Raw genomic sequence first — 53,316 nt, forward strand, 5'->3', positions numbered from 1 at the left:
CCCCCGAACCCACCCCCGCCCCCTCCCCCGAAGGGGGAGAGGGGGGAGGGGGCGGGGGAGAAATCCGGAGGGGGTCCCGGCCGCGCCGGTTCAGCTCCGGCGCCCCGCCCTGGCCGTTCGCCCGGCGCCTCAGCCCCATCCGCCCGCCCAATCCCTCAGCTCCGGCGGGAACTCAGGGCGCAGGCGGCGGCGGTGGCGGCGGCCGCGATCAGGGCAGTGACGGCGAGCGGCAGCCAGGGGGTGCTGACCGTCCCGTGGATGGAGCCGGTGACCAGTCCCGATACGGCGGCGTTGGCGGGCGAGGCGCCCAGCACCGACAGCAGCAGGGCGGCGATCAGGCCCGTCGGAATGCTCCAGCCGGTGCTGCGCAGCACCGGCCAGTTGCTCAGCGCGCCGATGGCGGTGCCCATCAGCAGACACACCAGCGCGGCGAGCAGCCCGGAGAAGGCCGCGGGCAGGACCGGAACGGCCACGTAGTGGTTGTTGGAGTGCGGGTCCGACAGCGACAGGACCACTGCGGTACCGATGAGTGCGAGCAACAGCCCGGTGCCGGCCGCGGTCAGCACACAGGCGAGGTGCACCCGGCTGGGCCCGGCGGCGGCCGCGGTGCAATTGCGGGCGGCCGGCGGCTCGTTGGTGACACAGACCCGGGTCAGCCATACGGCGGTTGGCAGCAGGCCGCCGGCGGCGTAGCCGAACGTGCCGAGGATCGGGTCGCCGTTCCGGATGCCGATGGTCAGCCAGACGGCGTAGAGGATGACCGGCGGCAGCCAGCGGTAGGAGCCGAGGAGCAGTGCCGTCTGATAGCGGAGGAGAGCGATCACGGGAGCGGGGCCTCGTCGGGTGCGGGGGCATCGTCGGTGACAGGGGCGGTGCCGGGGGCGTCGTGCGGCCGTGGGGCGGCGGTGACCGCGCGGATGTGCCAGGGCGGACGGGCGGTGAGCAGGGCGCGCAGCAGGGCGTCGGAGTGCGCGGCCGGAACCGTCAGCCGGGTCGTCCCGTCCGGTCCGGGCGCGATCTCCGGTCCGCCGGGCAACTGCGGCGCTCCGGCGGCCGGCAGGCTGCGCGGTGCGCCCTCGGCCTCGATGACCACGCAGGGACCGGCCACGGCCGTCGCATCCGCTGCCGTCCCGCTCTCCTCGTGGGCCACCACCCGCCCGTCCGTGACCCGGTAGCGGGCGTCGGCCGCGCCCGCCAGCCGCTGCGGGTCGTGGTCGACGAACACGACGGTGCCGCCGTCCGCGACCCGTTCGGCGACCACGCGGTCGAGCACGTCACGCGCGCCGCGGTCCAGGCCGGTCCAGGCCTCGTCCAGGACCAGGAGTTCGGGATCGGCGAGCAACGCCTGGGCGACCGCGACCTTCTGGCTCGTCCCCTTGGACAGCTCGGCCATCCGGGTGGGCGCATGGCCGGCCGCCCCGAAACGTTCGAGCCACTCGGTGGCGCGACGGACCGCTTCGGGTCCGCGCAGGCCGTGGATGCGGCCGAGGTGGGTGAGGTAGCCGACGGCGGTGAAGGGCAGCGCGGCCGGGAAACGTTCGGGCACATAGGCGCTGCGCGGGCGGCCGGTGATACGTCCGGTGCTGGGCCGGTCGATCCCTGCCAGCAGCCGCAGCAAGGTGGACTTCCCGCTGCCGTTGGTCCCTTCGACCCGCAGCAGCGCACCTTCGGGCACGTCGAGCTGCACCTCCCGCAGCACCCAGGGGCCACGCACTCCGTAGCGGCGCCCCACCCCGTCCAGCCTCATGCGTTCCGGCACCTCCGCTGCCTCCGGGCGGCCCCGTCCGCTCCGCCGTCCCCGACGGTAGCCGGACCGGCGGCCCGGCGCCCGCCGGGGGGCGCGATCCGCCCCGTCTTACATGGGGCAACCCCGGGACGGGCAACCGGAGTTGGCCATTCCGCTCACCGGGAGGCCGCCGGGAGCCGGGTCGGCGGGGCGGGAAGGCAGGAGCCGTGCCGGGGCCGCTGTCGGTGGCGGCTGGCAAACTGAACGGGTGACCAGCACCGAGACCGCCGGACAGCCCGGCAACGACTCCGACAGCCCTTTGCGCCACGAAGAAACCGACCGGGACGCGGCGCCGCAGTTCGTGCTGCCGCTCGTCGCGCGGATCGAGCGGGCCGAGCCCCCGGCGCGTACGGACGCGCTGGAGACGGCGGCGCGGGCGGTGCTGGTGCTGCTGTCGGACGAGCGGTCGGCCGGGGACGGCGAGTGGGCCGCGGCGGTGCGGGACTGGCAGGACGCCCGGATCCGGAAGGTGGTGCGGCGGGCGCGCGGCGCGGAGTGGCGGCGGGCCGAGGCGCTGCCGGGGATCACCGTCACCGGCCACCGCGCCGAGGTGCGGGTCTTCCCGCCGGTGCCGCTGGACGGCTGGCCGAAGGACCTGGCGCGTCTACAGGTCTCCGGCACGGAGCTGGACGATCCCGAGCCGCCCGGTGCGCCCGCCGCGGGCGCACCGGTGCTGTGGCTCAATCCCGGGCTGGAGATGTCGGCGGGCAAGGAGATGGCGCAGGTCGGGCACGGTGCGCAGCTGGCCTGGTGGGAGCTGTCCGAGGAGGAGCGGGCGACCTGGCGCGCGGCCGGCTTCCCGCTGTCCGTACGAGCCGCCGGGCGCGCGCAGTGGAAGGAGCTGACCCTCAGCGGTCTGCCCGTGGTGCGCGATGCCGGGTTCACGGAGATCGCGCCCGGGATGACGGTGGTGGCCGAAGGGGCGGACCGCGTCAGGTCCCTCCCGCGCTGACGCCGGCCAGAGGCGGGCCGCTCCTGCGTCGAGCACGCCCTGCGCCGTTGCCCTCCGGCCCCTTGGCGTCGGCGGACCACGGCAGCGCGAGTCGGGCGGTGTATCAGGTGGTGAGGGTGGCTACGGGGTCGAGGCCGTAGGTGCGGGCGTAGCCGTTCTCGGCGCCGACGAGGAGGTCGACGACCTCGAAGTAGCGGTCCCAGAACGGGGTTTCGCGCAGCGCGTCGATGAGGAGCTGGTAGGCGTCGTGGTCGTCGGCTTCCCAGACCCAGACGTCGGTGACGCGGGTGGAGTAGAACTCCGTGTCGTAGAAGCGTGACCGGACGCCGGTGGTCTTGGCCTTGACGGCGGGGATCACCTGGGTGGTGAAAGCGTTCACCCGTTCCTGGGGGGTCATGGCCAGCCACTCGGGCTTGGTCTTGATGAGCATGAACGCGGTGACCGGCGGGGCGGCTGCCTCAGCGGGCATGACGGGTGCCTCCGAAGTGGTGGATCGTTCTGGTGCGGCGGGCATCGTGTGTTCCGGTGACGGGGTGGCGCGGCTTCAGGAGAGGACGACGGGCTTGAGGGTCTCGGCGCACCACCGTTCGAAGGTGGTGCGGGAGGCGGTGTCCGGGGTGCGGGCGACGCCCGCGTCGAGACCCTCGTCCTTGGCCCGCTTCATGTCGGCGATGCCCTGGACGAACGCCTCGTTGAGGCCGTAGCCGACGAGGGTGGTGTACAGCTCGTCGAGCGGCCGGCGTTCGTAGCGGACGGGGCGGCCGAGCTGCTCGGTCATGATGCGGGCCAGGTCGTCGGGGGACAGGTCCTGCGGCCCGAGGACCGGGACGCTGTCGCTGCCGGTCCACGAGCGCTCCAGCAGCAGGCCGGCGGCGACGGCCGCGATGTCGGCGACGGCAACAAGGGGAGCCTTGCGGTCCGCGTCGACGGCGTCGGTGAAGACGCCCTTCTCACGGATCGAGTCGGCCTCCTCCAGGAGGTTCTCGAAGAAGGACGGGTTGGCCAGGGCCCGGTAGGCGACGCCGGTGTCGGCGAGGAGGCCGTCCATGGCGAGGGAAGCGGTGACGAGTCCCGCGCGGTCGGCGAGCGGGGTGCCGCGGCCGAGCGCGGAGACGCCGACGACGTGGCCGACGCCGTGAGCGGCGAGGGCCTTCGCGGCGGGGCGGGTGAAGCCGCAGTAGGCGTCCTGCGGGGCCAGGGAGGCGTCCGGGGGAACGAGCCAGAACACGGCGTCCGCACCCTCGAAAGCCCGGTCGACGACCCCGGCGTCGCCGTGCGAGCCGGTGATCACCTCGACGCGTTCACGCACCGCATCGGGAAGCCGGGCGGGGTCGCGCACGACCACGCGCAATTCCTCGTCGTGGGCGGGGGCGGACTCCAGGAGCAGGGGCAGCAGGTGGCGGCCGATGTTCCCGGTGGGAGCAGTGATGACGATCATGAAAACCTCGGGGGTCGCGTGCCGGATCGGTACGTCCCTCATCCTGCGGAGGACCACAGTGTTGCCACAATGGGAACTTCAGCACGGGATACTTGCCTGAAATGGAATAACGCACTTGAGCAGCAGTCCGGACCCTGTCATCGACGCCCAACTCGCCGTCGCGTTGGACGCCCTGCTGGCCGAGCAGAGCGTCACCCGCGCCGCCGCCCGCCTGCACACGTCCCCCGCCGCCATGAGCCGCACGCTCGCCCGCCTCCGGCGCATCCTCCAAGACCCCCTCCTGGTCCGGGCCGGCCAGACCATGGTCCCCACGCCCCGCGCCCAGGCCCTGCGCGAGGAGGCCGCCGCGGTGGTGCGCCGTCTCGGAGCGCTGCTCGCTCCCGGCACCGGCGTCGACCCCGCCGCCCTGCACAGCACCTTCACCCTCCAAACCGCCGACCTGATCGGCGCGGCACTCGCCCCCGGGCTGCTGCGGCTGGCGCGGCAGGAGGCGCCAGGGGTGTCGTTGCGGTTCCGGGCCGAGGAGCTGGAAGCCGGACCGGCCCTGCGCGAGGGCCGGATCGACCTGGAGATCGGGTCCATCGACCACGTCGATCCCGAGACCCAGGTCGAAGAGCTGGTCACCCTCCGGATGGCGGCGGCCGTCCGGCCCGGCAACCCCCTCGCCGAAGGGCCCCTGACCCCGGACCGGCTCGCTGCCGCCGAACACGTCGTGGTGAGCCGCCGCGGCCGCTTCACCGGCCCCCTGGACACCGCCCTGGCCGAGCGGAACCTCCAGCGGCGGGTCGCTGTCGTCCTCCCGAGCCACCTGGCCGCGATGACCCTCGCCGCCCGCAGCGATGTCGTCTGCCTCATCCCCACCGCGCTCCCCGGCGCCGCCCCCTCCCCCCTCACCGACCCCGCCACCACCCTCGGCCTGCGCCTCCTCGACATCCCGCTGCCCCTGCCGCCGCTGACGGTCGGCATGGCATGGCACCCCCGCCACGCAGCCGACGGAGGCCACTACTGGCTCCGCGACGCCGTGCGCCGGACTCTTCACGCACCAGCGGGCTCGGCCGTGGAGGGCCGCTGAGGTGCCCGCCGGGCGCCGGGCCCCGGCCGGATCGGGCCACCGCGGCGAGGGCCTTCCCGAGCGGGCTCCGCGCGCCCGCGCCCCCGCCGCACCGAGCCGCCGAGCGCCCCCGCGACGTCGCGCAGGAAGCTCAAATCAACCTCTGAACTCGTCCGCTCCAGGGTTCGGTGAGCCGTGCCGGGGCCATGAGTACCCACACCACGGAGCGAGAGGGGGAGCCATGGAGCGCCTTGGTACGGGGATCGGCTGGCGGCCGGAAATCGCCGCGGAAATTGCGGAGCTGCCCGGGGTGGACTGGGTCGAGGTGGTGGCGGAGAACCTCTGCGCCGACCATCTGCCGCACGCCCTGGAGGAACTGCGCGAGCGCGGCACGACCGTCATCCCGCACGGAGTCTCGCTCGGCCTCGGCGGCGCCGAACGCCCGGACTCCGGCCGGCTGGCCGCCCTCGCCGAGCGCGCCGAGCTGCTGGGCGCCCCACTGGTCACCGAGCACATCGCCTTCGTCCGGGCCGGCGGTCGGCTCACCGCCTCCCCGCGCATGGAGGCCGGGCATCTGCTGCCCGTACCGCGCACTCGTGACGCGCTGGACGTGCTGTGCGCGAACGTACGCATCGCCCAGGACGCGCTGCCGGTGCCGCTGGCGCTGGAGAACATCGCCGCCCTCATCAACTGGCCGGGCGAGGAACTGACCGAGGGCCAGTTCCTGACCGAACTCGTCGAGCGGACCGGGGTGCGGCTGCTCATCGATGTCGCCAACCTCCACACGAACCACATCAACCGGGGCGAGGACCCGGCGGTCGCCCTGGACGAGCTGCCGATCGAGGCCCTGGCGTACGTCCATGTCGCGGGCGGTGTGGAGCGGGACGGGGTGTGGCACGACAGTCATGCCCACCCGGTGACCCGTCCTGTGCTGGACGTCCTCGCGGAGCTGTGTGCCCGGACCACCCCGCCCGGTGTGCTGCTGGAGCGGGACGAGGACTTCCCCGAGGGCGGGGAGCTGGCCGGTGAACTCGATGCGATACGCACCGTGCTGAAGGAGGCCCGCCATGTCCGAGCGGTCTGAAGCGGCGCCGGAGACCGCGCCGGACGCCCGCAGCCGGCGGGACACGGCCCCCGTCCCCGACCCGGCGTCCGACACGGTGACGGGCAGCGGCGCAGGCGGCGAGACGGCCGAGGGCACCGAGGCCGCCCGGCAGCGGCTGGCGCTGGCGCAGACCGCGCTGCTGTCCGCGCTGGTCGCCGGGACACCGGCCCCCGAGGGCTTCGACCGCACGCGGCTGCGGGTGCAGAGCCGGGCGCTGACCGCCAAGCGGGCCGCCGTCGTCGCCAAGGTCGCGCCCGAGCTGCCCGAGATCCTCGGCGCCGGCTACCGGGCCGCGTTCCTCGGCTATGCGCGGCACCGGCCCATGAGTGGCGGCTACCGCCAGGACGCCCTGGACTTCGCGGCGCATCTGCTGGCCCAGGGGCGCCCCGAAGACCCGGCCGCCCACCAGCAGTTGACGCGCTGGTGGCGTGATCGCACGGGCCCCAAGCCGCCGTCCGCACGGCCCGTGGCCCGTATGGCCCGTGCCGTCCGGCTCGCCCTGCACCGGAGGTGAGCGCGATGTCCTTCGTCCCATGGGTGTATCTGGGGGTCGGTGCCTCCTCGCTGGTGCTGCTCTTCGGCGCGGCCCGGGTGCGTCTGCGGACGCCGTCCGTCCGCCGGAAGGACGCCCTGGCACACGAGGTGTGGGAGACGGCGTTCCTCGCCGGCGGGCCCGGTCGGGTGGTGGACGCCGCGATCGCCGGAATGCACGAGGACGGTCGGCTGGCGGTGGGCGGCCCGGGAGTGGTGACCGTACGGCAGGCCGTTGGCCACGACGCGGTCGAGGCAGCCGTACTGGACGCCATCGCCCGGACGCCGGGCGGCGGTCTGGCCGTGCTGCGCGCCACGGCGATGCGCAGCACGGCGGTCCAGGGAGTCGGTGACCGGCTGGCGGCCCGCGGTCTGCTGCGGCGTCCGGAGCTCGGCCGTGGCTGGCGCCGGCTGGCGAGCGCCCACCGGACGGCCTGTGTGGTGCTCTTCTTCGTCACGCTGCTGCTGTCCTTCGTCGGTGACGCCCCGTCCGGGCCGCCGCCGGTCCTCCGGACGATCCCCGCGGTGATCGGTGGTCTCTTCGTGGGGGCACTGTGCGGGAAGGTGTTCACCCGCCGGATCACCAAGGCGGGATCGTCCGCCCTGCGCTCCGCGAAGGCGGCCCGCTCCGCCGGCGGCGGCGTGGGCGGGGCCTGGCAGCCGGCCGCGCTGGTGGTGGCGCTCGGCGGTACGGCGCTGATCGCGGACGAGCTGCTGCGGCAGCAGTTCGACGAGGCACAGCGGGCCACGGCCGCCGCATCGGGCGGCGGTTCCTCGTCCGGTGACGGCGGGGGCGGCTCGGGGGGCGAGGGCGGCTCCTGGTGCGGCTCCTCCGACGGCGGTTCCGGGTCCGGCTGCGGCAGCAGCGGTGCCTCCTGCGGCAGCGGCTCGTCGTGCGGGGGTGGTTCGAGCTGCGGCGGCGGTTCAGGCTGTGGGGGCGGGGGCTGCGGCGGCGGCTGAGGGCCGGCATCCGTGGCGCCCGTATGATGAGAAATTTTGTGGCGGTTTTTGTACTGATCCCGTAGAACCACGGTCATGTGGCTCCTTTTCTTTCTCATCGCCTCGGCTGCGGCGGTGCTGTCCTGTGCGCTCCTCTGCCGTGCCGCGGTCGCCGCCGCGCGCACCACCCGCCCGGCCCCGGAGGCGGCAGCCGGGGCCGTCCCGGATCCGGCCGACGGGGGCCACCGCCCCGGACTGACCCTCTACGAGATGGCCTACCTCTCCGGTGGCCCGCACCGGCTCGCCGATCTGGTCCTGGTGCTGATGGCCCAGCAACGGCGGCTGCTGCTCGCCGACACCGGCTGGGCGACCGTCGTCGACCCGGTCGGCAAGGACGCCGTCGAGCGCGCCACGCTGAGCGCCATCGGGCCCGAAGGGCAGCGCCGCATACCGGCGATACGGGACGCCCTGGCCGGCGACGACGCGGTGCGGGAGGTGGCCGACCGGCTGGTGACCGACGGGCTCGCGCTGCCCGTCGCGGCCCGCCCGGGCATCGCCACCGCCGTCCGCCTGGTACAGGGCGCCGCTCTCCTGGTGCCGCTGTCCGCCGCCGCCTCCTACGGGACGGCGCCGTCCGGTGCGGACCACGGGCCGCTGCTGGCCTGGTTCGCGCTCCCGCTGATCGTCACCCTCGGCACCTGGGCCGTGGCCCGCTTCGAGCTCCACCCGTACAGCGAGTGGGCCACCCACGCGGGCGAACGGCAACTGCCCAGCACTTCCGACTCCCCCGCCGCTCCTGCCTCACTCACCTCTTTCGCCCTCCGAGGCCCTGTAGCCCTCACCGACCCCACGTTGCGCGCCGCGCTCCACTCTTCCGGGGCATAGCCTCCGACACCGGTGCCAGGTGCTTTACATCGACAATCGCCGCCCCAACTATCCCTTTTGTATGCACACACGAAGGGACGGCCAGTGAGAGCACTTGCGTTGTACGGCACCATCGGGTCGCTGTTGGTGACAGCCCTCGCCACTGCCCCGGCAGGCGGCGCCACGGGGGCCACCGCAGCGCCACCCGCACCCGTGGCGCACCGCATCGGCTTCGGCCGCTGTGCACCGGTGGAGCATCTGCCGTCGACCGTCGAGTGCGGCAGACTCACCGTTCCCCTCGACTATGCGCGCCCCGACGGCAAGAAGATCCACCTGACCGTCAGCCGGGTCCGGGCCACCGCGCGCGGCGAACGGCAGGGTTCCCTGGTCTTCAACCCCGGCGGCCCCGGCGCCTCCAGCATGGAGTTCCCGCTCTACGGCGGGCTCCCCAAGTGGAGCAAGCTGGCCCGCGCCTACGACTTCGTGGGCTATGCGCCACGCGGTGTGGGCCGCTCGGCGCCGCTGTCGTGCCAGGACCCCAAGGAGTTCGCCAAGGCGCCCACCGACAGCCGGACCCACCCCGATGCGGCCTTCAAGCGCCGGAAGGTGGCCGAGGCCAGGGAGTACGCCCGCGGCTGCGTCCGCCGGGCCGGTGCGGACCTGCCCTACTACAACTCCGTGAACAATGCCCGCGATCTGGACATGCTGCGGGCCGCGCTCGGCGAGAAGAAGCTGAATTTCATGGGCGCCTCGTACGGGACGTACTTCGCCGCGGTCTATGCGACGCTCTTCCCCGGCCACGTCCGGCGGATGCTCTTCGACAGTGTCGTCAACCCCGCGCCCCGGCAGATCTGGTACCGCAACAACCTCGACCAGGACGTCTCCTTCCAGCGCCGCTGGAGCGACTTCCTGCGCTGGACCGCCCGGCACAACAGCCACTACCGCCTCGGCACGACCGTGCGGGCCGTGCAGCACGCCTACGACTCGGCCGCGAACAAGCTGCGCCACCATCCGCTCAACGGGAAGATCGGCGCCGGCCAGCTCCAGTCGGCGTTCCTCAAGACCGGTTACAACGACGCCTTCTGGCCGATGCGCGCCGAGGCGCTCTCGGGGTATCTGCACGGCGACCCCAAGCCGCTGATCGCCCAGGCCATGCCGCGCTCCGGCGGTGCCCAGGCCGAGGAGAACGGCAACGCCGTCTACACCGCCGTGGAGTGCAATGACGCGCGCTGGCCGCACGACTGGCGGACCTGGGAACGGGACAACACGGAGATCGCCCGGACCGCGCCGTTCGAGACCTGGGACAACGCGTGGATGAACCTGCCGTGCGCCTTCTGGCCCGACCGGACGCAGACGGCCTCGGCCGAGCTCGCCGCCGCGGTGCACCGGGCGGACGGCCACGCCGGCGGAGCGGACCTGGCCGAGGTCGCCGGCCGTGCGGCCTCGACCGAATTCGACGAGGCGCTCCACGGTCCGCGCAGTCCGCTCGACATCCACACGGAGCCCGGCGCGCTGCCGCCGGTGCTGCTGCTGGCGGCCGAGCGGGACGCGGCAACGCCGTACCGAGGGGCACTGGAGTTGCAGCGGCGGCTGCCCGGCTCCTCGCTGGTGACCGAGAACAGGTCGGGCACCCACGGCATCGCGTTCGGTGACAACGCCTGCGTGAACAAGCACGCCGAGGCGTATCTGCTGCGCGGGAAGATCCCGGCGCACCGGGTGTACTGCGGGCCGCGGGCGGAGCCGGTGCCGGGCCAGCAGGCGACCCGGGCGCAGCACGCGCTGCCGGGGAAGTAACCGGGACCGCATACGCCACGGGCCGCCCTCTCGGGGGCGGCCCGTGGCGCTGTGTGCGGTGTGTGCGCCCGGCCGGGCGCACCGCCCGTCCGGTTACGCCAGACCCGCGACCAGCTCGGAGAGCGGCTTGCGGCGCCCGGTGTAGAACGGGATCTCCTCGCGGACGTGCATCCGCGCCTCGGAGCCGCGCAGATGACGCATCAGGTCGACGATGCGGTAGAGCTCATCGGCCTCGAAGGCCAGCACCCACTCGTAGTCGCCGAGCGAGAACGACGGCACGGTGTTGGCGCGCACGTCCGGGAAGCCGCGGGCCATCTTGCCGTGGTCGGCCAGCATGCGGCGGCGGTCCTCGTCGGGGAGGAGGTACCACTCGTAGGAGCGCACGAAGGGGTAGACGCTCACATAGGCGCGCGGCTGCTCGTCGGCCAGGAAGGCCGGGATGTGCGACTTGTTGAACTCGGCGGGGCGGTGCAGCGCCATGTTCGACCACACCGGCTCCAGCGCACGGCCCAGACGGGTACGGCGGAAGAGGTTGTACGCCTCCTGGAGAGCGTCCGAGCTCTCCGAGTGCCACCAGATCATCACGTCGGCGTCGGCGCGCAGGCCGGACACGTCATAGGTGCCGCGGACCACCACGTCCTTGGCCGCGAGCTGCGCGAACAGCTCCTCGACCTCCTCGGCATAGCCGCCGCGGTCGTCCGGGAGGACGTCGCGCAGCTTGAACACCGACCAGAGGGTGTAGCGGATGATCTCGTTGAGGTCCTTGGCCTTCTTGCCGGCGTGCGGAACCTTCTCGGGCGCCGCGGGTGCCTGCGGTGCGGAAGCGGGAGTGGAAGCGTCTGTCATGTCGTCCATTCTCACTCGGCGGGGACGGAGTCCGGGCGCAGGGTGGCGAGGATGTCGTCGGCGGCCGTGCGGGCCGAGGCGATACAGGCCGGGATGCCGACGCCCGTATAGAGCGCACCGCACACCCGCAGGCCCGGAAGCTGCGCCACGGCGTCCTGGATCCGGCCCACCCGCTCCAGGTGGCCGACCGGGTACTGGGGCAGCCCGCCGTCCCAGCGGGTGACCCGGGAGGCGACCGGCGCGGCGGTCAGCCCGACCGCCTCCCGCAGGTCCGCCCGCGAGAAACCGGCCAGTTCGGAGTCCTCGCGCGCCAGGTCCGCCTCGTCGCCGTGGCGGCCGATGGAGGTACGCAGCACGAAGAGGTCCGGGTCGAAGCCGCCGGCCCAGCCCCACTTGTTGCTCGAGAAGGTGGACGCCTTGATCTTGCGGCCGTCCACGGGCGGTACGAGGAAGCCGCTGCCGGTCAGCCGCTCCTCGACGTCCGCCCGGCGGAAGGCCATGGTCACCAGCGCCATGGAGGCGTACTCGACGGAGTTCAGCTCGGCCGCGGCCGGCCCGCAGACGGGGGCGAGGAGGCGGGCCGTGGCGTGCGCGGGGGTGGCGAGGACGACGGCGTCCGCGGTGAGCGCGGCACCGTCGAGGTCGAGCTGCCAGCCCTGGGAGGACCGCCGCACCGCGGTGACTGCGGTGCCCGTACGGATCTCGCCGCCCTTGGCCCGTACGGCATCGGCCACCGCGCCCGGCAGCGTCCCGATGCCGCCCTCGATGCCCATGAAGACGGGGCCGGTCGCGGCGGCCCCGGCCTGGTGGACGGCAGCGGCGGACCGCGCCTGAATGCCCCGGACGCCGTCGAGCAGCGAACGGTTCGTCCGCGCGGCCTCGAACAGCGGGGGAACGGCGGCACGCATCGAGATCTGGTAGGCGTCGCCCGCGTACACCCCGCCGAGGAGGGGCTCCACGAGCCGGTCGACGACCTCGCGGCCCAGACGTTCGGCGACGTAGGCGCCGACGGCAACGTCCTCGCCGACCTCCGTGCGCGGCAGCCGGGTGTCCTCGTCGATACGGGCGAGGCCCTCCGGGGAGATGACACCGGAGGCGGCGAGCGGACCGAGGTCGCCGGGGACGCCCATGACATGGCCCTTGGGCATCGGGCGCAGCGCGCCGCGCGTCCACAAGGACGCCGTCGCCGTGGTGGGCGGCTGGAGCCGGTCGCCGATCCCGACGGCGCGCGCGAGTTCCACCGCCTCCGGCCGCCGGGCCAGCATCGATTCGGCACCCAGATCGACCGGTACGCCCTCGATCTCGCCCGCGTACAGCTTGCCGCCCAGCCGGTCCGCCGCCTCCAGGACGGTCACCCGGGCGCCGCCTTCGAGCAGCCGGTGCGCCGCCGCCAGCCCGGAGATGCCTCCACCGATGACGACCACGTGACCGGTGCTGCCGGGCCCGTGGCCCGTACGGGTGTGCGCTGCGCTCATGCCCCCACTCTCTCAGAGCACGCCGACCGGACCGGGGCCGGATCACGCTCCGCGCCACGTCCGCGGCGGCCGGGCAAGGTGACCGGGAGCCCCGTTGACAGCGGGCAGCGGCGGGCAAAGACTCTTGGTCGGCGGGTGGCGATCTTCGTACCGCCCGCCGACCGTCGAACCGGGACAGCGAGGCAGGGCCTGATGACCGACCCACGCGTACGGGATGTGTACATCGTCGACGCCGTACGGACCCCCGTCGGCAAGTACGGCGGCGCGCTGGCCGCGATCCGGCCGGACGATCTCGCGGCCCATGTGGTCAAGGCCCTGGTGGACCGCACCCCGGACCTCGATCCGGCGCGGATCGACGACGTCTGTTTCGGGGACGCGAACGGCGCGGGCGAGGACAACCGCAATGTGGCGCGGATGGCGGTACTCCTCGCCGGGCTGCCGGTGACCGTCCCCGGCGTGACCGTGAACCGGCTGTGCGGGTCCGGTCTGGAGGCGGTCATCCAGGCGGCCCGCGCCATTGCGCACGGCGATGCGCATATCGCGGTGGCGGGCGGTGTGGAGTCGATGAGCCGTGCGCCCTATGTGCTGCGCAAGCCCGAACGCGCCTTCCCCGCGGGCCATCAGGAGATGTTCTCCTCGACGCTGGGCTGGCGCATGGTCAATCCACGGATGGCCCCGGAGTGGACCGTCGCGCTGGGCGAGGGCGCCGAGCTGATCGCCGACCAGCACGGCATCACCCGCGAGCAGCAGGACGTCTTCGCGCTGGCCAGCCACCAGAAGGCGGTCCGCTCCTGGCGGGAGGGCGCCTACGACGCGGAGGTCGTGCCGCTGCCGGAGGTCGAGCTCGTGCGGGACGAGACGATCCGTGAGGCGTCCTCCCTGGAATCGCTGTCCAAGCTGAAGCCGGTGTTCCGTACGGCGGGAGGCACGGTCACCGCCGGGAACTCCTCACCGCTCAACGACGGTGCGGCCGCGCTGCTGCTGGTCGACGAGGAGGGGCTGCGGGCCACGGGGCGCGAACCGCTGGCCCGTATCCGCGCGAGTGCGGTGACCGGCGTCGAGCCGCAGCTGTTCGGTCTGGGGCCGGTGGAGGCGGTGCGGCGTGCGCTGGAGCGGTCCGGGCGGGACTTCGACGAGGTGGCGACGTTCGAGCTCAACGAGGCGTTCGCGGCCCAGGCGTTGGGCTGCATCGGGCAGTGGCCCGAGCTGGACCCGGCCGTGGTGAATCCGCGCGGCGGCGCCATCGCCATCGGCCACCCGCTGGGGGCCTCCGGAGCCCGACTCGCGGGGTCGGTGGCCCACCAGCTCGCCGCCCTCGGCTCGGGTACGGGGCTCGCCGCGCTGTGCATCGGCGTGGGGCAGGGGCTGGCGCTGGTCCTGGAGCGCTGAGGCCCCTGGGCAATACCGTGCGAAGCGGCACGGCGGAGCATGCATACGACGAAGGAGCCACGGCATGACGGCGGAGCAGTTGGTGATCGTCGGGGGCGATGCGACGGGGATGGCGGCCGCCTCGCAGGCACGCCGCCTGAGGAGGCCCGTCGAGCTGGCGGTCACCGCGTTCGAGCGCAGCCACTTCGCCTCGTACTCCGCCTGCGGCATCCCCTACTGGGTGGGCGGCGAGGCCGACGGCCCGGACGCGCTGATCGCCCGGACGCCGGAGGAGCACCGCGCCCGGGACATCGATCTGCGGATGCGCCACGAGGTCACCGAACTCGACCTGGAACGCGGCCGGGTACGCACCCGGGAGCTGGACAACGGCGGCCGGGAGTCATGGACCGGCTTCGACAAGCTGGTGCTGGCGACCGGCGCCCGCCCCCGCCGCCCCGACCTGCCGGGGATCGACGCACCCGGTGTGCACGGCGTGCAGACCCTCGACGACGGCCGGGCGCTGCTGGACTCCCTGGACGCCGCACCGGGCAGGCGGGCGGTCGTCGTGGGTGCCGGCTACATCGGTGTGGAGATGGCCGAGGCGCTGATCCGCCGCGACTACGAGGTCACCGTCCTGGAGCAGAGCGCCCAGCCCATGTCCACCCTCGACCCGGACATGGGCGCGCTCGTCCATCAGGCGATGTGCGCGATGGGCATCGAGACGGTGCGCGGGGCGACCGTCACCGGCGTGCTGACCGACGGGGACGGCAGGGCCCGCGCGGTCACCGCCGAGGATGCCGAGTACCCGGCGGATGTGGTCGTGCTGGGCCTGGGCGTACGCCCCGAGACCACGCTCGCCGCCGCGGCCGGGCTGCCGCTGGGCGAGTCCGGCGGGCTGCTCACCGACCTCGGGATGCGGGTCCGCGGCCAGGAGCACATCTGGGCGGGCGGCGACTGTGTCGAGGTCCTCGACCTGGTCTCCGGACAGCTGCGCCATATCGCGCTGGGCACCCATGCCAACAAGCACGGACAGGTCATCGGCGCCAATGTGGGCGGCGGTTATGCGACCTTCCCCGGTGTGGTCGGCACGGCCGTCAGCAAGGTCTGTGATCTGGAGATCGCCCGGACGGGGCTGCTGGAACGGCAGGCGCACGCCGTCGGTCTGCGCTTCGTGACGGTGACCGTCGAGGCCACCAACCGCGCCGGCTACTACCCCGGCGCCCGCCCGATGCACGTCAAGATGCTCGCCGAACGCCGTACGGGCCGGCTGCTGGGTGTGCAGATCGTCGGCCGTGAGGGTGCGGGCAAGCGGGTGGACGTCGCGGCCGTCGCGCTGACGGCCGGAATGACCGTGGAGCAGATGACCGCCCTCGACCTCGGCTATGCCCCGCCGTTCTCGCCGGTCTGGGACCCCGTCCTGGTAGCGGCCCGCAAGGCCACGGCCGCCGTACGGGACGCCGGGGCCTGACGGTCCGGCACCGCAGGCCCTTTCTCGTCTTCCCGTCCCGGTTCGGCCGTGGCCCTCCGGTTCCGCTCAGCGGGCCGTCTGCGTGTGGACGTATTCGACGAGGCGGGTCAGCGCGTCCGGGTCGGTGGAGGGCAGTACACCGTGGCCGAGGTTGAAGATGTGGCCTTCCAGGCCGGCGGCCGCGTCGAGGACCTCACGGGCCTTGGTCTCGACGGCCTCGCGGGGCGCGAAGAGCACGGCCGGGTCGATGTTGCCCTGCAACGCCTTGCCGGCACCGACGCGGCGGGCCGCCTCGTCCAGCGGCACCCGCCAGTCGACGCCCACGACATCCGCGCCCGCCTCGCCCAGCAGGCCGAGGAGTTCTCCGGTGCCGACGCCGAAGTGGATCCGCGGGACGCCATGGCCCTCGACCGCCTGCAAGACCTTGGTGGAGGCGGGCATCACGGAGCGGCGGTAGTCGGCCGGCGAGAGCGCGCCGACCCAGGAGTCGAAGAGCTGGACGGCGCTCGCCCCGGCCTCGATCTGGACCTTGAGGAAGGCGGAGGTGATGTCGGCGAGGCGGTCCAGCAGGTCGGCCCACAGCTGCGGGTCGCCGTACATGAGGGCCTTGGTGCGCTCGTGGTTGCGCGACGGGCCCCCCTCGACGAGGTAGCTGGCAAGCGTGAAGGGCGCGCCGGCGAAGCCGATCAGCGGCGTGCTGCCCAGCTCGCGGACCAGCATCCCGATGGCCTCGGTGACGTACGAGACGTCACCGGGCTCGAGGGTGCGCAGCTGCTCCAGGTCGGCGCGGGTGCGGATCGGGTTCTCGACGACCGGGCCGACACCGGGCTTGATGTCGAGGTCGATACCGATGGCCTTGAGGGGGACGACGATGTCGCTGAAGTAGATGGCGGCGTCGACGTTGTGGCGGCGCACGGGCTGGAGCGTGATCTCGGTGACCAGTTCGGGCCGCATGCAGGAGTCGAGCATCGCGATGCCCTCGCGGACCTTGCGGTACTCGGGGAGTGAGCGCCCGGCCTGACGCATGAACCACACCGGCGTGTGCGGCACCGGCTCACGCCGGCATGCCTTGAGGAAAGCCGAGTCGTGCGTACCGGTCTGCTGCTGGCCCGTGGGGCATTCGTTGGCGCTCACGCCCCAAATCTTCGCACGACGGCACCCCCGCCGAATTGGCCAGGTGGCCGATATCTCCGCATGCGCCCGGGGGCGCCTCCGAATGGGCGACGCGCGCACCGGGTGTCCTCCCCGTATGCGGGCCCGGTTCCGCCTAATCTTCCGGGCATGGCTGCGGCTCACGAACACCTCGCGGACAGCGCGGACGAGGCCCCGATCCCCTTCCGTAACGCGGTCGAGGCGCTCCGCGCGGCACGACTGCGGCCGGAGATCGAGATCGACCCTACGCCCGCCCCGAAACGGCTCGCCCCGTATGCGTATGCGCTGGAGGCGGCGGTCGTCGAGCGCGGATCCGGTCCGGACGGCGAGGACAAGGATCTGGCGGACGGCCGGCTGGTGGTGCTGCACAACCCGGCCGGCGACGACACCTGGCAGGGCACCTTCCGGGTGGTGACGCTGGCGCGGGCGGAGCTGGAGCCGGAGATGGGCGCCGATCCGCTGTTGCCGGAGGTGTCGTGGTCCTGGCTCACGGGTGCGCTGGATGCGCGCGGGGTGCGCTACGGCGCACCGAGCGGGACGGTCACCCGAGCCGGCTCGCACTACTTCGGCGGGCTGGCGGCGCGTGAGCCCGCGACCCAGATCGAGATCCGGGCGTCATGGACACCGGCCGAAGGGCCCGACGGAGTGCCGGAGCTGGCGGTGCATCTGTCGGCGTGGTGCGATCTGCTGTGCCAGGTCGCGGGCCTACCGCCGGCCACGCTCGACATGACGCCGCGCGGCGGAATCGTCCCGCTGCCGCAGCGTCGTGGCGCACAGCCCCGCTGAGCTGCGCTTTTCCTTGCGGTCCGAGCCGCGGTGATCATGTTTGTACAGAGCCGGTCCCAGTGATCGTTCCTGCCCGGCCGACGCCATGATCACCGCGCCGCCGCCTGCCGCAAGCAGTCCGGGCGGCAGCGCGTACGGCTTTGATCATCTCGATGCACACCGAATGCTCACCTCTGATCGATCACGCATCCGATTTGCCCGAATTGCCCCTAACTAAATCGTGATCAAAGTCTAAAGTCCCGCCGGATTACTGCCGAAGAGGTCAGTGACCCTTCAAACACGGATCATTCCGGCTCCCCCCAGCCGGATTCCGTCCCCCGCCACTCCCCCCAGGAGGCCCGGTGTCTGTTCTCCTCGAGCAACCTTCGAGCCTGGTCGCCTACCGCCCGAACAAGCCGACGGCCATGGTCGTCGTGGCCGACCCTCGCGTCCGCTCCACCGTCACCCGCCACCTGTGGGCTCTCGGAGTGCGTGACGTGATCGAGGCGTCGTCCATCGCGGAGGCCCGTCCCCGCGTCGGCAACCCACGCGACATCTGCGTTGCCGACGTCCACCTTCCCGACGGCTCCGGCCTCACGCTCCTGTCCGAGACCCGGGCGGCGGGATGGCCCAACGGCCTCGCGCTGTCCGCGGCCGACGACATCGGCGCCGTACGCAACGCCCTGGCCGGCGGCGTCAAGGGCTATGTCGTCACCGGTACCCGCACCAACCTGGGCCTTCCCGGCCGCCCCGGCACCTCGCCGATCGGCGCCAACGCGGCCCGTATGCAGCGTCGTCCTCCGGGCGCCCCCGGCCACCCCGGCGGCTACCGGGAGCTGTCGGGCCGCGAGGTCGAGGTGTTGCGGCTGGTGGCGGAGGGCCAGTCCAACAAGGCCATCGGCGTCTCGATGGGGCTGTCGGCACTGACCGTGAAGAGCCACTTGGCCCGCATCGCACGCAAGCTCGGCACCGGTGACCGGGCCGGAATGGTGGCGGTGGCACTGCGCACCGGCATCATTCACTGACCGTTCATCCGACCGGCTCGCCCGTCGAGGGAACGTTCCCTCGACGGGCGACGTGCATACACAGATACCCTTGACTGGTGACCGACGCCCAAAAGACCGCAGCAGACACGACACTGCGAGCGACCGGAGACTCGCCTCCGGATTCCCGACCGGCGCCGGTCCCTCTCCTGGAGCCCCGCGAGGGCATCCCCCCGGTGACCGCCACGGACGAGGCACTCGCCGAGATCGTGGCCGCTTTCGCGGCCGGTAGGGGCCCGGTGGCCGTCGACGCCGAGCGGGCCTCGGGCTACCGCTACGGCCAGCGCGCCTACCTCGTACAGCTGCGCCGCGAAGGTGCCGGCAGCGTGCTGATCGACCCGGTCGGCTGCCCCGACCTGTCGGCACTGGGCGAGGCGATCGGCGACACCGAGTGGGTGCTGCACGCCGCCACCCAGGACCTGCCGTGCCTGCGTGACATAGGGATGGTTCCCACCCGGCTGTTCGACACCGAGCTGGCCGGACGGCTGGCCGGCTTCGCCCGGGTCGGCCTGGGTGCCATGGTCGAGAACGTTCTCGGCTTCGCTCTGGAGAAGGGCCACTCCGCCGTCGACTGGTCCACCCGCCCGCTGCCCGAGCCGTGGCTGCGCTATGCCGCGCTCGACGTCGAGCTGCTGGTGGATCTGCGCGACGCGCTGGAGGAGGAGCTGACGCAGCAAGGGAAGCTGGAGTGGGCCCGGCAGGAGTTCGCGGCGATCGCCGCCGCTCCCCCGCCACCGCCCCGCAAGGACCCCTGGCGCCGCACATCCGGCATGCACAAGGTCCGCCGGCGCCGCCAGATGGCCGTCGTACGGGAGCTGTGGACGGCCCGTGACCAGGTGGCCCAGCGGCGCGACGTCTCACCGGGCAAGGTGCTCGGTGACGCCGCGATCGTGGAGGCGGCGCTGAATCTGCCGGCGAACAGCCATGCGCTGGCCGCGCTGCCCGGTTTCGGCCACCGCATGGGCCGCCGGCAGCTGGAGCAGTGGCAGGCCGCCGTCGACCGCGCCCGCGCGCTGGCCGAGAACGAGCTGCCGCAGCCCGGCCAGCCGCTCAACGGCCCGCCGCCGCCCCGCGCCTGGGCCGACAAGGACCCGGTCGCCGCGGCCCGGCTGTCGGCCGCCCGCGCCGCGGTCACCTCGCTCGCCGAGAGCCTGAATCTCCCGCAGGAGAATCTGATCACTCCGGACACGGTGCGCCGGCTGTGCTGGGAACCGCCGGCCGAGCCGACCCGGGAGTCGGTCGCCGAGGTGCTGACGGGCCATGGCGCCCGCCCCTGGCAGATCGAGCAGGTCGCGCCGATCCTCACCGAGGCGCTGCTGACGGACACCGACTGACGCCGGCAGCGGCCCGGCTCCCGTACGCCGTGCCGCCCGCCGTCGCTCCGCCGCATGCCCTCGTCGCGGTAACCGGCCGCCGTGACGGCGGGATTCCCCTCCCGTCGTCACGGCGCGGCACGGGACCGGCGCCCTCTCCCGGACGGGAGGAGGGCGCCGGGGCAGTCCGTGCGGCGGGACTCAGTCCTCGCTGACGTGCATCGACAGGACCTTGCCGGTGGCCGCGTCGATCTCGTACATCGTCTGGTTCCAGTCGTCGGGGGTCACGACGCCCACGGTCCAGGCCGCCGTGTCGCCCCCGTTGTCGGCGTCGCCGAGTCCGATGGTGGTGACGGTGCCCTTCGTCTTCTCGGTGGCCGTCTTGGCGGCCTGCTGGGCCGTGACCTTGGCCTTGGACAGCCGGGCGGCCAGCTGCTTCTTGTCGTCGGGGTCGTCGGACTGGGTGTGCGGCTGAGCCGCCTTTCCGGAGACGGCATCGACGCGGACGGCGGACACCGTCCCGTCATCCGTCGCGACCACGATGCTCCAATAGGGGGCGTCGGGCGACCCCTTGAGCTCCGCGGCGATCGCCTCCGAGGCGGGGACGGCAGCGACCCCCGCCTTCAGCGCCTGCTCGTAGTCCACCTTGGCCTTGGGGATCAGGGCCTTTCGCCGGGCCCGGTCCTCGCTGAGCGAGCCGCTCGGGGAGGCGGGGGCGGAGGCGGGCACCGCCCGCGAGGGGACCGCGCCGGGGCTTCCCGTGTCGGCCTTGTCGCTTGTCCCGCAGCCCGACAGCAGCGCACCCACGGCGGCGACGGCGCAGACCAGACCGATCGCGCGCGGCCCCGCCGGACGCCCGCGCCGGATCACGACACCACTCCTGTTCGTATCCATATGGGCACTTTAAGTGCGTAATGGGATGAATTGCGCCAAGACTCGGCGGCATTCAGTCGTTTTCGATCGGCCGTTCACCGCCGGAAGCCGGTCGGGAGCGGGGTGAGCGGCGCCTCCATCCGGTGTGACCTTCACCGCTCCGGGCGGTGGGGGTGTGCAGCTTGGTTACCCGTAAGTAGCATGTCGGTGTGAAGCGTCCCCCGGGGCGCCCCGCAGCAGTGCCATCCCGCACCTGGAGGAGAGCCAACGTGCCTCGTACCGCTAGGGACGTCGTCTTCGTAGACGGCGTCCGCACCCCGTTCGGCAAGGCGGGCCCGAAGGGCATCTACCACGAGACCCGCGCCGACGATCTCGTCGTGAAGGCCATCCGGGAGCTGCTGCGCCGCAACCCGGCCCTGGACCCCGCGAAGATCGACGAGGTCGCCATCGCCGCCACCACCCAGATCGGTGACCAGGGCCTGACCCTCGGCCGTACGGCCGGCATCCTCGCCGGCCTGCCGCAGTCCGTGCCCGGTTACTCCATCGACCGCATGTGTGCCGGTGCGCTGACCGCCGTCACCGCCACCGCCGGCTCCATCGCCTTCGGTGCGTACGACGCCGTCATCGCCGGCGGTGTCGAGCACATGGGGCGCCACCCCATGGGCGAGGCCGTCGACCCGAACCCGCGGTTCGTCAGCGAGAAGCTCGTCGACGAGTCCGCCCTGTTCATGGGCATGACCGCGGAGAACCTCCACGACCGCTACCCGCACATCACCAAGCAGCGCGCCGACGAGTACGCCGTGCGCTCGCAGGAGAAGGCGGCAAAGGCGTACGCGAACGGCAAGATCCAGCAGGACCTGGTGCCGATCTCGGTGCGCAACACCAACGCGGAGGTCGGCGAGACCGGCTGGGGCCTGGTGACCGCCGACGAGCCGATGCGTCCGGGCACGACCCTGGAGAACCTCACCGGCCTGAAGACGCCGTTCCGTGCGCACGGCCGCGTCACGGCCGGCAACGCCGCGGGTCTCAACGACGGCGCCACCGCCTCGATCCTCGCCTCCGAGGACTTCGCGCGGGAGAACGACCTCCCGGTCAAGATGCGCCTGGTCTCCTACGCCTTCGCGGGCGTCGAGCCCGAGGTCATGGGCTACGGCCCGATCCCGGCCACCGAGAAGGCCCTCGCCAAGGCGGGCCTCGGCATCGAGGACATCGACCTGTTCGAGGTCAACGAGGCGTTCGCCGTGCAGGTGCTCGCCTTCCTCGACCACTACGGCATCGCCGACGACGACGCGCGCGTCAACCAGTACGGCGGCGCCATCGCCTTCGGCCACCCGCTGGCCTCCTCCGGTGTCCGTCTGATGACGCAGCTGGCCCGGCAGTTCGAGGAGCAGCCGGAGGTCCGCTACGGCCTGACCACCATGTGCGTCGGCTTCGGCATGGGCGCGACGGTCATCTGGGAGAACCCGAACCACAAGGACGCCGGAGGCAGCAAGTGAGCATCACCACCGCCGAGCTTCTGAAGGGTGCGGCCGAGCTGTTCCCGGACGAGGTCGTCACCCAGGCGCACGTCCGCCACCTCGATCTGCCGTACGGCGCGGGCAAGTTCGCGCTGATCACGCTGGACAACGGCTTCGACCACACCAAGCCGACCACCTTCGGTCCCGGCTCGCTCGCGAACCTCAACACCGCGATCGACCAGGTCGAGAAGGAGGCCGCGGACGGCGGCATCGTCGGCGTCGGCATCACCGGCAAGCCGTTCATCTTCGCCGTCGGCGCCGACCTCAAGGGCGTCGAGCTGCTGGGGCGGCACGAGGACGCGCTGGCCATCGGCAAGGGCGGCCACGAGGTCTTCAAGCGCCTCGCCGGGCTCGCCGTGCCGACCTTCGCCTACTACAACGGTGCCGCGATGGGCGGTGGCGTCGAGGCCGGTCTGCACTGCTCCTACCGCACCGTCTCCAAGGCGCTGCCGGCCTTCTCGCTGCCCGAGGTCTTCCTCGGTCTCGTCCCGGGCTGGGGCGGCTGTGCGCTGCTGCCGAACCTCATCGGCGCGGAGAAGGCCGTCTCGGTCATCATCGAGAACTCGCTCAACCAGAACAAGCAGCTCAAGGGCAAGCAGGTCTTCGACCTCGGCATCGCGGACGCGATCTTCGAGGGCGCGGACTTCCTGGAGCAGTCGCTGATCTGGACCGCGAACGTCCTCAAGGGCGACGTGGCCGTCGAGCGCGCCGAGATCGACCGTGGCGAGGCCTGGGACCAGGCCGTCGCCAAGGGCAAGTTCATCGCCGACGGCAAGGTGCACGGCGCCGCCCCGGCCGCCTACCGGGCGCTGGACATCATCGCCGCCGCCAAGAGCGGGGACCTCCAGGCCGGTTTCGACGCCGAGGACCAGGCGCTCGCCGACCTGATCATGGGTGGCGAACTCCGCGCCGGCATCTACTCGTTCAACCTGGTGCAGAAGCGTGCCAAGCGGCCCGCGGGTGCGCCGGACAAGGGCCTGGCGCGTCCGGTCAGCAAGGTCGGTGTCGTCGGCGCCGGTCTGATGGCCTCGCAGCTGGCGCTGCTGTTCCTGCGCCGTCTGGAGGTGCCGGTCGTGCTGACCGACATCGACCAGGAGCGCGTCGACAAGGGTGTGGGCTACGTCCACGGCGAGATCGACAAGCTGCTCGGCAAGGGCCGGATCAACCAGGACAAGGCCAACCGCCTCAAGGCCCTGGTCTCCGGTGTCCTCGACAAGGCCGAGGGCTTCTCCGACGCCGACTTCATCATCGAGGCCGTCTTCGAGGAGATCGGCGTCAAGCAGCAGGTGTTCGCGGAGGTGGAGGCCGTCGCCCCGGCGCACGCGATCCTCGCCACCAACACCTCCTCGCTGTCGGTCTCCGAGATGGCGTCGAAGCTCAAGCACCCCGAGCGGGTCGTCGGCTTCCACTTCTTCAACCCGGTCGCGATCCTGCCGCTGCTGGAGATCGTGCGCGGCGAGAAGACCGATGACGCCTCGCTGGCCACCGCCTTCGCCGTCGCCAAGAAGCTGAAGAAGACCGCGGTGCTCACGAAGGACGCCCCGGCGTTCGTCGTCAACCGCATCCTGACCCGCTTCATGGGCGAGATCCAGAACGTCATCGACGAGGGCACCCCGGTCGAGACCGCCGAGAAGGCCATCGAGCCGCTCGGTCTGCCGATGTCGCCGCTGGTGCTGCTGGAGCTGGTCGGCCCGGCGATCGGTCTGCATGTCTCCGAGACCCTCAACGGTGCCTTCCCGGACCGCTTCAAGGTCTCCCCCAACCTGAAGGCCGTCGTCGAGGCCGGCAAGCGCGGCTTCTACGTCTACGACTCCGGCAAGCCGGAGCTGGACCCCGAGGTCGCCGCGCTCCTCAAGCAGGGCGACTCGGTGCTGACGGAGGAGCAGGTCCGCGACCGCGTCCTGGACGCGGTGGCGCAGGAGATCGGCCTGATGCTGGACGAGGGTGTGGTCGCCGAGGCGCAGGACATCGACCTGTGCCTGATCACCGGCGCCGGCTGGCCCTTCCACCTGGGCGGCATCACGCCGTACCTGGACCGCGCGGGCGTCTCCGAGCGGGTGCGGGGCAAGAAGTTCCTGGCCCCGGGCGTCGCGAGCGTGCCTGCGTAAGGGTGCGGCACTGAGGACGGGAAGCGCGGGCCGGCTCGGCGGAGCCGGCCCGCGCCTTCATGTGTCAGGAGCCGCCCGGCCCACCCGCCCTTCCGGGCCCCGACCACGCGAACGGCGCCGGCCCCGGCGTGGGACAGTGGCGGCATGGATTCCATGGTCATTGTCGATGCCGCGAATGTCGTCGGCTCGGTGCCCGACGGCTGGTGGCGGGACCGGCACGGCGCGGCGGAACGGCTGCGCGACGCGCTGCCCCAGTACGCCGACAAGGGGCTTCCGGGCCTGGTGGCGCCGCCCGTCGAGGTGGTCCTGGTGGTGGAGGGCGCGGCGCGCGGGGTCGAGTCCGTCGAGGACGTACGGGTGGTGCCGGCGAGCGCCAGCGGCGACGACCGGATCGTGCAGCTGGTGGCGGAGGAGTGCGGCGACCGGGACTGTGTGGTGGTCACCGCGGACCGCGAGCTGCGGGAGCGGGTCCAGGCGCTGGGAGCCGGGGTGACGGGACCGCGGGCGGTGTGGGGCCGGGGGCAGGGCGGGGCGTAGGGCGGGTCCGTACGGACGAGGACAAGCCCCGTACACCGCGTTCGCCGCGGCATATGGGGCTGCCCGGCCGGAAGGCCCCGCCGGCATACGGCCGGGCGTGTCAGTCCTTGCCGGCCTGCCTGCTGCGGATGCCCAGGCGGCTGTGGGAGCGGCCGTACAGGAAGTAGATGACGAAGCCGACCACCATCCAGACCGCGAACCGCAGCCAGGTCTCCGCGGGCAGATTGAGCATCAGCCACACCGAGGCGAGCACGGACAGCATCGGCACCACCGGCACCCACGGGGTGCGGAAGGAACGGTGCAGATCGGGCCGGGAGCGGCGGAGCAGGACCACTCCGACGGCTACCACGACGAACGCGAAGAGGGTGCCGATGTTGACCAGTTCGGCGAGCTCGTCGATCGAGGTAAAACCGGCGACGACGGCGACGATGACACCGAGCACGATGGTCGACCGGTAAGGGGTCCCGTAGCGGGGGTGGGCGCGTGAGAAGACCCGCGGCAGCAGCCCGTCGCGGCTCATCGCGAAGAACACCCGGCTCTGGCCGAGCAGCAGGATCATGCAGACCGAGGTCAGGCCGACGGCGGCGCCGAAGCTGATCACGCCTGCGTAGAAGGGATGCCCGAGGTCCTTGAAGGCATCGGCGAGCGGGGCGTCGGTGGAGAGTTTGCTGTACTTCTGCATGCCGGTGACGACCACCGACACCGCCACATAGAGGACGGTGCAGATGGCCAGCGAGCCGAGGATGCCGCGTGGCACATCACGCTGCGGGTGGCGGGTCTCCTCGGCGGCGGTGGCCACGATGTCGAAGCCGATGAAGGCGAAGAAGACCACGGCCGCCGCGGCGAAGATGCCCATGGTCCCGAAGTGGGACGAGCTGAAGCCGAAAATCAGCTGCGACAGCGGCGCGGCCAGTCCGCCGCCGGTCTCACTGGGCCGGCTGGGCGGGATGAACGGCTCGTAGTTGGCGCCGTTGATGAGAAAGGCACCGGCGATGATGACCAGCAGGACGACGGTGACCTTGATCCCGACGACCACTGCCGTCACCCGTGAGGACAGCTTCATCCCGAGTACCAGGATGCCGGTCAGCACCAGCACGAGGATGGTGGCGAGCAGATCGAAGCCGAAGTGCCCCTCGTGGGTGCCGGACAGGGCGGGCGGCAGGTGCAGCCCGGCGGAGTCCAGCAGTGAGCGGATGTAGCCGGACCAGCCGACGGCGACCACCGCGCAGCCCAGGGCAAGTTCCAGGATCAGGTCCCAGCCGATGATCCAGGCCGGCAGCTCGCCGAGTGAGGCGTACGAGAAGGTGTAGGCCGAGCCGGCGACCGGCACGGTGGAGGCGAACTCCGCGTAACACAGTGCCGCCAGCGCACAGACCACGCCCGCGACGACGAAGGCCAGTGCGACGGAAGGCCCGGCCTGCTCCTTGGCGATTTTGCCGGTGAGAACGAAAATGCCGGTGCCGATGACGACACCGACACCGAAGACGGTCAGATCGAGCGCCGACAGGGATTTTCTGAGCGTGTGCTCCGGCTCCTCGGTGTCCAGGATCGACTGCTCTACAGTCTTCGTCCGGAACATGCCGCGACTGCGGCGCGAATCGTGTGGTGTGCCGTGCTGTGTGCTCATGGGCGAACCTCCGCCTGGACGACCCTCGCAACTCTCCTGAACTGACTGAGTCTCCGCAATGTCGGGAAACAGTCAGCTTCGGCGGGCCTCCAGGGGGCGGGGATTCACCCGATGGGGTGTAGCGGCGCCTATGCCGATGGGCCGGGCGGAACATCCGTACGGATGACCGGCCGGCCCATCGGTGCCGTCTGGGGAATCAGTCGCGGGCGACCTCGGCGGGCTCGGCCGCGCCCTTGGCGCCGACCGGCTCGGCGTCGTCGTACCGGCCGTCGATCTTGGAGACCAGACCGGTCACCTGGCGGGCGATGTCCGGCGCGGTGAGCCCGATCTCCGCCATGACCTCCTTGCGGGAGGCATGGTCGAGGAACCGCTCGGGGATGCCGAAGTCGCGCAGCGGCAGGTCCACACCGGCGTCCCGCAGCGACTGGGCGACGGCCGAACCGACGCCGCCGGAACGGATGTTGTCCTCGACCGTGACCACGACCCGGTGCCGGGCGGCGAGGCCCGGCAGCGCCTCGTCGACCGGTTTGACCCAGCGCGGGTCGACGACGGTGGTGGAGATGCCCTGCTTGTCGAGGAGGTCGGCGATCTCCAGGCACATCGGGGCGAGCGCGCCCACGGAGACCAGGAGGACATCCGGCCGCTTCACGGACTCGGCGGGCTCGCGCAGCACGTCCATGCCGCCCACCCGGCCGACGGCCTCGACGGCCGGGCCGACCGCCCCCTTGGAGTAACGCACCACGGTGGGCGCGTCATCGACCTCGACGGCCTCGCGCAGCTGGGCGCGCACCTGGTCGGCGTCGCGCGGCGCGGCGATCCGCAGACCGGGCACGACCTGAAGGATCGACATGTCCCACATGCCGTTGTGCGAGGCGCCGTCGGTGCCCGTGACACCGGCCCGGTCCAGCACGAAGGTGACGCCGCACTTGTGCAGCGCCACGTCCATCAGCACCTGGTCGAAGGCGCGGTTGAGGAAGGTGGCGTAGACGGCGAAGACCGGGTGCAGGCCGCCGGTGGCCATGCCCGCCGCGGAGACCGCCGCGTGCTGCTCGGCGATGCCGACGTCGTAGACGCGGTCGGGGAAGGCCTTGGCGAACTTCTCCAGTCCGACGGGCTGGAGCATGGCCGCCGTGATGGCGACGATGTCCTTGCGCTCCTTGCCGAGCTCGACCATCTCGTCACCGAAGACGGACGTCCAGTCCTTGCCACCCGAGGAGATGGGCAGACCGGTGTCGGGGTGGATCTTGCCGACGGCGTGGAAGCGGTCCGCCTCGTCCTGGAGGGCGGGCTGGTAGCCGCGGCCCTTCTCGGTGAGGCAGTGGACGATGACCGGGCCGCCGAAGCGCTTGGCGCGCGTCAGGGCGGATTCCAGCGCCTCGATGTCATGGCCGTCGATCGGGCCGACGTACTTGAGGCCCAGGTCCTCGAACATGCCCTGCGGGGCGATGAAGTCCTTCAGGCCCTTCTTGGCGCCGTGCAGGGTCTCGTAGAGCGGCCTGCCGACGACCGGCGTCCGCTCCAGCAGGTCCTTGCCACGGGCCAGGAAACGCTCGTAGCCGTCCGTGGTGCGAAGGGTCGCCAGGTGATTGGCGAGGCCGCCGATGGTCGGCGCGTAGGAGCGCTCGTTGTCGTTGACGACGATGACGAGCGGGCGGTCCTTGGCGGCGGCGATGTTGTTGAGCGCCTCCCAGGCCATGCCACCGGTCAGCGCGCCGTCACCGATGACGGCGGCGACCCGGTTGTCCGAACCGCGCACCTCGTTGGCCTTCGCGATGCCCTCGGCCCAGCCGAGCACCGTGGAGGCGTGGCTGTTCTCGATGACGTCGTGCTCGGACTCGGCGCGGGAGGGGTAGCCGGACAGGCCGCCCTTCGCCTTGAGCTTGGAGAAGTCCTGACGACCGGTGAGCAGCTTGTGGACGTAGGACTGGTGCCCGGTGTCGAAGAGCACCTTGTCCTTCGGGGAGTCGAAGACACGGTGCAGGGCGATGGTCAGTTCGACCACGCCGAGGTTCGGCCCGAGGTGTCCGCCTGTCTTGGACACCGCGTCGACAAGGAAGGTACGGATCTCCCCCGCCAGCTGCTCGAGCTGCTCCGGGCCCAGTCGGTCCAGATCGCGCGGTCCCCTGATACGGGAAAGCAACGCCACCCCTGCCTCCTTGCTGCTGCTTGCTGCCGTGGATCGAGCTTGCCGATCAGATGAGTCTAATGTCGCGTCCGCCGCGCCGACGCCCGGGCCTTGCGATGTATGTCACTCGGGTGAAACGGGCTGTGGCGTGTCGCGCCGGGTACGCCGCCGCACACGGACCGGCCCCCACCGGATCATGCCCGGTGGGGGCCGGTGCCGTCCTACGACGACAATCGGTCAGGTGCGTCCGGCCGTTTTCTGCGTCCGGCGGGAGACCGAGTCGATCACCACGGCGGCGAGCAGCACCGCACCGGTGATCATGTACTGGATCTCACTGGCCATACCGAGCAGGTTCAGGCCCTGCTGGATCGACTGGATGACCAGCATGCCCAGCAGCGCGGACCAGATCTTGCCGCGGCCGCCGAAGAGGCTGGTGCCGCCGATGACGGCCGCCGCGATGACGTTCATCAGCGTGTTGCCGGAGCCCAGGTTCTTGGTGGCGCCACCGGAGAGGCTGGCGATGAACAGTCCGCCGAAGGCGGCGAGCATGCCCGAGATGGCGAAGACGCTGATCCGGATCTTGTTCACGTTGATACCGGCCCGGCGGGCCGCCTCGGCGTTGCCGCCGACCGCGAAGATCTGCCGTCCGTACGTGGTGCGGCGCACCACGAAGTCGGCGATGACCAGCACCGCGAGGAACAGCACCAGGGCCAGCGGCAGACCGCGGGCGCCGGCCGGCTCGTTCAGGACATAGGCGACGACGAAGGCCAGCACCGCGACCACGCCGGTGCGCAGCAGGATCTCGCTGAGCGGCCGGGACGGCAGCGCGGCGGCCTTGCGGCGCTTGCTGTCCAGCAGCAGCGATCCGGCGTACGCGAGGACCGCGATCAGCGCGAGACCGTACGCCGCGGCCTTGTCCTGGAAGTAGTAGCCGGTGAGGTTCTCCACCACACTGCCGCTCGGCGTGTTGATGGAGCCTTCCTTGCCCATCATCCAGATCTGGAGACCGCTCCAGCCGAGGAAACCGGCCAGCGTGACGACGAAGGCCGGCACACCGATCTTGGCGAAAAAGAACCCGTGCAGGGCGCCGATGACCACACCGGCAACAATGGCGATCAGGACCGCGAGCCAGTCGTTGACGCCATGGGTGACGCTGAGCACGGCCCACACGGCCGCGCCGACGCCCGCCACCGAGCCGACGGACAGATCGATCTCGCCGAGCAGCAGCACGAAGACGATGCCGACGGCCATGATGCCGAGGCCGGAGGTGTAGACACCGATGTTCGCGAGGCTGTCCGCGGACAGGAAGCTGCTGTTCTTGAGCTGGAAGACGATCGCGATGACGATCAGGCCGATGACGACCGGCAGCGAGCCGAGCTCACCACCGCGCACCCGGCGCTTGAAGTCGTTGAGGTAGCCGGCGAAGCCCTGTTCGCGGACGAGCAGGCGGGGGTCGATGGCGGCCGGCTGGGCGACGTCCGCGGCCGGGGCGGCGGGGACGGCCGGGGTCGCCTCGTCGGCAGGGGGCTGCTTGGTGAGATCACTCATGCCCCGACCTCCTTCTTCACCTGGTCCGTACGCGCCTTGCGGCGGGTCACGGCGTTGTCCGAGGCGCCGGTGATGGCGGCGATGATCTCTTCGTGGGAGGTGCCCTCGACGTCGAAGACACCGTTGTTGCGGCCCAGCCGCAGCACCGCGACACGGTCCGCGACGGCCTGTACATCGGCCATGTTGTGGCTGATGAGGATGACGCCGAGCTCGCGCTCGCGCAGCCGCTCGACGAGGTCGAGGACCTGGGCGGTCTGCTCGACGCCGAGGGCGGCGGTGGGCTCGTCGAGGATGACCACCTTGGGGTCGCCGATCAGCGCGCGGGCGATCGCGACGACCTGCCGCTGACCGCCGGAGAGCGCGGCGACGGGGATACGGACACTGGGGATGCGGATGGACAGGGTGTCCAGCAGCTCCTTGGCCCGCTTCTCCATCGCGATCTCGTCGAGGACACCCGCCGTGCGGATCTCGTTGCCGAGGTAGAGGTTGGCGACGACATCGAGGTTGTCGCAGAGCGCGAGGTCCTGGTAGACGGTGGCGACGCCGAGTTCCTGGGCATCGTGCGGCTTGCTGATGCGTACCGCCGTGCCCTCCCATTCGATGGTGCCGTCGTCGACCGGGTGGACGCCCGAGATGGTCTTGACCAGGGTGGACTTGCCGGCGCCGTTGTCGCCGACAAGGGCGACCACCTCACCGGGGTGGATCTCCAGGGTGACGTCCGTGAGTGCTTGGACGGCGCCGAACCTCTTGGAGACTCCGCGCAACGCCAGCACAGGCGTAGCGGACACGTGAATCATCTCCTTCGCCGCCGTCACAACGGCGGGGATGGTGGTGCGTGGAGCAAGGGGGGCTTGCGAGGAACGGTCCGGCGTCCGCGCCCGGGACGGGATGAGGCCGGGCGGGGTACGGACCGGGGTCGGGGGCCGCGGGCGGGGCCGCGCGGCCCCGCCTGGCCGGGAGCCCGGGCCCGAGGGCCCGGAAGGGACCTGGGGCCCGAAGGCCGGAAGAAGAGAGCTGTGGCCGGAGCTGTGGCCGGAGAGCTGTGGCCGACAGGCCGGGGCTTACTTGATGTCGGGGCCTACTTGATGCCGGCCGCCTCGCAGGCCTTCTTGACGTCGCCGGTGCAGATCTGGCTCGCCTTGTAGACCTTGTCCTTGATGATCGTGGACGCGATGTTGTTCTCGGTCACGATCTGCGCGTCGTACAGCTTGGCCGGGATGCCCTTGACCTCGCCGCTGAGGCTGTCGACCTTGGCGGGCGTCAGGGAGTCGATCTTCTCGCCCTTGAGCAGCTTGACGGCGATCTCGGCGGTGGAGTCGGCCTGCGGCTTGATCTGCTTGTAGATCGTGAAGGCCTGGTCGCCCTTGAGGATCCGCTGAAGACCCGCGAGCTCGGCGTCCTGGCCGCCGACCGGCACCTTGACGCCCTTCTGCTTGAGCGCGGTGATGATGCCGCCGGCCATGCCGTCGTTGCCGGAGTAGACGCCCTGGAAGCCGTCCTTGCCGAGCGAGTCGAGGGCCGCGCTCATCTTCTTGTTGGCCTCGTCCGGCGACCAGTCGGGGATGTCCTGCTCGTACGCGACCTTCTTGACCTGCTTGTCGAGGACGCTGTGGGCGCCCTTCTTGAAGAACGGCATGTTCGGGTCGGTCGGCGAGCCGTTGATCATGACGACATTGCTGTCCTTGGCCTTGTCGCCGAGCGCCTTGACCAGCGCCTGGCCCTGGAGGCGGCCGATCTTCTCGTTGTCGTAGGACACGTAGGCGGAGATGTTGCCCTCGGCCAGCCGGTCGTAGGCGACGACCTTGACGCCCTTCTTGGCGGCCTGGTTCACCCAGGACTTGGTCGCCTTGTAGTCGACGGAGTCCAGAATGATCACCTTCACGCCCTGGGTGATCAGCGCGTCGAACTGCTTCTTCTGGTTCTCGGTCTCCTGCGCCGCGTTGTTGTACTTGACCTTGCAGTCGCTGCACAGCTCATGGATCTTCGCCTCCATCAGCGGGCGGTCGAAGGTCTCGTAGCGCGTGGTCTTGTTCTCCGGCAGCAACAGGCCGATGGTCTTGTTGTCGCCGCCGCCCGCCTTGGCGCCGTCGCCGGCTTTGCCGCACGCGGCCACGGAGAGCGCCATCGAGACGGCGGCGGTGCCTATGACGACGCGACGCGTCCAAACGTTCATTTGGGTTGCCTCCCTGACGAGGCCGCGTCGTTGCGGCCGAGGTGGCTGGAAGTCAACTCGGCCGCCAGCCGACCGTCAAGGAGTAAATCCTTAACGAGATGACAACGGTGCCATGCGTTAGCTGTGTGAACTCAGCGCGCTCATGCCAGGGCCGGCGCATCGGCGGCCCTGGCACCATCGAGCAGGGTCGAATCACCCATCTCGCTCAGCACCAGCGCCAGCGCGCCCAGCACCTCCGCACGCCCCCCGAGCGTGCCGGGGACGATCCCCAACTGCCGTGCCGCGCTGGGGATCGCGTACCGCGACACCGATTCGCGGATCGGCGCCAGGACCAGCTCACCGGCCTCGGCGAGATCCCCGCCGAGCACCACCCTGCTGGGATTGAGTAGATTGCACAGATTTGCCACGCCACTACCGATATAGCGGCCGACGTCCGCAATGACCCGCCGGCAGCCCGGGTCGCCCTCGCGGGCCAGCTGCACCACTCGCGCCATGGTCAGGTCGGCGCCGTGGCTCGGCTGGAGCAGCGGAAGGACGTACCGGGCCGCGGTGAAGGTCTCCAGGCAGCCGCGGTTGCCGCAGCGGCACACCGGGCCGGACTCGTCCAGCGTGATGTGCCCGATCTCGCCCGCCGTGCCGCCCGGCCCGCGGTAGATCTGCCCGCTGATCACCAGACCGGCGCCGACACCGCTGGCGACCTTGATGTACGCCAGGTCGGCGGCCCCGCGGCCACCGCCCCACACCAGCTCGCCCAGCGCGCCGAGGTTGGCGTCATTGTCGACATAGACGGGCACTCCGAGGCGCCCGGACAGCTCCTGGCTGGGGTTCGTGCCCGACCAGCCCGGCAGGATCGCCGTCGAGCCCAGCGTCCCGGACTCGACGTCGATGGGTCCCGGGACGCCCAGGCCGACGCCGATGACCTTGCCCGCGTCGAGGCCGGTCGCCGTGATCAAGCGGTTGACCAGCTGTTCCGCCCGGTCGAAGCCCTCGGCCGCGGAGGCGTCCACATCGATCGGCTCGGCCTCCTCGGCGAGCACCTGGTGGGCGAGGTTGCCGACCGCCACGCGCAGATGGGAGTGCCCGAAATCGACCCCTACGACGATGCCCGCGTCGCCGGAGAGCGAGACGCTGCGCGCCCGCCGCCCGCCCGCCGAGGTCGGCGTCACCTCAACGGTCCCGCCATCCTTCAACTCGCGAACGATGTTGGAAACGGTGGCCGCGGACAGCCCCGTGCTCCGGGCGATCTCCGCCTGCGTGAGGGAGCCCGCCATACGCACCGCACGTACGACCCGCTCCAGATTGGCCCGGTGCAGCGAGGACTGCGACCCCGGAGTCTCCATCGACTCATCCACTCCCGTCTGGGGCCGGGGGTACCTCCCAGTGGTGACTGGGGGGAGGCACAACGACCGCCCACCGGCCGCACCCACACCTTTGTGGGACGGCCCTCGATTCAACATGTGAACCCTAAGCAGAACTCCAGCCGGGAAGTCTCGTCAAGGCGTTGAGCCCACACATGATCAGGAAGCGGCCCCTCCGGGGAGCCCGAGGCACGGCTCCGCCCCGGCGGGGCCCGCCCTGCGGCACCTACCCGGCAGTACGGCGAGATGGCGCAAATCCCTCGCCGACCGCCGGCCGGCGTACGGGTTCCAGGACCGCTCCCCTACTTGAGTGCTCCGGCGGTCAGACCGGCCACCACCTGCCGCTGGAAGATGATGTACGCGGCGAGCACCGGCAGCATCGCGATCGTCAGCCCCGCGAACAGACCGGACCAGTCCCCCTTGTAGCCCTGGCTCACCGCCAGCGCCACCAGGCCCTGGGTCAGCATCTTCTTGTCCGGATCCCCGACATTGAGCACCGTCGGCAGCAGGTACTGATTCCACTGTCCGAGGAAGTTGAAGATCCCGACGCTGATCAGGCCGGGCTTGGCCATCGGCAGCATCACCTGGAAGAAGGTGCGGGTGTGCGAGGCACCGTCGATGAGTGCCGCCTCGGCCACCGACGTGGGCAGCGTCTTGAAGAAACCGCTGAGGAAGAAGACCGTGAACGGCAGCGAGTAGGCGATATAGACCAGGATCAGACCGTGGTAGGTGTCCAGCAGCGCCATGTTCTTCATGACGAAGAACAGCGGGACCAGCGCCAGGATGACCGGGAAGCCCATCCCGCCCACGAACAGGAAGTAGAGGAAGCGGTTGCCCGGGAAGTCGAACCGGGCCAGCACATACGCCGCCATCGCTCCCAGCAGCATCGTGCCGATCAGTGAACCGCCCACGACGATCAGCGAGTTGAGGAAGTACTGGCCCATGTTCGCCTTGTCCCAGGCGCGTGACCAGTTGTCGAAGTGCAGGACCGAGGGGAGTCCCCAGGGCGAGCCGAAGATCTCGGTGTCGTCCTTGAAGGAGCTCACCACCGCCCACAGCAGCGGCATGGTGACCAAGAGGCCCCAGATCACCAGGATTCCGTGCGAGAAGACGTTGAGGGTCTTGCCCTCGCTGCTTCCGCCGGCGGAGCGGGCGCCGCCCTTCCCGCCCGTCCCGCCGCGCGGGCCGGGCACCCGCGCGGCGGCCGGGGAGGGCTCCTGCTCCTTCGTCACACCCGGGAGGTCCGCGGGATCCGTCTGCGCACTCATCAGAACTCCAGTCGCTCGCGTCGTCCCAGCCGCATCACGATGGCCGAGAAGATGAGGGTCACGATCAGCAGGGAAACGCCGATGGCCGTCGCATATCCGGCCTGACCGTCGCGGAAGGTCTTCTGGTACACGTACAGCGGAAGGACCTCGGTCGAATAGTCCGGGCCGCCCGGACCGACACTCATGATCTGCACGAACGCGAAGGCCGAAACGTCCAGGGCGAGGATGCCCATATAGATCCAGCCGGTCTGGACGGTGTCCCACAACAGCGGCAGGGTGATCCGGAAGAACGTGTTGAAGCGGTTCGCGCCGTCCAGCAGCGCGGCCTCGTAGAAGTCCTTCGGAATGGAGCTCATGCCGGCGGAGAAGAGCACGACATAGAAGCCGACATTGGCCCACACCATCGCGGCCATGACGCACCACAGCGCGATCTGCGGATCGCCCAGCCAGTCCGGCTGCACATTGCCGAGCCCGATCGCCTGGAAGAAGGCGTTGAGCGCACCGCTCTCCGGGTTGTAGGCGAACTGGAACAGCAGCGCCACGATCGGGACCGACAGCACCTGCGGGAAGAAGTAGAGAATTTTGTAGGTGCCCGAGCCGCGCACACCGCCGATGACCGCCTTCTTCCGGCGACGGCCACCGACGTTGAGCATAAAGGCGAAGAAGAGCCCGAGCGAGAGCGTCACCACCGGCAGGAGCAGCAACAGCGTCACGCTGTTGCCCACGGCCGACCAGAAGACATCGTCCTTGAAGAGGCGCGCATAGTTGTCGAAGCCGACCATCTTCATGTCCGGACTCAGTCCGGTCCAGTCCGTGAAGGAGTAGTAAATGGCCTGCACGAACGGCGAGATCACGAAGATCGCGTAAATCGCCAGCGGGAGGACCAAGAACCCCGCGATGAAACGGTACTTACCGTGTTTCATGACTACCGATCCCGTTCTCGCCCTGCGTTGCCACCGCCGGTGGCGCGCCCCCGGCCCACGCCGGGAGGTGCCCCCACGAACTTGTCGGTCAGCGCTTGTACTTCTTGACGCTGGAGTCGTCGCGGGTGTCGTCCGCGTACTTCTGGATCTTCTTGATGGCCTCGTCGGGCGTCATCCGGCCGGCCATCATCTCGCCCAGCGCACCCACGCCGATCCGCTCCTTCTGGAGCGCCACGTACCAGTCCTGCATCCGCGGATTGACGATGTTCTGGCCGGCCTTCTGCAGCACCACCTGCGCCGATGCCAGGCCCGGCGGGAGCTTCAGCCCCTCGGTGCCGCCGTTGAGCGAGGTGAGCGAGGAGACCTGCTTGATGAAATTCTGCGAGGACTTCTTGCTGAGCATGATGCGCAGCAGTTCCATACCGCCCTCGGCGTTCCGGGCCTTGCGCGGAACGATGTACGGTTCGCCGCCCGAGGCCCAGATGGTGCCGTACGGCATTTTGTCGGAGGCCGACAGGCTGGACGGGGCGCCGACCGCGAGATCGAAGTGCGGGTTCTTCGCGATCTGCTTGGCCGACTCGTTCTCCACCCAGGAGCCGTTGGGGATGAACAGCGCCTTGCCCTCGGCCCACGCCTTCTGCGACTGGAGGTGGTCCAGGCCGGGCGAGCCCTTGAGGACATAGCCCTTCTTGTAGAGCTCGTAGTAGGCCTCGAAGGCCGCCTTGACCGCCGGGTCCTTCCAGGCGTTCGGCTCCAGATTGTCGATCTTCCGCAGGACCTCTTCACCACCGATCTTGCCGATGAACGGGTAGAGGCTGAAGGGGAAGTAGTACGGGTACTTGCCCGGGTAGGTCCAGCCGGCCACGCCCTTCTTCTTGGCCTTGGCGCAGAGGGCGAGCATGTCGTCCCAGGTCTCCGGATATTCCGCGTCCAGCTTCGCCAGATTGCCCTTGGAGTACCAGACGCCGTAGACCGTGTACGCGTAGTAGAGGATCCAGGTTTCCTTGCCGCCGAACTGGCCCATTTCGACGACACCGGGGCGCAGGGTGTCGCGCACCTTCTTGTCCGGGTCGTCGACAGAGGGGGCATCGAGGAGTGCCGTGAGGTCGGTCAGCTGGTCCTTGGCCACCAGCGTGCCAAAATCCATCTGCTCCGCACCGGAGTTGTCGACGAGGTCCGGGGGGTTTCCGCCGTTGAAGCGCGGCTGGAGCGTCGACTGGATCTTCTGGGTCGAGGAGAGCTTGACCTTGCCGTCGGCCTTCGGGAAGGACTTGATGTACTCGCCCTGTGCGTCCTTGGCGTACTTGTCGCCGAATCCGCCGTCGAAGATGACCACATCGAGGCCGGCCGAGTCATTGACCGCAAGCGGATTCTTGGCCGACTTCTTGCCTTTTTCGACCTTGTTATCGCCGCTGTCGCCGCCGCCGGCACACGCCGACAGCACTCCCATCGACGGGACGGCGATGATCCCCAGGGCCGCGGCCCGTTTGACCAGATCACGACGGTTGAATTCAGAGGTGGATCCCATGCTCAAGTCCTCGCCTTCTTCAGGACTCAGGCGGTGTACCGGAGCCACCCCGGCACCGCGGGTCAGATGAAGCTGAGTTGTACGGGATGTGCACCGGGCGTGCTAGAGAAATGCGGGGCAGTCATCCGTTCCCGCCTTCCCCCCGGATCCACGGCCGTGGTCGTACGGCCGGTCGGACGCGACAGGTATAGTCCACTTCCGGCCGCAGGGGCAAGATCGAATGCAGGGTTGGACAGCAGTCTTTCCCTAGTTGAGACCTCCCCGCCATGCGCGGGGATTCGCCGGATGTCACCCTGCCGGGCCGCCCGGCGACACGGCGGCCCACGAATCTCAGCGGCACCCTTGACACCAAAGTCCCCACGCACCTTACTTATCTCTGTTTATCTTGGCGCCATGTAACTGACAACGATGTCAATCTCGTTGAGAGGGCTCGCGTGCGGCTCAGACACCGGCACCGTCCACTGCGGGGTATCACCCGCCCCGCCGCCCTCGTGGCGGCCGCTCTGCTCGTCATCACCGTGCAAGGCCCGGCGGGTGCGGCTCAGGCCGCACCGCCCCGAAAGCCCCAGGGGGCAACGGAGTTCCGCTCCTCCTTCGAATCCGGCGACCCACGGCCGGACTGGACCGACACCGTCGACACCGGCACCGACGGACGGCCCAGGACCTCCGGCGTCGGCCCGGAGACCACCCCCGGGGCGCCCGGCATGAGTACCGGGACCGACTCCGGCCCCGGCGACTCCCCCACCGCCAAGACACACGCCGGCTTCAGCGGCACCCATGCGCTGCGCTACGCCGGCACCCACACGGCGGACGGCCACGGCTACTCGTACAACAAGATCTTCGACGTCGATCTCCCCGTCACCGCGGCCACTTCGCTCTCGTACAAGCTCTTCCCCGAGATGGCGAAGAGCGATCCGGACTATCCGGCGACCCACACCTCGCTCGACCTGGCCTTCACCGACGGCACCTACCTCAGCGAGCTGTCCGCCGTCGACCAGCACGGCGCGCCGCTGACACCGCAGGGCCAGGCCGCCTCCAAGACGCTCTACGCCAACCAGTGGAACAACCGGGAGTCGCGGATCGGGGCGGTCGCCGCCGGCAAGACCGTCGACCGGATCCTGGTCGCCTACGACGCTCCCAGGGCTCCGCGGACCGCACCGGCCTTCCGTGGCTGGGTCGATGACATCACCCTCGGCCCCAAGGCCCCGGACAAGCCGCTCGCGCACCTCTCCGACTACGCCGTCACCACCCGCGGCACGCTCTCCAGCGGCAGCTTCTCGCGCGGCAACACCTTCCCGGCCACCGCCGTCCCCAACGGCTTCAACTTCTGGACCCCGGTCACCAACGCGGGCTCCGCCGACTGGCTCTACGAATACGCGCGGAAGAACAACGCCGACAACCTCCCCACCCTCCAGGCCTTCAGCGCCAGCCATGAGCCGAGCCCGTGGATGGGAGACCGGCAGACCTTCCAGGTCATGCCGTCCGCCGTGGCCGGCACCCCGGACGCCTCGCGCACCGGCCGTGCGCTGCCGTTCCACCACGCCAACGAGACCGCGAAGCCGCACTACTACGGCGTGACCTTCGACAACGGCCTCAAGACGGAGATCACCCCGACCGATCACGCCGCGCTGATGCGCTTCACCTTCCCCGGCGACCGGGCGAGCCTGATCTTCGACAACGTCAACAACAAGGGCGGGCTGAGCCTGGACACCGGGCGCGGGATCGTCACCGGCTTCTCGGACGTCAGGAGCGGGCTGTCGGTCGGCGCCACCCGGCTCTTCGTCTACGGCGTCTTCGACGCCCCGGTCACCGGCGGCGGCAGGCTCGCCAACGGGGGGTGCGGCGTCAGCCGTTCCAGTGGAGCCGGTGCTTGCACCGGGGGCAAGGACGTCACCGGCTATCTCCGCTTCAAGCCCGGGGCGGACCGCACCGTGACCATGCGGATCGCCACCTCTTTGATCAGCGTGGACCAGGCGAAGGCGAATCTGTCCCGGGAGATCCCGGCCGGCGCGACCTTCGCCGGCGTCAGGGACCGGGCGCAGTCGCAGTGGGACGACCTGCTGGGCCGGATCGAGGTCCAGGGCGCGAGCCGCGACCAGCTCACCACCCTCTACTCCAACCTCTACCGCCTCTACCTCTACCCCAACTCCGGTTTCGAGAAGGCCGGTTCACGCAGCCGTTACGCCAGCCCCTTCTCCCCGCAGACGGGCCAGGACACCCCGACGCACACCGGCTCCAAGATCGTCGACGGTGAGGTGTACGTCAACAACGGCTTCTGGGACACCTACCGGACCACCTGGCCCGCCTACTCCCTGCTCACCCCGAAACGGGCCGGGAAAATGGTCGACGGCTTCGTCCAGCAGTACAAGGACGGCGGCTGGATCTCCCGCTGGTCCTCGCCCGGCTATGCGGATCTGATGACCGGGACGAGTTCCGATGTGGCGTTCGCCGACGCCTACGCCAAGGGGGTGGAATTCGACGCCGAGGCGGCCTATGCCGCGGCCGTCAAGAACGCCACCGTCGCCCCGCCGGACCCCGGCGTCGGCCGCAAGGGAATGAACACCTCCCCCTTCCTCGGGTACACGAGCACCGACACCCGCGAAGGCATGTCCTGGGCGCTGGAGGGCTATCTCAACGACTTCGGCATCGCCCGCATGGGCAAGGCGCTCTATGAGAAGACCAAAAAGCCCCGCTACAAGGAAGAATCCGCTTATTTCCTGGGCCGTGCCCAGAACTACGTCAAGCTCTTCGACGACAAGGTCGGCTTCTTCCAGGGCAAGGACGGCCGGGGCGACTGGCGGCTGCCGCCGGGCAGCTTCGACCCCCGGGTCTGGGGCAACGACTACACCGAGACCAACGCCTGGACCTTCGCCTTCACCGCGCCGCAGGACACCCGGGGCCTGGCCAACCTCTACGGCGGCCGCTCCGGCCTGGCCAAGAAGCTGGATGCGTACTTCTCCACCCCCGAGACCGCATCCAAGGAATTCGCCGGCTCGTACGGCGATGTGATCCATGAAATGACCGAGGCCCGCGACACCCGTATGGGCATGTACGGGCACAGCAATCAGCCCTCGCACCACATCGGCTACATGTACGACGCGGCCGGCCGGCCCTGGAAGACCCAGGAAAAGGTCCGCGAGGCGATGTCCCGGCTCTACCTCGGCAGCGAGATCGGCCAGGGATATCCGGGCGACGAGGACAACGGCGAGATGTCCGCGTGGTACGTCTTCAGCTCGCTCGGCTTCTATCCGCTGGTGATGGGACAGGGCGAATACGCGGTGGGCTCCCCGCTGTTCACCAAGGCCACGGTCCACCTGGAAAACGGCCGGGATCTCACCATCAAGGCGCCGCGCAACAACGCGCGCAACGTCTACGTCCAAGGCCTCCGGGTGAACGGCAAACCCTGGAATTCCACTGCCCTGCCGCACCGGCTCCTCGCCCGCGGCGGCACCCTGGACTTCACGATGGGCGACCGGCCGTCCGCCTGGGGCACCGGAGCGCACGCCGCCCCGACGTCGCTCACCCAGGACGACAAGGTGCCCTCCCCGCCCGGGGACGTGACCGGACCCGGCGGCGGCCCGCTCTTCGACAACACCTCCGACAGTGCGGCCGAACTGACCGGCGCCCCGGTGGACCTCCCCCGGCCCGCCCGGGTCACGTCGTACACCCTCACCTCGGCGGACCGTGCCTCGGCACCGGCCGGCTGGACGCTGGAGGGCTCCCGGGACAGTGAGCGGTGGACGCGGCTGGACCACCGCGAGGGCGAGTCCTTCACCTGGGACCGCCAGACCCGTGTCTTCGCGATCGACCGGCCGGGCAGCTACCCGCACTACCGGCTGGTGCCCGACGACAAGGGCACGCTCGCCGAGATCGAGCTACTCGGGGCGCCATAAAGCCAGTTGACTTGTCAAGTTCCTGTGGAACTATTCAGATGATCACGCGACGCGTCCCTTATGGGGGCGCGTCGCGTCTGTTGTCTGAATCTCTGGAGACATAGGTGACTTTTTCCTTCGGCCGCAAGCGCGGGCGCGTCCTCACCGGACTCGCCACCGTGGCACTCGCCGCGACCCTGGCGGGCACGGCCACGGGCACCGCGCTGGCCGACGGGCCCACGCCTTCTGCGGGCCCCCGGCTCAAGGCCGTGGAGACCCCGGAGCGGTCAGGGGCCGCGTCCGGCACGGTCTACAACACCCCGTTCTTCTTCGTCGTGGACGGAGTGGAGCGGGACGGCAGCCTCTTCATGTACGCGCCGGACCGCGCGGGGAACTTCGGTCCGCGCGACAAGATCTTCGACGGCGACGACATCGGGGACTTCAAGTACCTCAAGGCCGCGGCGCAGGTCGACCACGACAAGAACGGCTACGCCGACGCGACGTACTACTGGACCTTCGCCGGCGACCTCTCCTACACGTACACGAACGCGCAGGGGAACGTGAAAACCCGGCAGATCGGCGGCGGCTGGCAGACCTACGCCAAGGTCGTCTCGCCCGGCAACCTCGGCGGCGCCAGGGAGTCGGACATCCTCGCCGTCGACAAGGCCGGGGCGCTGTGGATCTACCTGGCCCGCCCCGACGGCACGGTGACTCCCCGGGTGCGGGTCGGCGCCGGCTGGGGCGGCTACACCCAGCTCGCCGGTCAGGGGGACCTCACCGGCGACGGCCGGGCCGACCTCGTCGCCAAGGACAAGGCCGGGGTGCTGTGGCTCTACCAGGGCACCGGAAACGCCAAGGCGCCGTTCGCGGCCCGTAAGAAGGTCGGCGCCGGCTGGAACACTTACAACTACCTGCACTCCAGTGGTGATGTGGACCGGGACGGCACCGCCGATCTGCTGGCCCGCGCCGGCAACGGCACGCTCTACATCTACCAGGGCACCGGCAAGGAGTCCGCGCCGTTCGCCAAGCCCGTCAAGGCCCGCGGGAACTTCGGCAGCTACCGCCTGATCTTCTGAGACCGGGCGCGGACACGCGGACGGGCCGCACTCCCTCGACCGAGGGGGTGCGGCCCGTCCCGTACCGGCGGCCGTCAGCCGGCGGCCCTGCTCACTTACGGATCAGCGAGCGCAGCACGTACTGCATGATGCCGCCGTTGCGGTAGTAGTCCGCCTCGCCGGGGGTGTCGATGCGGACGACCGCGTCGAACTCGACACCGCTGTCGGTGGTCACCTTGACGGTGCGCGGCGTGGTGCCGTTGTTCAGCTCGGTCACGCCGGAGAAGGAGAAGGTCTCCTCACCGGTCAGGCCGAGCGACTCGGCGGACGTGCCCTCCGGGAACTGGAGCGGCAGGACGCCCATGCCGATGAGGTTCGAGCGGTGGATGCGCTCGTAGGACTCGGCGATGACGGCCTTGACGCCGAGCAGCGCGGTGCCCTTGGCCGCCCAGTCGCGGGACGAACCGGAGCCGTACTCCTTGCCGGCCAGGATGACCAGCGGGGTGCCGGCCGCCTGGTAGTTCTGCGAGGCGTCGTAGATGAACGAGACCGGCGCGCCGTCCTGGGTGAAGTCGCGGGTGTAGCCGCCCTCGGTGCCCGGCGCGATCTGGTTGCGCAGGCGGATGTTGGCGAAGGTGCCGCGGATCATGACCTCGTGGTTACCACGGCGCGAGCCGTAGGAGTTGAAGTCGCGACGCTCGACGCCGTGCTCGGTGAGGTACTGACCGGCCGGGGTGTCGGCCTTGATCGCACCGGCCGGGGAGATGTGGTCGGTTGTGACCGAGTCGCCCAGCTTCGCCAGCACCCGGGCGCCGGAGATGTCCGAGACCGGGGTGGTCTCCATCGTCATGCCCTCGAAGTACGGGGGCTTGCGCACGTAAGTGGACTGCGGGTCCCACTCGAAGGTGTTGCCGGTCGGGATCGACAGCGCCTGCCACTGGGCGTCGCCCGCGAAGACGTCCTGGTAGGACTTGTTGAACATGTCCTCGCCGATGGCGTTGGCCACGACGTCGTTGACCTCGGCCTCGGTCGGCCAGATGTCCTTCAGGAAGACCGGGTTGCCCTCGGTGTCGGTGCCCAGCGCGTCCTTGGTGATGTTCACCTTCATGGAACCCGCGAGGGCGTACGCGACGACCAGCGGCGGGGACGCCAGGTAGTTCATCTTGACGTCGGGGTTGATCCGGCCCTCGAAGTTGCGGTTGCCGGAGAGCACCGAGGTGACGGCCAGGTCGTGCTCGTTGACGGCCTTGGAGACCTCCTCCGGCAGCGGGCCGGAGTTGCCGATGCAGGTGGTGCAGCCGTAGCCGACGAGGTTGAAGCCGGCCTTGTCAAGGTACGGGGTCAGGCCCGCCTTGTCGAAGTAGTCGGTGACGACCTTGGAGCCCGGGGCGAGCGTGGTCTTGACCCACGGCTTGCGGGTCAGGCCCTTCTCCACGGCCTTCTTCGCGACCAGCGCGGCGGCAACCATGACGTACGGGTTCGAGGTGTTGGTGCAGGAGGTGATGGCCGCGACCGTCACCGCACCGTGGTCGATCTCGTAGGTCGAGCCGTCGGGGGCGGTGACCGTGGTGGGACGGGTCGGCACACCGTTGCTGGAGGCCGGGGCGTCGGAGGCCGGGAAGGACTCCTTGCCCGCCTCGTCGTCGTCCTCGACGTAGTTGCGCACGTCCTGCGTGAACTTCTCGGCGGCGTTGGCGAGGACGATGCGGTCCTGCGGACGCTTCGGGCCGGCGATCGACGGGACGACCGTCGCCAGGTCCAGCTCCAGCTTCTCGGAGAAGTCGGGCTCGGCGGCCGGGTCGAGCCAGAGGCCCTGCTCCTTGGCGTACGCCTCGACGAGCGCGACCTGCTGCTCGTCGCGGCCGGTCAGGCGCAGGTACTTCAGGGTCTCGTCGTCGATCGGGAAGATCGCGGCGGTGGAGCCGAACTCGGGCGACATGTTGCCGATGGTGGCGCGGTTGGCCAGCGACGTGGTGGCGACGCCCTCGCCGTAGAACTCGACGAACTTGCCGACGACACCGTGCTTGCGCAGCATCTCGGTGATGGTCAGCACGAGGTCGGTGGCGGTGGTGCCCGGCTTGAGCTCACCGGTCAGCTTGAAGCCGACGACGCGCGGGATGAGCATGGAGACGGGCTGACCGAGCATCGCGGCCTCGGCCTCGATGCCGCCGACGCCCCAGCCCAGCACACCGAGGCCGTTGACCATGGTGGTGTGCGAGTCGGTGCCGACGAGGGTGTCGGGGTAGGCCTGGCCGTTTCGCACCATGACCGTGCGGGCCAGGTGCTCGATGTTCACCTGGTGGACGATGCCGGTGCCGGGCGGGACGACCTTGAACTCGTCGAACGCGGTCTGGCCCCAGCGCAGGAACTGGTAGCGCTCCTTGTTGCGGCCGTACTCCAGCTCCACGTTCTGGCCGAAGGCTTCCTTCGTGCCGAACTTGTCGGCGATGACGGAGTGGTCGATGACCAGCTCGGCCGGCGCCAGCGGGTTGATCTTCGCCGGGTCGCCGCCCAGCTCCTTCACGGCCTCACGCATGGTCGCGAGGTCCACGACACAGGGCACGCCGGTGAAGTCCTGCATGATCACGCGGGCCGGCGTGAACTGGATCTCCTGGCTGGGCTGGGCCTGCGAGTCCCAGCCACCGAGCGCCCGGATGTGGTCGGCGGTGATGTTCGCGCCGTCCTCGGTGCGGAGCAGGTTCTCCAGCAGCACCTTCAGGCTGTAGGGAAGACGCGCGGCGCCTTCGACCTTGTCCAGCCGGAAGATCTCGTACGACTCGTCGCCCACCTGCAGCGTGCTGCGGGCGTCGAAGCTGTTCGCCGACACGACAGTCTCCTTCATGCATGAAATTCGCGCGTACCACCGCAATGCTGCCGTCACAGCTTCTTGCCCCATCCGCTAAGGTATGCCTAACTTAGGCAAGCCTTACTGGCGCGGCAGCGGTACGCCTCTCGGCAGATATCTCGATGTCGAGATAACTCTAGTACATCGTTGCGACCTGGTCATGCCCCGAGCTGACCCGTCTCACCAATGGTGACCGGACCCACTAGCCTTTGCCCGGTTCCGCTGCTGGTCAGCATCGTCTGCCGGTGCGATCGACAGCCTTCACTCGGAGACGGTCAAGGACGTGTGGCGGGACACTGGTCACGGAATGTCCCCGGACCCGGCCGTTCGCGCGTCGGGCGATGAGTTTCCGCCCGCCCGGGAGTCCATCCGGGTGCAGACAGCTTCCGCACCCGAAAGGCAGCACCATGAGCAAACTGATCGTCACCGCGTTCGTCACCCTGGACGGCGTCATGCAGGCCCCCGGCGGTCCGGGCGAGGACGTCGACGCAGGCTTCGAGCACGGCGGCTGGCAGGTCCCCTACGTCGACGACGACTTCATGGACCTCATGACGGGAGTCTTCGAGCGGACCGCCGACCATCTCCTGCTCGGCCGGAAGACCTACGACATCTTCGCCGCCCACTGGCCCCGCGTCACCGACGAGAACGACCCGATCGCCGTGAAGCTCAATGCCATGCCCAAGTACGTCGCCTCGCGCACCCGGACCAGCCTGGAGTGGCACAACTCCCATCTGCTGAAGGGCGAGGCCGCGGAGGCCGTCGCACAGCTCAAGGGGCAGCTCGACGGCGTGATCATGACGCAGGGCAGCAGCGACCTCATCCGCACCCTTCAGCGGCACGACCTCGTCGACGAGTACCGGCTGCTCGTCAATCCCGTGATCATCGGCACCGGCAAGCGGCTCTTCGCCGAGGGCGCCGCCCCTGCCGCCTGGACGCTCACGGCATCCCGCACCACCAGCGTGGGCGTGCAGTACTGCGCCTACGAACGGGCGGGGAAGCCCGAGTACGGGTCCTTCATGCTGGACGAGCAGGAGTGAGCAGGAGTAAGAAGGCGCGACGTCGACGTGCCCTGCTGATCACGGCAGCGGGCGCGCCGGCAGGACGTCGGCGGCCGAGACCGTGGGCAGGCCCGCACCATCCACGGCTTCCCCTCGTCACATCCGGCTCATCGCATCCGTCATTGCTGTGACGGACCTCGACGGGGGAGGAATGAAACCCATGAACGACCACGAGTGGCTGGCGGCGCGGTTCGAGGAGAACCGGAGTCATCTGCGGGCCGTGGCCTACCGCATGCTCGGCTCGGTGAGCGAGGCCGACGACGCCGTCCAGGAGGCGTGGCTGCGGCTGAGCCGCTCCGGGGTGAGCGGTGTGGAGAACCTGGGCGGCTGGCTGACGACGATCGTCGGGCGGGTGTGCCTGGACCAGCTGCGGATGCGCAAGGCGCGGCGGGAGGATCCGCTCGACTTCCATGTCCCCGAGCCGGTCGTGGGCCGCCTGGACACCGTCGACCCGGAGCAGGAGGCGCTGCTGGCCGACTCGGTCGGGCTCGCGCTGCTCGTCGTGCTGGAGACCCTCACCCCCGTCGAACGGCTCGCCTTCGTGCTGCACGACATGTTCGCGATGCCCTTCGACGAGATCGCGCCCCTCGTCGACCGCACCCCGGCCGCCGCCCGGCAGCTCGCCAGCCGCGCCCGGCGCCGCGTCCAGGGCGTCGCCCCGGCCCCCGACACCGATCTCGCCCGTCAGCGGGAAGTGGTCGACGCCTTCCTCGCCGCCTCGCGCGGTGGCGACTTCGAGGCGCTGCTCGCGGTCCTCGACCCGGACGTCGTGCTGCGCGCCGACGCCGGCGACGCGCCCGAAGGCGTATCGAAGCTGGTCCGCGGGGCCCGCGCGGTGGTCGAGCAGGCGCTCACCTTCTCCCGGTTCGCTGCCTTCGCCCGGCCGGCGCTGGTCAACGGCGCGCCGGGACTCGTCACGGCGCGGGGCGGGCGGCCGTTCTCCGTCATGGGCTTCACCCTCGCGCACGGGAAGATCGTCGAGATCAACATCCTCGCCGACCTCGCACGGCTGAGCCGGCTGGATCTGACGATCCTCGACGACTGACCACGCGCCTCCGGGCGGGTGCGGCGGGTCCGGTACGGGAGAGGCGCGTGCTCACGCGGCAAATCGGGGTGAGGGCACATGTCCGACGTCACCCGCCCCGGCCGGCACCCCTCCCCGCCTCACCGCCCCGGGTTGGCACCCCACTGCCTCACCGCCCCGTCAGCCCCGTACGCACCACCGTCACGATCTCCTCGTCGGAGAGGCCCAGGTTGCGGGCCTCGGCGATCAGTCGCTGGGCGGTCTCGCCGAGGCGGGCGCGGGCGGGGGACGCGGCGCCGGTGACCACCGCACCGCGGCCGCGCCGGAGTTCGATCAGCCCCTCCTCCTTGAGGCGCTGATAGCCGCGCAGCACGGTGTGTACGTTCACACCGAGCGAGGCGGCGAGCGCCCGGGCGGCAGGCAGCCGCTCCCCGGAGTCCACCGTGCCGTCGGCGATGGCGCCGCGGACCGAGGCCGCGATCTGGTCGCCGAGCGGGACGGACGAGCCCGGGTCCACCCGGAAGAGCACCTCAGCCTCCTTGCCGTGCGCGGTCCGTGTACGTATTGAGCAGCGCGACGGCGGTCGCGGCATCATCGACCGTCACCACGAACTCCTTGCCGTTGGTCAGCCGGACCACGATGCCCTCACCCGAGCGCAGTACGAGGCCGCTGCCGCCGGCCCGGATGCGGTAGCCCCAGCCGCCGAACTCGGCGAAGCAGGCGATCCGGCGGCTGCCGGCCTCCGCGATGCGGTCGAGAGGGATCTGCCGGAAGCGGCAACGATAGGGCAGGAATGCGGGCGACAGGCTCAGCCCGTGCCGGTCCACGGTCACCCGTACGGAGGCCAGGGGCAGGACCGCGGCACCCCCGAACAGCAGTCCGGCGCTGCTGAGCCAGCCGGCGAGGATGCCCACGAGGAGCCCGGCGCCGAGCAGCACCACACCCAGCACGACCAGCGGGGGCGAGCTGATGGTGCGTGACCAGCCGGCCGTCGCGCCCGCCGGGAGGTCGAGCCGGGGTGTCGCGCCGCGTGCCCGCCGGGGCGGCGGGGGTGCCGCACCGGCGAGCAGCCGTCCCAGCGCACCGGCGAGCAGCGCCACCCCGAGGGACACCGCGGCCGGCCACTGCGGTTGCCGGACGGCCGAGGCGTCGGTGACATCGACGTTGGCGAGCAGCATCAGGCACATGACGTAACCGAGCCCGGCGGCGGTGGCGTAGGACGCGGCGATCAGCCACGGCACCTCGGGGGTGTGCACCCGCAGCTGCACCAACAGGCCGGACCCGACGCCGAGGACGAGGAGCACGGCGAGGCATCCGGCCAGATAGCCGTGCGCCGACGAGAAGCCGTCGGCATGGTCGCCGTCGAAGTGCGTGGCAAGTGGATCGGGGAGCCGGCCGGCCAACCCCGCATAGAGGGCGCCGAGCGCCATGATCACGACAACGAACGGCAGGATGGCGATCCGGACCCGCAGAGGGCCGGTCGAGGGCCGGGCGGAACGCAACACACTCTTCATGACCACCTCCCAATTGTTCGCATAGTAGTAGAACAACTCGGCATGTCGCAATGCAGCATCCATCTCATATCTGAGATACGGTCACTCCATGGCAGACGACTACCTCGTACGCATCGGCAGGCTCATCCGTGACGCCCGGCAGCATCGTGGCTGGACACAGACGCAGCTCGCCGAGGCTCTCGGCACCAGCCAGAGTGCGGTCAACCGCATCGAACGCGGGAATCAGAACATCAGCCTTGAGATGATCGCCCGTATCGGCGAAGCACTCGACAGTGAAATCGTCTCGCTCGGTTACGCCGGGCCGATGCATCTGCGGGTGGTCGGCGGCCGCCGGCTGTCCGGCAGCATCGACGTGAAGACGAGCAAGAACGCCTGTGTGGCGCTGCTGTGCGCCACGCTCCTCAACGCGGGCCGCACAACTCTGCGCCGGGTGGCCCGTATTGAGGAGGTCTACCGCATCCTCGAAGTGCTGGGCAGCATCGGCGTGCGGACCCGGTGGATCAACGACGGCAACGACCTGGAGATCGTCCCGCCCGCGGAGCTCGACCTCGACGCGATGGACACCGAGGCGGCCCGCCGCACCCGCAGCGTCATCATGTTCCTCGGTCCGCTGCTCCACCGGATGGACCACTTCAAGCTGCCGTACGCGGGCGGTTGCGATCTCGGCACCCGGACCGTGACCCCGCACATGACGGCGCTGCGCCACTTCGGCCTGGAGATCACCGCCACCGACGGCACCTACATCGCCGAGGTGGACCGCAGCGTCGCCCCCAAGCGCGCGATCGTTCTGACCGAACGCGGCGACACCGTCACGGAGAACGCACTGCTGGCCGCCGCCCGGCACGACGGCGTCACCGTCATCCGCAACGCCTCGTCCAACTACATGGTCCAGGACCTCTGCTTCTTCCTGGAGGAACTGGGCGTCCGGGTCGACGGCATCGGCACCACCACGCTCACCGTCCACGGCGCCGCGCACATCGAACGCGATGTGGACTTCGCACCGTCCGAGGACCCGGTCGAAGCAATGAGCCTGCTGGCGGCGGCAGTTGTCACCGAGTCCGAGCTGACGATCCGCCGGGTCCCGGTCGAGTTCCTGGAGATCGAACTGGCCGTTCTGGAGGAGATGGGCCTGGACCACGAGCGCAGCGCGGAGTACGCAGCCGACAACGGCCGTACCCGGCTGATCGATCTGACCGTCCGCCCCTCCAAGCTCCAGGCGCCGCTGGACAAGATCCACCCGATGCCCTTCCCGGGCCTCAACATCGACAACGTCCCCTTCTTCGCGGCCATCGCGGCCAGCGCCCAGGGGCAGACCCTCATCCACGACTGGGTCTACGACAACCGCGCCATCTACCTGACGGACCTCAACCGCCTCGGCGCCCAGGTCAAGCTGCTCGACCCGCACCGCGTCCTGGTCGACGGCCCGACCCGCTGGCGCTCCTCGGAAATGATGTGCCCCCCGGCCCTGCGCCCGGCCGTCGTCATCCTCCTGGCCATGATGGCCGCCGAGGGCACCTCCGTCCTGCGCAACGTCTATGTCATCAACCGGGGTTACGAGGACCTGGCGGAGCGACTCAACTCGATCGGGGCGCAGATCGAGATCTTCCGGGATATTTGATGAGCGAATGCCGCCGCACCTCGTCTGACCAGCGATGAAGCGGGTCAGGGAGGGGTGCGGCGGCATCTCTGGGACTTCGGGCCCGAGGCGGGCTACGCGCCGCGCTCCAAGCGTCCGGCCGACCTGCCATGATCACGCGAAGATCGCGTCAATGGCGACGCTCCGCCGTGCACCGGCGCGGGGCAGAAAGTGGGAGTACTTCCGCAGCGTGAACCCGGGGTCGGGGAGCCCCAGCCAACGCGCCAGAGAGACAGTCGATTCGTCAGCCTCCAGTTCTTCCGAGGCGTAGAAGTGCCGCAGGGCGTGGAAGCGCTTCCCGTCACCAGAAGGCTGTGGGTTCTCGGCCGCCGGTGTTCGGCTTCCACCGGCGTCTCAGCAGGACGTGGGTCGTCCCAGGGCGGCGCGACCGGCACAGGCGCGAACCACCGGCCGATCGCACGGAGCCCTGCGACGGCGCAAACTCCTCGGCCACGCCCACCTCGGCGTCACCGCCACCGTCTACGCCCACGCCCTACCCCGCCTCCAGCGAGACGCCATAGAGACCCTTGGCATCGCACTCGACGGCCCTCCACAGACCGAGACCGGCATCGCTGACGGCAACGAACCGCCGTGTCGCACGGGCCACGTCCTCTGACGTTGCCGTCAACTCCTGTCGTCAGACACCCAACAGGCCCCACCGGAACCTCCCGGTGGGGCCTGCAGGTCACTATCGCTGACGCAGCGATCGCGGACAGGGCCGGCGTCAATCCCCTACTGGGCGCCACGCTCCCCAGTAGAAGAATTCCAACTGCCAGTCACCGCCGCCATCAGATTCGACTGTTTCTGTCGCATTCTGAAGATGCCACGACGTGTTCACGAACAGACGCAAGTCCCGACCCGCCAGAACATCCGAGTTCCGGAGCCCCACAATCAGGCGACGCGGCTTCTCCTGAAATTCGGCGGACAGCAAGTCGAAGAACCCATCCCAGCCGCCTCGAAAGTAGCTCGGAAAGTCAAGCTCGCGTCCAATCGCTAGAGAGGCATCACGCTCCGAGTGGAACCCTGCGGTATCGATGCACCGAACCTCAAATCCCTGGCCCGCTGCACGATGTGTGACTTCCCCTCGGTCACTATCTGAAAGCAAATAGGGAGGGGCAGACAGTCCTGGGATAACACTGGAGATCGCTCGCCACTGCACGTTTCCTCAACCTTCCGCCAGCTTCTCAGCGAAGCCGGATGAAATTGTCGTAGTGATTGGAGGTGTAGTACACCTCACCGTCTTCCCCGAATACGAGACGCTCCGCCCCTCGATTTCCCGTCCCTCTACCAGAGGGCCAAACGTCGCTCTCCGTGTAGTAGCCGAGCGGCCTGTCCGGCAGTTGCCCATTGCCGTTTCCGTACTCTCCGGCAGGTCGACCTCTCCTGCCGCCCTGATGCGTCATGGAAGGCGGTCGGCCGTTCATGTCGTAGAAATCAACGACATCGTTGATTCGGCGCTCAGTTCCGGCCTTGCTCTGGCCGAAAATTCCCTTCTTGAGCGGGGAGCCGATCAGGCAGTTGCTGTTGTGTACGAGGACCGGCGTCGCGCCCGCCAGCACATAGTACGTGTGCAGGTCATCGACTGTCAGGTTGTACGTCCTGGCGTTCTGGCTGAAGGGGCGATTGCCCTTGACCGTGACCGCACTGCCGTCGACAGTCCTCAGCATCATGCCAGGACGCAAGTGGGCGGCTTCGGTCCAGGCGTTCTGTGAGGGCGACCAGAAGGGATGCCCGTTCGTGGCGGTGAGGTGGCGGTTGCCCTTGGGGGTGGCGATGGTGAGTTCGTTGAAGTGTTTGTCGTGTTCCGTGACGATGAGGTCGGTGACCGTGCGCTTCTCTTCTATGCCTTCGCCGAGCTTCTTGAGGAGCTTCACCTTTCCGACCGGGAGAACGGAAATGGCGAAGGCGGTGCAGGCTCCGAAGGCAGGGTTCTTGATGCACTCCCTGAGGTCGTTGAGGCCGGTGATTTCCCATACCATGGCGGTAAGGGTGGGGTCGATGACGGGAGTGACGTCGCCGCCGGCGAGGACGCAGGGCAGGAGACCGGCTATCTCGTTGCCGGTGTGAGAGACGCAGTGCGGCTTCTTGGCCTTTTGCTCCTCCTGTTGCTTGCGGGCTTCTTCTGCCTTGCGGCGTGCTTCGGCTACCTCGCTCTCACGCTTCTTCTTCACCTCCGTCCATGCCTGGGTGGCGAGGGTGTTGGCTTCCTTGGCGCTCTTTCCGGCGTCGAGTGCGGCGGCACGGGCATCGTCGGCTGCCGAAGTGGCGAAGTAGGCAGAGTCACGCGCGTAGTCGGCAGAGAACTCCGCCTGGGCTGCGGAGCTTTCGGCGTCGGCGGCGTCGCGGTCGGCCGTGTTGGCTGCGGTGCGTGCGGTCTTGGCGGACTTGGCTGCCTGGGCGGCGCTGTTCTCTGCGCTGGTGGCGGCCTTGTCGGCGTCGGCGGCGTACTGTTTGGCGAGGTTGGCGGACTTCTTCGCCCCGTCCGCGGCCTTGGCGGCTTCGTCCTTGGCGTCGCCGGCCTTGGCGGCGGCTTCTGCCGCCTTCCAGCTGTTGTGCCGGGCTTTGGCCGCTACGCCGGAGGCCTCGGCGATCAGCCGCTGCATCTGGGCGATGTGGGTGCTGGCGAGTTTGTCCTTGCGGTCGGACATGTACTGGCCGACCTGGACGAAGTCGTGCAGCTCGTCAGCGGAATCGGCCAGGGCGATCTTGGCCGCGGCCTTCATCTCGGCGCCGCCGTCGTTGACGAGCTTGGAGGCGATGACCTGCTCGTCGGAGTTCAGCGCCGCATACTGGCCGTTGCTGACGAACGCAGCGAGCACCTTGCCCTTGCCGTTGGC

40 protein-coding genes and 1 pseudogene are annotated in these 53,316 nt (G+C 70.1%); 19 read left to right on the top strand and 22 right to left on the bottom strand.

Translation table 11 applies throughout. The annotated features are described in order from the left end of the window. Positions 1 to 155: 155 nt before the first annotated feature. Positions 156 to 824 carry a hypothetical protein gene (locus IF67_RS0134675; protein WP_030992497.1) on the bottom strand — a complete coding sequence of 223 codons (669 nt, stop codon included), beginning with the start codon at positions 822 to 824 and terminating at the stop codon, positions 156 to 158. After that, positions 821 to 1,747, bottom strand: coding sequence for an ATP-binding cassette domain-containing protein (locus IF67_RS0134680; protein ID WP_030992499.1), 927 nt, complete (start codon positions 1,745 to 1,747; stop codon positions 821 to 823). Before IF67_RS0134680 ends, IF67_RS0134675 begins: the two co-directional genes overlap by 4 nt. A gap of 247 nt (positions 1,748 to 1,994) precedes the next feature. Between IF67_RS0134680 and IF67_RS0134685 the strand changes: the two genes are divergently transcribed. Next, the gene (locus IF67_RS0134685; RefSeq protein WP_030992500.1) at positions 1,995 to 2,738 is read left to right on the top strand and encodes a peptidyl-tRNA hydrolase; all 744 of its coding nucleotides are present in this window, start codon (positions 1,995 to 1,997) and stop codon (positions 2,736 to 2,738) included. Between the two features lie 103 nt (positions 2,739 to 2,841). On the opposite strand, the gene IF67_RS0134690 is transcribed toward IF67_RS0134685, so the two are convergent. Then, on the bottom strand, positions 2,842 to 3,207 hold the full coding sequence (locus tag IF67_RS0134690) for a darcynin family protein (RefSeq protein WP_030992503.1): 366 nt from the start codon (positions 3,205 to 3,207) through the stop codon (positions 2,842 to 2,844). A 75-nt stretch (positions 3,208 to 3,282) separates the two neighbouring features. Next, positions 3,283 to 4,176: an NAD(P)H-binding protein gene (locus tag IF67_RS0134695; protein WP_030992504.1), complete on the bottom strand. Its 894-nt coding sequence runs from the start codon at positions 4,174 to 4,176 to the stop codon at positions 3,283 to 3,285. A gap of 115 nt (positions 4,177 to 4,291) precedes the next feature. Between IF67_RS0134695 and IF67_RS0134700 the strand changes: the two genes are divergently transcribed. From IF67_RS0134700 to IF67_RS0134720, 5 genes and pseudogenes are all read left to right on the top strand, one after another. Continuing rightward, positions 4,292 to 5,248, top strand: coding sequence for a LysR family transcriptional regulator (locus tag IF67_RS0134700; protein ID WP_037840226.1), 957 nt, complete (start codon positions 4,292 to 4,294; stop codon positions 5,246 to 5,248). Positions 5,249 to 5,468: 220 nt separating this feature from the next. Continuing rightward, positions 5,469 to 6,846, top strand: a pseudogene (locus IF67_RS46070) (DUF692 domain-containing protein). Between the two features lie 5 nt (positions 6,847 to 6,851). Continuing rightward, positions 6,852 to 7,823: a TIGR04222 domain-containing membrane protein gene (locus IF67_RS0134710; RefSeq protein ID WP_030992508.1), complete on the top strand. Its 972-nt coding sequence runs from the start codon at positions 6,852 to 6,854 to the stop codon at positions 7,821 to 7,823. 75 nt (positions 7,824 to 7,898) lie between these two features. Beyond that, positions 7,899 to 8,687: a TIGR04222 domain-containing membrane protein gene (locus tag IF67_RS0134715; protein ID WP_030992510.1), complete on the top strand. Its 789-nt coding sequence runs from the start codon at positions 7,899 to 7,901 to the stop codon at positions 8,685 to 8,687. 84 nt (positions 8,688 to 8,771) lie between these two features. Then, a complete protein-coding gene (locus IF67_RS0134720; RefSeq protein ID WP_030992511.1) occupies positions 8,772 to 10,460 on the top strand; it encodes an alpha/beta hydrolase in 1,689 nt (562 codons plus the stop codon). Between the two features lie 93 nt (positions 10,461 to 10,553). On the opposite strand, the gene hemQ is transcribed toward IF67_RS0134720, so the two are convergent. Beyond that, positions 10,554 to 11,306: a hydrogen peroxide-dependent heme synthase gene (hemQ, locus tag IF67_RS0134725; protein WP_030992513.1), complete on the bottom strand. Its 753-nt coding sequence runs from the start codon at positions 11,304 to 11,306 to the stop codon at positions 10,554 to 10,556. Between the two features lie 11 nt (positions 11,307 to 11,317). Then, positions 11,318 to 12,781, bottom strand: coding sequence for a protoporphyrinogen oxidase (hemG, locus tag IF67_RS0134730; protein ID WP_030992514.1), 1,464 nt, complete (start codon positions 12,779 to 12,781; stop codon positions 11,318 to 11,320). Between the two features lie 192 nt (positions 12,782 to 12,973). On the opposite strand from hemG, the gene IF67_RS0134735 reads away from it, so the two are divergent. Together IF67_RS0134735 and IF67_RS0134740 are read left to right on the top strand one after the other, a co-directional pair. Next, complete coding sequence (locus IF67_RS0134735; RefSeq protein ID WP_030992516.1) at positions 12,974 to 14,170, top strand: thiolase family protein; 1,197 nt, start codon at positions 12,974 to 12,976, stop codon at positions 14,168 to 14,170. A 64-nt stretch (positions 14,171 to 14,234) separates the two neighbouring features. Then, complete coding sequence (locus tag IF67_RS0134740; RefSeq protein ID WP_030992517.1) at positions 14,235 to 15,617, top strand: FAD-dependent oxidoreductase; 1,383 nt, start codon at positions 14,235 to 14,237, stop codon at positions 15,615 to 15,617. A gap of 66 nt (positions 15,618 to 15,683) precedes the next feature. Here IF67_RS0134740 and hemE read toward each other — a convergent pair whose 3' ends face one another. Next, positions 15,684 to 16,751 (bottom strand): uroporphyrinogen decarboxylase, encoded by a 1,068-nt coding sequence (gene hemE / locus IF67_RS0134745; protein ID WP_030992519.1) that lies wholly within the window; start codon positions 16,749 to 16,751, stop codon positions 15,684 to 15,686. A gap of 147 nt (positions 16,752 to 16,898) precedes the next feature. Here hemE and IF67_RS0134750 point away from each other — a divergent pair, with 147 nt between their 5' ends. The 3 genes from IF67_RS0134750 to IF67_RS0134760 all read left to right on the top strand — a co-directional run bounded on the left by IF67_RS0134750 (position 16,899) and on the right by IF67_RS0134760 (position 19,911). Beyond that, positions 16,899 to 17,555, top strand: coding sequence for a DUF3000 domain-containing protein (locus IF67_RS0134750; RefSeq protein WP_030992521.1), 657 nt, complete (start codon positions 16,899 to 16,901; stop codon positions 17,553 to 17,555). A 341-nt stretch (positions 17,556 to 17,896) separates the two neighbouring features. Further along, entirely contained in the window at positions 17,897 to 18,559 is a 663-nt protein-coding gene (locus tag IF67_RS0134755) for a response regulator transcription factor (RefSeq protein ID WP_018536954.1), read from the top strand. Positions 18,560 to 18,636: 77 nt separating this feature from the next. After that, positions 18,637 to 19,911 carry an HRDC domain-containing protein gene (locus IF67_RS0134760; RefSeq protein ID WP_030992522.1) on the top strand — a complete coding sequence of 425 codons (1,275 nt, stop codon included), beginning with the start codon at positions 18,637 to 18,639 and terminating at the stop codon, positions 19,909 to 19,911. A 180-nt stretch (positions 19,912 to 20,091) separates the two neighbouring features. On the opposite strand, the gene IF67_RS0134765 is transcribed toward IF67_RS0134760, so the two are convergent. After that, positions 20,092 to 20,784 carry a PepSY domain-containing protein gene (locus IF67_RS0134765; protein WP_234341542.1) on the bottom strand — a complete coding sequence of 231 codons (693 nt, stop codon included), beginning with the start codon at positions 20,782 to 20,784 and terminating at the stop codon, positions 20,092 to 20,094. Positions 20,785 to 21,032: 248 nt separating this feature from the next. On the opposite strand from IF67_RS0134765, the gene IF67_RS0134770 reads away from it, so the two are divergent. The 3 genes from IF67_RS0134770 (at position 21,033) to IF67_RS0134780 (ending at position 24,925) form a co-directional block, all read left to right on the top strand. Further along, positions 21,033 to 22,259, top strand: coding sequence for a thiolase family protein (locus IF67_RS0134770; protein ID WP_030992524.1), 1,227 nt, complete (start codon positions 21,033 to 21,035; stop codon positions 22,257 to 22,259). Positions 22,260 to 22,261: 2 nt separating this feature from the next. Continuing rightward, entirely contained in the window at positions 22,262 to 24,388 is a 2,127-nt protein-coding gene (locus tag IF67_RS0134775; protein ID WP_030992525.1) for a 3-hydroxyacyl-CoA dehydrogenase NAD-binding domain-containing protein, read from the top strand. Between the two features lie 144 nt (positions 24,389 to 24,532). Continuing rightward, positions 24,533 to 24,925, top strand: a complete 393-nt coding sequence (locus IF67_RS0134780) for a hypothetical protein (protein ID WP_030992527.1) — start codon at positions 24,533 to 24,535, stop codon at positions 24,923 to 24,925. Positions 24,926 to 25,025: 100 nt separating this feature from the next. On the opposite strand, the gene IF67_RS0134785 is transcribed toward IF67_RS0134780, so the two are convergent. The 9 genes from IF67_RS0134785 to ngcE form a co-directional block, all read right to left on the bottom strand. Further along, complete coding sequence (locus IF67_RS0134785) at positions 25,026 to 26,552, bottom strand: amino acid permease (protein WP_051818929.1); 1,527 nt, start codon at positions 26,550 to 26,552, stop codon at positions 25,026 to 25,028. Positions 26,553 to 26,748: 196 nt separating this feature from the next. Then, a complete protein-coding gene (dxs, locus tag IF67_RS0134790; RefSeq protein WP_030992531.1) occupies positions 26,749 to 28,698 on the bottom strand; it encodes a 1-deoxy-D-xylulose-5-phosphate synthase in 1,950 nt (649 codons plus the stop codon). A gap of 216 nt (positions 28,699 to 28,914) precedes the next feature. Next, on the bottom strand, positions 28,915 to 30,225 hold the full coding sequence (locus IF67_RS0134795; RefSeq protein WP_030992532.1) for a sugar ABC transporter permease: 1,311 nt from the start codon (positions 30,223 to 30,225) through the stop codon (positions 28,915 to 28,917). Continuing rightward, entirely contained in the window at positions 30,222 to 31,022 is an 801-nt protein-coding gene (locus IF67_RS0134800; protein ID WP_078889804.1) for an ATP-binding cassette domain-containing protein, read from the bottom strand. Before IF67_RS0134800 ends, IF67_RS0134795 begins: the two co-directional genes overlap by 4 nt. Positions 31,023 to 31,303: 281 nt before the next feature. After that, a complete protein-coding gene (locus tag IF67_RS0134805; protein WP_030992536.1) occupies positions 31,304 to 32,398 on the bottom strand; it encodes a substrate-binding domain-containing protein in 1,095 nt (364 codons plus the stop codon). Between the two features lie 140 nt (positions 32,399 to 32,538). Beyond that, on the bottom strand, positions 32,539 to 33,738 hold the full coding sequence (locus IF67_RS0134810; RefSeq protein WP_030992538.1) for an ROK family transcriptional regulator: 1,200 nt from the start codon (positions 33,736 to 33,738) through the stop codon (positions 32,539 to 32,541). A gap of 320 nt (positions 33,739 to 34,058) precedes the next feature. After that, positions 34,059 to 35,024, bottom strand: coding sequence for a carbohydrate ABC transporter permease (locus IF67_RS0134815; RefSeq protein ID WP_030992539.1), 966 nt, complete (start codon positions 35,022 to 35,024; stop codon positions 34,059 to 34,061). After that, positions 35,024 to 35,947 carry a carbohydrate ABC transporter permease gene (locus IF67_RS0134820; protein ID WP_030992540.1) on the bottom strand — a complete coding sequence of 308 codons (924 nt, stop codon included), beginning with the start codon at positions 35,945 to 35,947 and terminating at the stop codon, positions 35,024 to 35,026. The genes IF67_RS0134815 and IF67_RS0134820 overlap by 1 nt, the downstream gene beginning before the upstream one ends. An 88-nt stretch (positions 35,948 to 36,035) precedes the next feature. Continuing rightward, positions 36,036 to 37,475, bottom strand: coding sequence for an N-acetylglucosamine/diacetylchitobiose ABC transporter substrate-binding protein (gene ngcE / locus IF67_RS0134825; RefSeq protein WP_030992542.1), 1,440 nt, complete (start codon positions 37,473 to 37,475; stop codon positions 36,036 to 36,038). A gap of 434 nt (positions 37,476 to 37,909) precedes the next feature. Between ngcE and IF67_RS0134830 the strand changes: the two genes are divergently transcribed. Both IF67_RS0134830 and IF67_RS0134835 read left to right on the top strand, forming a co-directional pair. After that, entirely contained in the window at positions 37,910 to 41,368 is a 3,459-nt protein-coding gene (locus IF67_RS0134830) for a GH92 family glycosyl hydrolase (RefSeq protein ID WP_030992544.1), read from the top strand. A 104-nt stretch (positions 41,369 to 41,472) separates the two neighbouring features. After that, positions 41,473 to 42,423 (top strand): FG-GAP repeat domain-containing protein, encoded by a 951-nt coding sequence (locus IF67_RS0134835; protein ID WP_030992545.1) that lies wholly within the window; start codon positions 41,473 to 41,475, stop codon positions 42,421 to 42,423. 91 nt (positions 42,424 to 42,514) lie between these two features. Here the strand turns inward: IF67_RS0134835 and acnA are convergent, their stop codons facing one another. Then, complete coding sequence (acnA, locus tag IF67_RS0134840) at positions 42,515 to 45,229, bottom strand: aconitate hydratase AcnA (protein ID WP_030992547.1); 2,715 nt, start codon at positions 45,227 to 45,229, stop codon at positions 42,515 to 42,517. A gap of 425 nt (positions 45,230 to 45,654) precedes the next feature. On the opposite strand from acnA, the gene IF67_RS0134845 reads away from it, so the two are divergent. Both IF67_RS0134845 and IF67_RS0134850 read left to right on the top strand, forming a co-directional pair. Then, the gene (locus IF67_RS0134845; RefSeq protein WP_030992548.1) at positions 45,655 to 46,284 is read left to right on the top strand and encodes a dihydrofolate reductase family protein; all 630 of its coding nucleotides are present in this window, start codon (positions 45,655 to 45,657) and stop codon (positions 46,282 to 46,284) included. A 181-nt stretch (positions 46,285 to 46,465) separates the two neighbouring features. Beyond that, positions 46,466 to 47,350 (top strand): sigma-70 family RNA polymerase sigma factor, encoded by an 885-nt coding sequence (locus tag IF67_RS0134850; protein WP_030992549.1) that lies wholly within the window; start codon positions 46,466 to 46,468, stop codon positions 47,348 to 47,350. 148 nt (positions 47,351 to 47,498) lie between these two features. On the opposite strand, the gene IF67_RS0134855 is transcribed toward IF67_RS0134850, so the two are convergent. Together IF67_RS0134855 and IF67_RS0134860 are read right to left on the bottom strand one after the other, a co-directional pair. After that, complete coding sequence (locus IF67_RS0134855; protein ID WP_030992552.1) at positions 47,499 to 47,858, bottom strand: GntR family transcriptional regulator; 360 nt, start codon at positions 47,856 to 47,858, stop codon at positions 47,499 to 47,501. A gap of 1 nt (position 47,859) precedes the next feature. After that, positions 47,860 to 48,843, bottom strand: a complete 984-nt coding sequence (locus IF67_RS0134860) for a hypothetical protein (protein WP_030992554.1) — start codon at positions 48,841 to 48,843, stop codon at positions 47,860 to 47,862. An 88-nt stretch (positions 48,844 to 48,931) separates the two neighbouring features. Between IF67_RS0134860 and IF67_RS0134865 the strand changes: the two genes are divergently transcribed. Continuing rightward, a complete protein-coding gene (locus tag IF67_RS0134865) occupies positions 48,932 to 50,461 on the top strand; it encodes a helix-turn-helix domain-containing protein (protein ID WP_030992556.1) in 1,530 nt (509 codons plus the stop codon). Between the two features lie 742 nt (positions 50,462 to 51,203). Here IF67_RS0134865 and IF67_RS46420 read toward each other — a convergent pair. Together IF67_RS46420 and IF67_RS39805 are read right to left on the bottom strand one after the other, a co-directional pair. Further along, a complete protein-coding gene (locus IF67_RS46420) occupies positions 51,204 to 51,638 on the bottom strand; it encodes a barstar family protein (RefSeq protein ID WP_078889806.1) in 435 nt (144 codons plus the stop codon). Between the two features lie 25 nt (positions 51,639 to 51,663). Next, positions 51,664 to 53,316, bottom strand: a 1,653-nt coding sequence (locus IF67_RS39805) for a polymorphic toxin-type HINT domain-containing protein (protein ID WP_030992558.1), incomplete at its 5' end; no start/stop codon positions are given.

It is taken from the genome of Streptomyces sp. NRRL S-1813 (assembly GCF_000719605.1).
Lineage (GTDB): Bacteria > Actinomycetota > Actinomycetes > Streptomycetales > Streptomycetaceae > Streptomyces > Streptomyces decoyicus.

Excerpts from the sequence above, each read along its gene's own strand:
- IF67_RS0134680 (WP_030992499.1), bottom strand. The coding sequence starts at position 1,747 with ATGAGGCTGGACGGGGTGGGGCGCCGCTACGGAGTGCGTGGCCCCTGG.
- IF67_RS0134690 (WP_030992503.1), bottom strand. The coding sequence starts at position 3,207 with ATGCCCGCTGAGGCAGCCGCCCCGCCGGTCACCGCGTTCATGCTCATC.
- IF67_RS0134695 (WP_030992504.1), bottom strand. The coding sequence starts at position 4,176 with ATGATCGTCATCACTGCTCCCACCGGGAACATCGGCCGCCACCTGCTG.
- IF67_RS0134710 (WP_030992508.1), top strand. The coding sequence starts at position 6,852 with ATGTCCTTCGTCCCATGGGTGTATCTGGGGGTCGGTGCCTCCTCGCTG.
- IF67_RS0134715 (WP_030992510.1), top strand. The coding sequence starts at position 7,899 with ATGTGGCTCCTTTTCTTTCTCATCGCCTCGGCTGCGGCGGTGCTGTCC.
- hemQ (WP_030992513.1), bottom strand. The coding sequence starts at position 11,306 with ATGACAGACGCTTCCACTCCCGCTTCCGCACCGCAGGCACCCGCGGCG.
- hemG (WP_030992514.1), bottom strand. The coding sequence starts at position 12,781 with ATGAGCGCAGCGCACACCCGTACGGGCCACGGGCCCGGCAGCACCGGT.
- IF67_RS0134735 (WP_030992516.1), top strand. The coding sequence starts at position 12,974 with ATGACCGACCCACGCGTACGGGATGTGTACATCGTCGACGCCGTACGG.
- IF67_RS0134740 (WP_030992517.1), top strand. The coding sequence starts at position 14,235 with ATGACGGCGGAGCAGTTGGTGATCGTCGGGGGCGATGCGACGGGGATG.
- IF67_RS0134750 (WP_030992521.1), top strand. The coding sequence starts at position 16,899 with ATGGCTGCGGCTCACGAACACCTCGCGGACAGCGCGGACGAGGCCCCG.
- IF67_RS0134765 (WP_234341542.1), bottom strand. The coding sequence starts at position 20,784 with ATGGATACGAACAGGAGTGGTGTCGTGATCCGGCGCGGGCGTCCGGCG.
- IF67_RS0134780 (WP_030992527.1), top strand. The coding sequence starts at position 24,533 with ATGGATTCCATGGTCATTGTCGATGCCGCGAATGTCGTCGGCTCGGTG.
- IF67_RS0134785 (WP_051818929.1), bottom strand. The coding sequence starts at position 26,552 with ATGAGCACACAGCACGGCACACCACACGATTCGCGCCGCAGTCGCGGC.
- IF67_RS0134795 (WP_030992532.1), bottom strand. The coding sequence starts at position 30,225 with ATGAGTGATCTCACCAAGCAGCCCCCTGCCGACGAGGCGACCCCGGCC.
- IF67_RS0134800 (WP_078889804.1), bottom strand. The coding sequence starts at position 31,022 with ATGATTCACGTGTCCGCTACGCCTGTGCTGGCGTTGCGCGGAGTCTCC.
- IF67_RS0134805 (WP_030992536.1), bottom strand. The coding sequence starts at position 32,398 with ATGAACGTTTGGACGCGTCGCGTCGTCATAGGCACCGCCGCCGTCTCG.
- IF67_RS0134810 (WP_030992538.1), bottom strand. The coding sequence starts at position 33,738 with ATGGAGACTCCGGGGTCGCAGTCCTCGCTGCACCGGGCCAATCTGGAG.
- IF67_RS0134815 (WP_030992539.1), bottom strand. The coding sequence starts at position 35,024 with ATGAGTGCGCAGACGGATCCCGCGGACCTCCCGGGTGTGACGAAGGAG.
- IF67_RS0134820 (WP_030992540.1), bottom strand. The coding sequence starts at position 35,947 with ATGAAACACGGTAAGTACCGTTTCATCGCGGGGTTCTTGGTCCTCCCG.
- ngcE (WP_030992542.1), bottom strand. The coding sequence starts at position 37,475 with ATGGGATCCACCTCTGAATTCAACCGTCGTGATCTGGTCAAACGGGCC.
- IF67_RS0134845 (WP_030992548.1), top strand. The coding sequence starts at position 45,655 with ATGAGCAAACTGATCGTCACCGCGTTCGTCACCCTGGACGGCGTCATG.
- IF67_RS0134850 (WP_030992549.1), top strand. The coding sequence starts at position 46,466 with ATGAACGACCACGAGTGGCTGGCGGCGCGGTTCGAGGAGAACCGGAGT.
- IF67_RS0134860 (WP_030992554.1), bottom strand. The coding sequence starts at position 48,843 with ATGAAGAGTGTGTTGCGTTCCGCCCGGCCCTCGACCGGCCCTCTGCGG.
- IF67_RS0134865 (WP_030992556.1), top strand. The coding sequence starts at position 48,932 with ATGGCAGACGACTACCTCGTACGCATCGGCAGGCTCATCCGTGACGCC.